This window comes from Mesorhizobium sp. WSM4807 (genome assembly GCF_055811615.1).
The window spans coordinates 1-57,671 of record NZ_JBVVQY010000008.1 but is presented as its reverse complement, the minus strand read 5'-3'; the positions used below and the strand labels follow the sequence as shown (position 1 = coordinate 57,671).

General features: G+C 59.8%; 46 protein-coding genes and 6 pseudogenes (1 of these 52 running past the window's edge). 26 read left to right on the top strand and 26 right to left on the bottom strand.

Going from position 1 to position 57,671, the window contains the following annotated elements; translation table 11 throughout:
• On the top strand, window positions 1-1,601 hold the 3' portion of the coding sequence (locus tag AC0L3N_RS12670) for a heavy metal translocating P-type ATPase (protein WP_473547915.1). It extends 646 nt beyond the left edge of the window; 1,601 of the gene's 2,247 nt are visible here — the last part of the coding sequence; its start codon lies off the left edge, out of view; it ends in the stop codon at window positions 1,599-1,601.
• A 54-nt stretch (window positions 1,602-1,655) separates the two neighbouring features.
• Window positions 1,656-1,790: pseudogene (locus AC0L3N_RS12665) on the top strand (EamA family transporter); the annotation flags it as partial.
• Between the two features lie 655 nt (window positions 1,791-2,445).
• On the opposite strand, the gene AC0L3N_RS12660 reads toward AC0L3N_RS12665, so the two are convergent.
• The 3 genes from AC0L3N_RS12660 to AC0L3N_RS12650 form a co-directional block, all read right to left on the bottom strand.
• The gene (locus AC0L3N_RS12660) at window positions 2,446-3,747 is read right to left on the bottom strand and encodes a YopA family protein (protein WP_473547914.1); all 1,302 of its coding nucleotides are present in this window, start codon (window positions 3,745-3,747) and stop codon (window positions 2,446-2,448) included.
• Between the two features lie 70 nt (window positions 3,748-3,817).
• Window positions 3,818-4,333 carry an ISAs1 family transposase gene (locus AC0L3N_RS12655; RefSeq protein WP_473547913.1) on the bottom strand — a complete coding sequence of 172 codons (516 nt, stop codon included), beginning with the start codon at window positions 4,331-4,333 and terminating at the stop codon, window positions 3,818-3,820.
• Window positions 4,290-5,117, bottom strand: a complete 828-nt coding sequence (locus tag AC0L3N_RS12650) for an integrase (protein ID WP_473547912.1) — start codon at window positions 5,115-5,117, stop codon at window positions 4,290-4,292. The genes AC0L3N_RS12655 and AC0L3N_RS12650 overlap by 44 nt, the downstream gene beginning before the upstream one ends.
• A 211-nt stretch (window positions 5,118-5,328) precedes the next feature.
• On the opposite strand from AC0L3N_RS12650, the gene AC0L3N_RS12645 reads away from it, so the two are divergent.
• The 4 genes from AC0L3N_RS12645 (at window position 5,329) to AC0L3N_RS12630 (ending at window position 11,197) form a co-directional block, all read left to right on the top strand.
• The gene (locus AC0L3N_RS12645; protein ID WP_473547911.1) at window positions 5,329-6,042 is read left to right on the top strand and encodes an AbiV family abortive infection protein; all 714 of its coding nucleotides are present in this window, start codon (window positions 5,329-5,331) and stop codon (window positions 6,040-6,042) included.
• 18 nt (window positions 6,043-6,060) lie between these two features.
• Window positions 6,061-6,459, top strand: a complete 399-nt coding sequence (locus tag AC0L3N_RS12640; RefSeq protein ID WP_473547910.1) for a hypothetical protein — start codon at window positions 6,061-6,063, stop codon at window positions 6,457-6,459.
• Window positions 6,460-6,575: 116 nt separating this feature from the next.
• The gene (locus AC0L3N_RS12635; RefSeq protein WP_473547909.1) at window positions 6,576-8,459 is read left to right on the top strand and encodes a competence protein CoiA family protein; all 1,884 of its coding nucleotides are present in this window, start codon (window positions 6,576-6,578) and stop codon (window positions 8,457-8,459) included.
• Between the two features lie 1,013 nt (window positions 8,460-9,472).
• The gene (locus tag AC0L3N_RS12630; RefSeq protein ID WP_473547908.1) at window positions 9,473-11,197 is read left to right on the top strand and encodes a DNA methyltransferase; all 1,725 of its coding nucleotides are present in this window, start codon (window positions 9,473-9,475) and stop codon (window positions 11,195-11,197) included.
• Here AC0L3N_RS12630 and AC0L3N_RS12625 read toward each other — a convergent pair.
• The 9 genes and pseudogenes from AC0L3N_RS12625 to nifB all read right to left on the bottom strand — a co-directional run.
• A pseudogene (locus AC0L3N_RS12625) lies at window positions 11,145-11,620 on the bottom strand (transposase); the annotation flags it as partial. The gene AC0L3N_RS12630 and the pseudogene AC0L3N_RS12625 overlap by 53 nt on opposite strands.
• A 47-nt stretch (window positions 11,621-11,667) precedes the next feature.
• A protein-coding gene (locus tag AC0L3N_RS12620; protein WP_473547907.1) for an IS5 family transposase occupies window positions 11,668-12,422 on the bottom strand; the annotation gives its coding sequence in 2 pieces (ribosomal slippage) (window positions 11,668-12,089 and window positions 12,089-12,422; 756 coding nt in all).
• Window positions 12,423-13,158: 736 nt separating this feature from the next.
• Window positions 13,159-15,063, bottom strand: a complete 1,905-nt coding sequence (locus tag AC0L3N_RS12615) for an ABC transporter ATP-binding protein (protein ID WP_473547906.1) — start codon at window positions 15,061-15,063, stop codon at window positions 13,159-13,161.
• Complete coding sequence (locus AC0L3N_RS12610; RefSeq protein ID WP_473547905.1) at window positions 15,063-16,925, bottom strand: ABC transporter ATP-binding protein; 1,863 nt, start codon at window positions 16,923-16,925, stop codon at window positions 15,063-15,065. Before AC0L3N_RS12610 ends, AC0L3N_RS12615 begins: the two co-directional genes overlap by 1 nt.
• Before the next feature lie 93 nt (window positions 16,926-17,018).
• On the bottom strand, window positions 17,019-17,903 hold the full coding sequence (locus tag AC0L3N_RS12605) for an SIR2 family NAD-dependent protein deacylase (protein WP_473547904.1): 885 nt from the start codon (window positions 17,901-17,903) through the stop codon (window positions 17,019-17,021).
• A 38-nt stretch (window positions 17,904-17,941) separates the two neighbouring features.
• Window positions 17,942-18,154 carry a putative nitrogen fixation protein NifT gene (nifT, locus tag AC0L3N_RS12600; RefSeq protein ID WP_040594248.1) on the bottom strand — a complete coding sequence of 71 codons (213 nt, stop codon included), beginning with the start codon at window positions 18,152-18,154 and terminating at the stop codon, window positions 17,942-17,944.
• Window positions 18,151-18,471: a nitrogen fixation protein NifZ gene (locus AC0L3N_RS12595; RefSeq protein ID WP_473547903.1), complete on the bottom strand. Its 321-nt coding sequence runs from the start codon at window positions 18,469-18,471 to the stop codon at window positions 18,151-18,153. The genes nifT and AC0L3N_RS12595 overlap by 4 nt, the downstream gene beginning before the upstream one ends.
• Window positions 18,472-18,560: 89 nt before the next feature.
• Window positions 18,561-18,755 (bottom strand): 4Fe-4S dicluster domain-containing protein, encoded by a 195-nt coding sequence (locus AC0L3N_RS12590; protein ID WP_008878193.1) that lies wholly within the window; start codon window positions 18,753-18,755, stop codon window positions 18,561-18,563.
• 32 nt (window positions 18,756-18,787) lie between these two features.
• Window positions 18,788-20,206, bottom strand: a complete 1,419-nt coding sequence (gene nifB / locus AC0L3N_RS12585) for a nitrogenase cofactor biosynthesis protein NifB (RefSeq protein WP_473548068.1) — start codon at window positions 20,204-20,206, stop codon at window positions 18,788-18,790.
• Between nifB and AC0L3N_RS12580 the strand changes: the two genes are divergently transcribed.
• On the top strand, window positions 20,121-20,342 hold the full coding sequence (locus tag AC0L3N_RS12580) for a hypothetical protein (RefSeq protein WP_473548083.1): 222 nt from the start codon (window positions 20,121-20,123) through the stop codon (window positions 20,340-20,342). The genes nifB and AC0L3N_RS12580 overlap by 86 nt on opposite strands.
• A 422-nt stretch (window positions 20,343-20,764) precedes the next feature.
• Here AC0L3N_RS12580 and nifA read toward each other — a convergent pair whose 3' ends face one another.
• The 9 genes from nifA to AC0L3N_RS12535 all read right to left on the bottom strand — a co-directional run bounded on the left by nifA (window position 20,765) and on the right by AC0L3N_RS12535 (window position 29,597).
• Window positions 20,765-22,522 (bottom strand): nif-specific transcriptional activator NifA, encoded by a 1,758-nt coding sequence (gene nifA, locus AC0L3N_RS12575; protein ID WP_473547902.1) that lies wholly within the window; start codon window positions 22,520-22,522, stop codon window positions 20,765-20,767.
• 169 nt (window positions 22,523-22,691) lie between these two features.
• Window positions 22,692-22,991, bottom strand: a complete 300-nt coding sequence (locus AC0L3N_RS12570; RefSeq protein ID WP_473457739.1) for a ferredoxin family protein — start codon at window positions 22,989-22,991, stop codon at window positions 22,692-22,694.
• A 12-nt stretch (window positions 22,992-23,003) separates the two neighbouring features.
• Window positions 23,004-24,311 carry an FAD-binding protein gene (locus AC0L3N_RS12565; protein WP_473547901.1) on the bottom strand — a complete coding sequence of 436 codons (1,308 nt, stop codon included), beginning with the start codon at window positions 24,309-24,311 and terminating at the stop codon, window positions 23,004-23,006.
• 11 nt (window positions 24,312-24,322) lie between these two features.
• A complete protein-coding gene (locus AC0L3N_RS12560; RefSeq protein WP_473547900.1) occupies window positions 24,323-25,432 on the bottom strand; it encodes an electron transfer flavoprotein subunit alpha/FixB family protein in 1,110 nt (369 codons plus the stop codon).
• Window positions 25,433-25,450: 18 nt separating this feature from the next.
• Window positions 25,451-26,299 (bottom strand): electron transfer flavoprotein subunit beta/FixA family protein, encoded by an 849-nt coding sequence (locus AC0L3N_RS12555; protein ID WP_473547899.1) that lies wholly within the window; start codon window positions 26,297-26,299, stop codon window positions 25,451-25,453.
• Between the two features lie 181 nt (window positions 26,300-26,480).
• Window positions 26,481-26,858, bottom strand: coding sequence for a nitrogenase stabilizing/protective protein NifW (nifW, locus tag AC0L3N_RS12550; protein ID WP_473547897.1), 378 nt, complete (start codon window positions 26,856-26,858; stop codon window positions 26,481-26,483).
• Window positions 26,842-27,747 (bottom strand): beta/alpha barrel domain-containing protein, encoded by a 906-nt coding sequence (locus AC0L3N_RS12545; protein ID WP_473547896.1) that lies wholly within the window; start codon window positions 27,745-27,747, stop codon window positions 26,842-26,844. The genes nifW and AC0L3N_RS12545 overlap by 17 nt, the downstream gene beginning before the upstream one ends.
• Before the next feature lie 148 nt (window positions 27,748-27,895).
• The gene (gene nifS / locus AC0L3N_RS12540; protein WP_473547895.1) at window positions 27,896-29,095 is read right to left on the bottom strand and encodes a cysteine desulfurase NifS; all 1,200 of its coding nucleotides are present in this window, start codon (window positions 29,093-29,095) and stop codon (window positions 27,896-27,898) included.
• Between the two features lie 181 nt (window positions 29,096-29,276).
• A complete protein-coding gene (locus tag AC0L3N_RS12535) occupies window positions 29,277-29,597 on the bottom strand; it encodes a HesB/IscA family protein (RefSeq protein WP_473488626.1) in 321 nt (106 codons plus the stop codon).
• A 318-nt stretch (window positions 29,598-29,915) separates the two neighbouring features.
• Between AC0L3N_RS12535 and AC0L3N_RS12530 the strand changes: the two genes are divergently transcribed.
• Window positions 29,916-30,977 (top strand): hemin-degrading factor, encoded by a 1,062-nt coding sequence (locus AC0L3N_RS12530; RefSeq protein ID WP_473547893.1) that lies wholly within the window; start codon window positions 29,916-29,918, stop codon window positions 30,975-30,977.
• 623 nt (window positions 30,978-31,600) lie between these two features.
• Here the strand turns inward: AC0L3N_RS12530 and AC0L3N_RS12525 are convergent.
• The gene (locus tag AC0L3N_RS12525) at window positions 31,601-31,882 is read right to left on the bottom strand and encodes a hypothetical protein (RefSeq protein ID WP_473547892.1); all 282 of its coding nucleotides are present in this window, start codon (window positions 31,880-31,882) and stop codon (window positions 31,601-31,603) included.
• A gap of 439 nt (window positions 31,883-32,321) precedes the next feature.
• Here AC0L3N_RS12525 and AC0L3N_RS12520 point away from each other — a divergent pair, with 439 nt between their 5' ends.
• The 4 genes and pseudogenes from AC0L3N_RS12520 (at window position 32,322) to AC0L3N_RS12505 (ending at window position 35,773) form a co-directional block, all read left to right on the top strand.
• Complete coding sequence (locus AC0L3N_RS12520; protein ID WP_473547891.1) at window positions 32,322-33,539, top strand: cytochrome P450; 1,218 nt, start codon at window positions 32,322-32,324, stop codon at window positions 33,537-33,539.
• Window positions 33,530-33,706 (top strand): annotated as a pseudogene (locus AC0L3N_RS12515) (ferredoxin); the annotation flags it as partial. The gene AC0L3N_RS12520 and the pseudogene AC0L3N_RS12515, both read left to right, overlap by 10 nt.
• A 159-nt stretch (window positions 33,707-33,865) precedes the next feature.
• On the top strand, window positions 33,866-34,450 hold the full coding sequence (locus tag AC0L3N_RS12510) for a nuclear transport factor 2 family protein (RefSeq protein WP_473548067.1): 585 nt from the start codon (window positions 33,866-33,868) through the stop codon (window positions 34,448-34,450).
• 681 nt (window positions 34,451-35,131) lie between these two features.
• Window positions 35,132-35,773 (top strand): nitrogen fixation protein NifQ, encoded by a 642-nt coding sequence (locus tag AC0L3N_RS12505; RefSeq protein ID WP_473547889.1) that lies wholly within the window; start codon window positions 35,132-35,134, stop codon window positions 35,771-35,773.
• Here AC0L3N_RS12505 and rpoN read toward each other — a convergent pair.
• Both rpoN and AC0L3N_RS12495 read right to left on the bottom strand, forming a co-directional pair.
• A complete protein-coding gene (gene rpoN, locus AC0L3N_RS12500; RefSeq protein WP_473494384.1) occupies window positions 35,752-37,161 on the bottom strand; it encodes an RNA polymerase factor sigma-54 in 1,410 nt (469 codons plus the stop codon). The two genes, AC0L3N_RS12505 and rpoN, sit on opposite strands and share 22 nt — an antisense overlap.
• A 179-nt stretch (window positions 37,162-37,340) precedes the next feature.
• Entirely contained in the window at window positions 37,341-37,874 is a 534-nt protein-coding gene (locus AC0L3N_RS12495; RefSeq protein WP_473494385.1) for a redoxin family protein, read from the bottom strand.
• A gap of 1,661 nt (window positions 37,875-39,535) precedes the next feature.
• Here AC0L3N_RS12495 and AC0L3N_RS12490 point away from each other — a divergent pair.
• Window positions 39,536-40,684 (top strand): DUF418 domain-containing protein, encoded by a 1,149-nt coding sequence (locus tag AC0L3N_RS12490; RefSeq protein WP_473547888.1) that lies wholly within the window; start codon window positions 39,536-39,538, stop codon window positions 40,682-40,684.
• A gap of 1,044 nt (window positions 40,685-41,728) precedes the next feature.
• Here AC0L3N_RS12490 and AC0L3N_RS12485 read toward each other — a convergent pair.
• A complete protein-coding gene (locus tag AC0L3N_RS12485) occupies window positions 41,729-42,955 on the bottom strand; it encodes an MFS transporter (RefSeq protein WP_473547887.1) in 1,227 nt (408 codons plus the stop codon).
• Window positions 42,956-43,588: 633 nt separating this feature from the next.
• On the opposite strand from AC0L3N_RS12485, the gene nifH reads away from it, so the two are divergent.
• The 9 genes from nifH to AC0L3N_RS12440 all read left to right on the top strand — a co-directional run bounded on the left by nifH (window position 43,589) and on the right by AC0L3N_RS12440 (window position 53,453).
• Window positions 43,589-44,482: a nitrogenase iron protein gene (gene nifH / locus AC0L3N_RS12480; protein ID WP_065010720.1), complete on the top strand. Its 894-nt coding sequence runs from the start codon at window positions 43,589-43,591 to the stop codon at window positions 44,480-44,482.
• 92 nt (window positions 44,483-44,574) lie between these two features.
• The gene (nifD, locus tag AC0L3N_RS12475; RefSeq protein ID WP_473547885.1) at window positions 44,575-46,077 is read left to right on the top strand and encodes a nitrogenase molybdenum-iron protein alpha chain; all 1,503 of its coding nucleotides are present in this window, start codon (window positions 44,575-44,577) and stop codon (window positions 46,075-46,077) included.
• 131 nt (window positions 46,078-46,208) lie between these two features.
• On the top strand, window positions 46,209-47,750 hold the full coding sequence (gene nifK, locus AC0L3N_RS12470; protein WP_473547883.1) for a nitrogenase molybdenum-iron protein subunit beta: 1,542 nt from the start codon (window positions 46,209-46,211) through the stop codon (window positions 47,748-47,750).
• 62 nt (window positions 47,751-47,812) lie between these two features.
• Window positions 47,813-49,315 carry a nitrogenase iron-molybdenum cofactor biosynthesis protein NifE gene (gene nifE / locus AC0L3N_RS12465; protein WP_473547882.1) on the top strand — a complete coding sequence of 501 codons (1,503 nt, stop codon included), beginning with the start codon at window positions 47,813-47,815 and terminating at the stop codon, window positions 49,313-49,315.
• Window positions 49,312-50,694 (top strand): nitrogenase iron-molybdenum cofactor biosynthesis protein NifN, encoded by a 1,383-nt coding sequence (nifN, locus tag AC0L3N_RS12460; protein WP_473547881.1) that lies wholly within the window; start codon window positions 49,312-49,314, stop codon window positions 50,692-50,694. Before nifE ends, nifN begins: the two co-directional genes overlap by 4 nt.
• Complete coding sequence (gene nifX / locus AC0L3N_RS12455) at window positions 50,660-51,157, top strand: nitrogen fixation protein NifX (protein ID WP_473547880.1); 498 nt, start codon at window positions 50,660-50,662, stop codon at window positions 51,155-51,157. Before nifN ends, nifX begins: the two co-directional genes overlap by 35 nt.
• Window positions 51,158-51,174: 17 nt before the next feature.
• Window positions 51,175-51,654 carry a NifX-associated nitrogen fixation protein gene (locus tag AC0L3N_RS12450; protein ID WP_473547879.1) on the top strand — a complete coding sequence of 160 codons (480 nt, stop codon included), beginning with the start codon at window positions 51,175-51,177 and terminating at the stop codon, window positions 51,652-51,654.
• 108 nt (window positions 51,655-51,762) lie between these two features.
• A complete protein-coding gene (locus AC0L3N_RS12445) occupies window positions 51,763-52,467 on the top strand; it encodes a response regulator transcription factor (protein WP_473547878.1) in 705 nt (234 codons plus the stop codon).
• A gap of 98 nt (window positions 52,468-52,565) precedes the next feature.
• Complete coding sequence (locus tag AC0L3N_RS12440) at window positions 52,566-53,453, top strand: universal stress protein (protein ID WP_473547877.1); 888 nt, start codon at window positions 52,566-52,568, stop codon at window positions 53,451-53,453.
• Window positions 53,454-53,993: 540 nt separating this feature from the next.
• On the opposite strand, the gene AC0L3N_RS12435 is transcribed toward AC0L3N_RS12440, so the two are convergent.
• Window positions 53,994-54,557 carry a hypothetical protein gene (locus AC0L3N_RS12435; RefSeq protein ID WP_473547876.1) on the bottom strand — a complete coding sequence of 188 codons (564 nt, stop codon included), beginning with the start codon at window positions 54,555-54,557 and terminating at the stop codon, window positions 53,994-53,996.
• Between the two features lie 293 nt (window positions 54,558-54,850).
• Between AC0L3N_RS12435 and AC0L3N_RS12430 the strand changes: the two are divergent.
• From AC0L3N_RS12430 to AC0L3N_RS12415, 4 genes and pseudogenes are all read left to right on the top strand, one after another.
• A pseudogene (locus AC0L3N_RS12430) lies at window positions 54,851-55,195 on the top strand (oligopeptide/dipeptide ABC transporter ATP-binding protein); the annotation flags it as partial.
• Window positions 55,196-55,784: 589 nt separating this feature from the next.
• Window positions 55,785-56,776, top strand: a pseudogene (locus tag AC0L3N_RS12425) (NAD(P)/FAD-dependent oxidoreductase).
• A gap of 453 nt (window positions 56,777-57,229) precedes the next feature.
• Window positions 57,230-57,450: pseudogene (locus AC0L3N_RS12420) on the top strand (ATP-binding protein); the annotation flags it as partial.
• A 63-nt stretch (window positions 57,451-57,513) separates the two neighbouring features.
• The coding region (locus AC0L3N_RS12415; RefSeq protein WP_473548066.1) for an FAD-dependent oxidoreductase at window positions 57,514-57,671 on the top strand (158 nt) is incomplete at its 3' end.

The window sequence follows — 57,671 nt, the reverse complement described above, 5'->3', positions numbered from 1 at the left end:
TCCTGTTCCTCGTCGGAGAGTTGCTGGAAGGCGTGGCCGCCGGCAAGGCGCGCTCCAGCATCCAGGCGCTGACCACGCTGGTGCCCAAGACGGCATTCCTGGAGGAGAATGGCGCCACGCGCGAAGTTCCGGCCGAAGCCCTTGGGGTTGGCGCCGTCATTCTGGTGCGGCCGGGCGATCGCATTCCAGCCGACGGCAAGATCATCGAGGGCGAAAGCGCCATCGATGAATCGCCGGTGTCGGGGGAAAGCGTGCCGGTGCGCAAGGGCGTCGACGCGGACGTATTCGCCGGCACCATCAATGGCGACGGCGTGTTGCGCGTCACCGTCACGGCTGCGGCGTCCGACAACACCATCGCCCGCATCGTCAAGCTGGTCGAGGAGGCCCAGGAAAGTAAGGCGCCGACGGAACGCTTCATCGACCATTTCTCACGCTGGTATACGCCCGCCGTCGTCGCCGTGGGGGCTCTGGTGGCCGTCGTCCCGCCGCTGGCCTTCGGCGACGACTGGAACGAATGGATCTACAAAGGCCTGGCGCTGCTGCTCATCGGCTGCCCCTGCGCCCTCGTCATATCGGTGCCGGCGGCAATCGCCGCCTCGCTCTCGGCCGGCGCCAGGCGTGGTCTTTTAATGAAAGGCGGCGCGGTGCTGGAAGGCTTGGGCAAGATCACCGCCGTGGCTTTGGACAAGACCGGGACGCTGACTCAAGGCAAGCCCGTGGTGACGGATGTCGTGGCCATCGAGATCAGCGAAAAAGAGGTGCTGTCGCTGGCCGCTGCACTCGAAACCGGATCGAGCCATCCGCTTGCCCTTGCTATCCTGCGAAAGGCCAAGGCCGATCGCGTGCCGGTGCCGCCGGCGGCGGAGGCGAAGGCGCTCGGCGGCAAGGGCGTCGTCGGTCGCATTGGCGGTAAGAACGTCTTCTTGGGCTCGCCGATCGCCGGAGGCGAGAAGGTCGCGCTGCCGGCCGAGCAGGCCGCCTGCATCGCCGACCTCAACGACCAGGGCAAGTCGGTGTCGGTGCTGCTGATCAACGATGTGCTGGCCGGTTTCATCGCCATGCGCGACGAGCCTCGGCCGGACGCGCAGGCCGGCCTCAAGGCGCTGACCGATGTTGGCATCAGGACTGTCATGCTGACTGGCGACAACCAGCGCACGGCGGCAGCAATCGGCAAGCACCTCGATATCGAGGTGCGCCCGGAACTGCTGCCCGAAGACAAGCAGCGCATTGTCGGCGAGTTGAAAGGGCAGGGGCTGACGGTCGCTAAGGTCGGCGACGGCATCAACGATGCGCCGGCGCTCGCCGCGGCCGACATCGGCATTGCTATGGGCGGCGGCACCGATGTCGCCCTGGAGACGGCAGATGCGGCAGTGCTGCATGGCCGCGTCGGCGATGTCGCGGCGATGATAAAACTGTCTCAGGCGACCATGGCCAACATCAAGCAGAACATCACCATGGCGTTGGGGCTGAAGGCGGTGTTCCTGGTGACGACCGTAGTCGGCATCACCGGCCTGTGGCCCGCCATTCTCGCCGACACAGGCGCGACGGTGCTGGTGACAGCCAACGCCATGCGGCTGTTGCGCTGGAAAGGTGGGGTGTAGATTGCGGCCTTCTATGTCGTTTGGGACGGCTCGATGAGCAACAACCATTCGCATCGAAGCGGCGCTTATTATTCGCCCGCGCCGTTTATCGGGGCATTTCTGGCGATTGCCCTTTTGGGTGAGCCGCTGACTGCCCGGCTGGTGCTAGCCGGCGTGCTGATGGGGGCGGGTCTCTTGCTGCATCTCGCAGCAAGCGGTGCCGGCGCTTCGTGGCCATCCCCGGCTTCCGCCGCTCTCGCAACGTGTGTGCAAAAAGCGCACACGAAGTTCTGCTTCTCTTCTTTTTTCGTTCCCACGAAGGAGCCGCCGAAACCCTTTTCGGACGCTCTTCTGCCGACGAGAGCGACCGCTCCAACGCGGATGTTCTCCGGAATATCCGTGAACCCCATTGTCCTCCGCAGCGTCCAGTTCGCCTGGGGTTCTTGGAAGCTTTTCGAACTTTCTGTCTTGCACCTCCAGTCGAGATGCGCGCGCTTCTAAAGAATGTCGGTATGCCTGTCTCCGCAGTGGTGCAAAGTGAGTACGGGGGTCGAGCCGGTGGAGTGCTACCGCCGATACCGCGCCGCAACTGAGTTCGTCTGTTGAAGCGACTTCGCAAGCGAGGCCAGCAGGTTCAAATCCTGTCCCCGCAACCAATTTTATCATAATTCAATAACCGTCCCGGTCTAACCGGGGCGGTTTTTGCGTTCAGGGCAACGCAGCGCAGCCTCTATTGCTTATTTGGGGAAGCGCCGACCAAACATTCCCTCTATCGATCGGCCGGATAGTTGGAGCGCACTGCACAGCGGCTCGGACCGCCAGCTACCCAGAATATCTACAAACGCGGGGCACATGAGTTTCCCCACTACGGGAATGGCCGCACCTCTCCAACCCACTTCGATATCAGGCGATGCGAATAGACTCCTCGATACCCGCAAAGCCTGAGCAGCATCACCTCAATATACCATTGTGCGAGGTGCCAAGCCTCCGGAATGGCGGATGGCAATTTCCCAGGAAGCATACGCTTGGGATGCACGAGTTCATTGCGAAGTTTCGTTATTGCCTCCGGGGCGTCGGCGAACGCGCCGTTTCTTTTCCAACGGCGCAATCGCTTGCTCGAGGGCGGAATGGCAGTCCGAATCTTCAAGTGCTGGCAGGCTGCCCGAATTTTGTCTGCTGCATTTGCAGCCCTTGGAAGGGTGATGCCAGCGTTGGTCAGCACCGACATTGATAGGCCTTCGAGAGCGGCTTGTGAAAGTACCAGACCCCCATCTACGCCGGCGCCTTCGCCTGCACGATTGCTCCGAAGATACCAATGGAGGCCGGCATAGCCTGCTCTTGAGAGAGACGGGTCATGAAGTAGCTCCACAAAGCCGGGAAAGGCCGCTGCCAGACATTCGCCGTGGTGGATGTCAAACCAGCTTGGGCAAGATTGCCAAGGAGCAGCGATGCGTTGCCCCCAATTCTGATAGGGTTCCTGACCGTTCCGGTCATAACCGACGATCCCGAAGAGCGACGTCCATGCGCCGCGCGCAAAGGACAGGAAACGGTGCAGATCGTGAACTATCGCTTCGAGCTGCCCGCATGTGAATGACTGGCGATCTGCGTGCACTATGCGCGCAACATGGGTGATCGCATTGCCTCCTTCAGCCTTTAGCTGCTCGATGATCTTGCGAGTTGAGGGAAGCGCCTGAAGCTCTATCTCCCAATCCAGGGTTCGCAGGACGACGCACCCAAGCCGTTGATTTGATTGGCGAAGGTCGCTCTGGGCACCAAGGCAAAAGAACTCGGGAAAGTTAAGAACATGAACGATGGCGGATGAGAGGCGTACGCGCCGGTCGCGAACCTGCGTGAATGCTGAACCGTTCGCCATCAACCAAAGCTTTGCACCTGCAGTGCCTATTTGCGATTGAGTCACAAGCACCGGAAAGAACCGACCATGCGGCCCGAATCTTAGCTGAAGCCGCAGATCTTGACTAAGTCGATACCCATCGAGGCTCGTGTTAACTTCGACGAGCACACGTTCTTTGTCGGCCAATTCAAGCCGAGCGTTACCGGAGCTGGCAACGGTTATCCCTCCGGCTCGGAGCTCGACAGGTGCGCTGCCCAAATCAATTGCAGAATTAGCAGTTGCAGCAGCGTATTTCGGAGCAATCAAATCTACCATCTAACAACATAGCTGGTGGGCACGATCGTCGTCTAGGGAGGGTCAGGCAAACCAGGGCAACGAGTCCAGGTTAACGGGGTTGGAGAGCTGCCATCAGGTAGTCGGTATCCCAGGTTGCGAGTTTTCGCTTTCCCTTGATGGATTGTTTTCCGGGCATGGCTCGGATGAGGTTGAGGGCGAGGTGGCGGACCATGGCCATGTTTGTGGCGCCGTGGCCGCGGCGCAGGCGGGACTGATCCTCCTTGAACTGGACATCGAGAACCCAGTGTAGCCCGTTCTCGATGCCCCAATGGGCTCGGGCGGCCTCGGCGAAGGTTTTTGCGGTGAGGATGCGAGAGGAGATGTAGCATCGCCGCTCGACCCTGACCTCGGCGCCGGTCTCGATACGGGTCTCGACCATGGCGATGGTGCTGAGGCCCTTGAAGCGCGGCTCGTCGGGATAGCGCCTTCTGCCACTCATCCAGTCGACACGCTGTGAGACGAGATGACGGCGCGTCTCGATGCGGCCATGGCCCTTCTCGACCTCGGTGAGCGCATCGATCTCATCGACGGGATGCTGAGTTGAATGTTTTCTCGGCTGCTTCAAAAGCCGCAATCGCTTCGGTCTGCTCATTCACAAGCGTTCGGAAAGCGTCGAATGCTTGATAGCAAATGTCACGCTCCTTCTGAAGCAGGTTTCCCATCTCGCCAAGATCAAGCGCCGGGCTGCCGCCGATGCCGTATAGAATGCGCCCCGATTTCTCGACCTTCCGGCCCACAAGCCGGGTCATGCCAAGCACGAATCTGGCCGAGAAACCGTGGTTGTAAGTGTTGCGAAAATCATCAGTTTGTTCTTTGAAAACGCTTCCGGCGATCGGCTCGATCTTCAGCTTGAACCTGCGGTACTTCCTCCATCCGCGGCAATAGGGTTCGATATCGTTCAGATAGAGATTTGCGGTGGGAAAATCATCTTTCCAATCAGAGATCTTCGTCATATTAGCCTGGTGGCATAGGTGCCCCGCAGCGAAGGTAAAACGGGATTTGAGCGCGTATGGGAGCCCCAGCGCGACGGTCCCAAGCATGTCAATGAACTCGTGCGTCAAATCGTGCTTGTCTTCGTTGGAGAGCGGAGCAAGAACCGCGGCCCAGGTCCGCAGGCGATGCGCATAATGTGTCAGGTCGTTGATCTTGTTCGCTAGCTCGCCTGAATATTCAGCCAGCATTTCGTTATAGGCCATCCATCTCACACTCAGCGGATCAGGTAGGCTCCACCAACGGTAGGGCATCCAGCGCCCGCCGATCGGAGTCACGTCGAGTTGCGCACGATATTGCGTGTAGAACCGGATGAGTTTTTCAGAGCGCTTTAAGGTGAATTCGTCCGGCACAGCCATCAACCCTTCTCAATATCAGCGCAAATGCCCCTGCAAACGAAAGGGCGAGCGACGCCGCCGCGCTCTGGCTCTGAATGAGGTCGCAGCCGAGCTTTCGGCGACTGGCGATGGCCTGATCCGTTCGGCGCGAGGCTAGTAGCGGGTCAGGAGCAAGTGCGAGGCTTTAGCGAATAGCTTTGCTATCCTCGCGCAACCTCCGCTGAGTCGTCCAATGTCACGCTTGATTGTACCGTCGCCGAAGACGCTGACTAAAACAATTGCAGCCTGTGTCGAGAATGCCGAGCGTGTGCTTGCTGACGCTGACATGTTCGAGTTCGAGAAGCTGAAATCGACACGACTCTATCTGATCCTAATTGCACAGGAAGAGCTCGCAAAAGCCTTCATGCTCATTCTGGTATCGATCGGCATCTTTCCGCTTTCGCGGCCGATCCTGAGGGCGATGAACGACCACTCGTGCAAGCAGTTGGTCGGCATGCTCATGGACTACATGATCATGCATTGGGAAGACATCGAAGACGCCCGGCGAATGATCGCAGAGGACTTCGACATGGGCGATGATCATTTCCCGATCGACATCGCCAGCGCACTCGAATTGCTACGATATGAGAAAGTCGCTCGATGGGAAACCGGAATGGGCGGCTACGCGGATGGAGACCTTAATTACAGCCAGGCGGCTCGCAAAGTGGCATCTGGCAAGCACGATCGACGGAAACAGGATGCGCTATACGTGCGCGTTAATCCTGACGGTTCGACCAGTAGCACTCCCCACAAGGTTATGGATGCTGAGGTCAAGGACGAAGCCGAGCGCGCCAGTCGGTATTGCTACTTCGTCAAAGAGTCGATGGCTGGCAAAGCGTCCGGCATGCGGTATGAAAAGACCGTCGCGGCGCTAAGAATGCTCTTCGGCCATCGCCCACCGATCTAGACACGGCTGAATATCCAGATGGCAACACGCGACGAACTCTACGCGAAATTCGGGATAGCAGCGGAAGCGGCGCAGCTATTCGAGACCGAACTTGGTTCGCTGCTCCTATGCGCCCGTGGCCTTGAACGCGGTTGGCACCATGAGGTTGACCCCGAAGATGCGCGAAAGCTCCTTGACCACATTGACCGCAGCACACTGGGCCAGCTGTTAGGCACATTGAAGAATTGTGTCGCCTTGACTACGGTCTGGTGGATCGCTTCGGGTCTGCGCTCAAAGCTCGAAACAGGCTGTTCCATCGGTTCTATGAAACTCATGGCTTCAAAATTCAGACCGATGAAGGCCGCGATGCGATGGTGGCTGATCTTGAAATTTTACACAGCGAACTTTTCAACGCATGGCAGGCCGCTAGCAAAATGACCGCTGTGGCGACAGCATTCCTTTTGGAGGCGAAGCGAGAACAGGAATAGGCTCGGCGTTCGTCAGGCAGCATTGCCGAGCATCCTGGCTCTTCAACGGTGCAAACCGGAGGCGAGGTGGACGACCACGAAAATGCGAGAATATCTTTCGGCACCGATCGTGCACAGCTTGTCTATGGGCTGAGGCCGGACCGCACGTTGGCGCATATCAGCGAGGTTCAGCGCGGCATTGCTTGCGGATGCAGTTGCCCTGCCTGCGGCGGTCGGTTGGTGGCTCGCAAGGGTGATGAGAACGTGCCGCACTTCGGGCACGACGGTGGCGACGCGTGCGGGGGCGGTCCTGAAACCGTTCTACATCTCCTTGCCAAGGAGGTGTTTCGAGCAGACCCGTCGCTACTCCTGCCGAAACGCCTTGGGCTCAATAAGGGCAACGTCGTGACGAAGCCGGGTCAGCAGGTCACGACGCAATTCCTTCGAATCGAGTTCACTGACCCGAAGACGGTTATCCCGGACCTCTATGTTCCGGCGCTAGGGTATGACCTCTTTGTTGAAGTCGTGGTCACCCATGCGAGCGACGAAACAAAGATTCAACGCCTTCGGGAACACGGCGTCATGGCTGTCGAGATCGACCTGTCAAAGTTGCCCCGAGACTCGACACGTGAACAGATCGCGGATGCGGTGCTTCGATCCGCGCCACGGTGTTGGCTCTATCATCCCGATATCGACAAAGCGTTGGCGAAGACCCGCGCCGACGAAGAGACATGGCAGGCTGCACAGGAAAAGCGGTTCGCCGACTATCAGGCCAGGCATGAGAAGCGGGCAAATGAATTGGCGCGCGCCTATGTCGACGGGCTGAAACAACTGGCCGGAAAGAAGATTGCTGTTCCGCGTGATGCAGAACTCCAAGCAATCGGACTCGCCGAACATGTTGGTATCGAGGTCGCCGGCTATGCGTGTTTCACTGTCCCGCCTGCGGTATGGCAGGCGACAATCTTAGCGGAGGTCTTTCACGACCAATGCCTTGGCAGCGCAGCTGCCAAGGCAGTGCCGATCGCCAAGCATTTGGAAAAGAGCGCGCTGATACGGCCGCAATTTCAGCGTGTCACTACCGAAGTAGCGAACGGTGTCGCTGTCGCCGAACCTCGCTTCGCGCCCGCTTGGAAGGCGATCGACAACTATTTGCAAAACCTGCTCGGAAAGGGCGTTCTCGTTCAGCAAGGCTACGGAGTGACGCTGGAGAGGTCCCTTGCGGACAAGTGGACCGCGTGCACGCTGGCAGAGACACAGAGAACCGCTGTCGTGCATGCCGCAGTGCAAGCAGTCGATTGGATCTTAGCCGAGCTTCCGGCCGAAGAGCGAGGGGACATGACCGGCGAGTCGTGGCTGGATTCTATCCACGCGGAGACGAACATGACATATCGGGCCGCGATCGAGTCTGATATCGAAGCGCCGAAGATCGCCGCCGAAATAGACGCCGTTGTCGCGATGTTCGGAAAGAGCGGCGCGATCCCACATGCGGCGTTGGGTTTGCCTATTCGAGGCGCAATCGAGCGCTGCAAGGCTCAGAGATCAAAGCAGGCCGAAGGGCTACGGCAGAAACAGATTCAGGAAGCCAACCGACTTAGGCAATCGCGTCGGGACCGGCTATGCGTTGACGCTGAAACGGAACTGAGCGGCCCTAATCTTGGGGCCTTTCTGAACGCGAAACGCGACGATCTGAGCGGCATGTCGCCGTTGGAAGCGGCGGAGGATAGCGAGTCGGGATTGACCAAGGCTCGAGGCGTGCTCTCCGCCGATGTCAAGCGCAAGCGTTATCAGGAGAAAATCACTGCCGATACCAAGCAGTCTTTGTCAGCGAAGCATGTCGATGCTTTCCTGAACGGCCGGGATGACGACTTAGAGCGGACAACGCCGCTCTTGTACGTCCGAGATGACGCCACCTATCGGAAGGCGCTCGGGAAGCTAGCTGAATGGCAGAGGGGGTTCGGCGGACCGTTTTGATCATAGGAGCACCACCGTAAAAAATCATGGCCGGGAGGAGTCTCGGTCACTTTTCTGCGCTCATTTCACCTGGGGCCAGTGACCTGCGTTAGGATTGAGCAGTCCGTCCTCGTAGACTGCCGTAAAGCGGCGTAAATCAGCGTCAGCGGCGTGACCTATCTCACGCCGTTTCTCAGACACGCCGCATTGATTTCAGTAAAGAGTCTAGTGGCAGCGGGAGACCGCTACATAGTGAGACCCACTATTGAAGGGGCATTCTTTTGCTATCGGCGATGCTCAGCATAGATCGTAAACGTCGCCGAAGATCGCTCGGAATTAGGATGGCTTGGGCCATAACACGAGGCTCAAACGATCCGGCTTGTGTATTGAGAGCTATGGCTGCAAGAGACCGTATTTCGTCATGAGCGCAGACACGCGGTCAATATGCGGCTGGATAGGCGAGACGCTTTTTGGCAGTCTTGGATCGCTGGCTCCCCGGGCCCCACCAAACTGGGAACTATGAGCTGCCAATCCCCCTTAAAACTACGCCAGAATCTTCCCCAAAGATTCGCAACCGCGACCGCGAGCGCGCGGAGCGTATCCGATTGGCAGGTGGCCCAAAACTATCCCTGAAGCAACGGGCAGTCGCACTCGACCAAGAACGGCGCTAGTGCGAACGCGCGATCTCACAAACATTGGCATTCCCCGTGCTATCTAGCCCGCATGTCGTTAGGTCAGCTATGGGATCTATCAAACAGCTCAAGATGCTAGATGATCAGTTATGTCAGCGATATCGAGCCGAGCTGCAGCGGGCGTTGACGCAGTTGTCGATTGTGGGTGAGCGATCCGCGCGTAGATCAGCCTCACGCTTCAACCCGTGCGTCCGGCAAGGCGCTTCGGCCGACAACGACATTTGTCGACTGTCGACATCGTCCGTGGGCAGCGGCTGAGCACCTGATCCACCGGCTGGGTCATGGTTAACTGCTTGTCAGCGAAGTTCCTGCAAAGTATCTCTCGCAACCGTGGGGACGGAGATGAAAAACCAGCTTTGGTTCGGAGATAACTTGACGATTCTGCGAGAAGAAATTGCAGACGAAAGCGTCGATCTTGTCTACCTAGATCCGCCGTTTAACAGCCAGGCAAATTACAATGTGCTCTTCCGAACTCCAGACGAAGATGCCGCAAGCGCTCAGGTAGAGGCTTTCCGAGATACATGGACTTGGGGACCAGAGGCCAAATGGGCCTTCGATGAGATTATGCACACAGGCGGCAGTGTCACTTCCATTGTTCATGCCCTGCATGCTGCGCTTGGCGACAGCGATATGATGGCCTACTTGGTTATGATGGCTCAGCGGCTGCATGAATTGCGACGTGTTCTAAAGACAACGGGGAGCCTGTATCTGCACTGCGATCCAACAGCGAGCCATTATCTTAAGATCATCCTTGATGCGATTTTTGGCCCCACGAATTTTCTAAACGAGGTGATTTGGAAGAGGACCAGCGCCCATAGCAGTGCACGGCGTTATGGGCCAATCCATGACGTTTTGCTTTTCTATTCGCGGGGAGAACGACATTGCTGGAACGCCCAATATCAACCTTATGACGTAGAATATCTAGACACTTTTTTCGATCAAGAGGATGCCGACGGCAGGCGGTGGAAGCGCACTGATCTCACCGGTGCAGGCAAAAGAAACGGGGAGACTGGCAAGCCTTGGCGCGGGATAGATATCACCGCTAAGGGACGGCATTGGTCGACCTCGCCCGACCAACTCGACGCACTTGATCTCGCTGGGAAGGTTCACTGGCCGAAAAAAGAAGGCGGTATGCCCCGGCTCCGGCAGTATCCCGAGGATCTGCCAGGGGTCGCCCTCCAGGACATTTGGACCGACATCAAGCCGCTTCACAATCGAGCAGCGGAAAGATTGCACTATCCCACCCAGAAGCCTGTCGCGCTGTTAGATAGGATACTCCGTTCTTCGGCCAATGAGGGTGAGGTAGTACTGGATCCATTCTGCGGCTGCGGAACCACCATCGCTGCTGCTCAGTTGGCAGGTCGTCGGTGGATCGGTATTGATGTGGCGTACCATGCCATCCGAGTGATTGAAGACCGCCTGGCCGATATGCCTGGAACGGTCAGCTACGATCTGGGCGGCATCCCCCGCGACTTCGCCAGTGCTGCCCGTCTCGCCGAGCGCGACAAATACCAATTTCAATGGTGGGCCAATTATCTGGTCGGCGTCCAAGCGCTAAAGGAGATTCGGAAGGGCCCGGATCGTGGCATCGACGGTCAAATGTATTTTATGAACGGGCCGCGCGGGTGGGGACGTGTGCTAACGTCCATCAAAGGCGGTCAGCACATCGGAACCAAAGATGTGCGCGAGTTCAAAGCTGTCATCGATCGTGAACGCGCGGAGATGGGCTTGTTCATCTGCCTTCGAGAACCCACGCGCGACATGCGGTCGGAAGCCGCGTCCTTCGGGTTTGTCGATACCGCCCACGGTCACTTGCCCAAATTGCAGATCGTTTCAATCGAGCGCTGGTTTAATGGCGAGCGCCCAATCATCCCGTCGCTTGGGCACGTCTCACGGGAGTTCTTCCGCCAAACTTCCAAATCGGAAAAGAGTAAAAAGCAAAGGCGTCCCGACCCGGCCGCGCCCGAGTTCCCCTTTAGCTTCATTGGCGATGGAAAGGATGCGGTTGTACACTTCAACCCGACCGCTGTCCCAAAGGAACAAGAGTTTTCTGGCGGTCTACTGTAGCTGCGACCCCGGCTTTCCAGATCAGGCTATTCGATATCTGAGACTTCGCCGCTGGCGAAAAGCACCGTCGGTGCCCATAATCTCCTAGAGCACGTCCTGTAAAGTAGTTTGCGCATTCCGCTGGCGTGAAGAGGTGGAAAAGCGGACCGACGGCGTCCCACAAAGCCTTGATGGTTCTCTCGGCCTTTGCTCGCAACAACGCCTTGAGCTTGGAGAAGGCGTTCTCGATGGGGTTGAAGTCGGGACTGTAGGGCGGCAGGTAGAGCAGGCGTGGGCCACGAATACGTTGCCGTTCATAGCGCCGTCGTAGACGAAGGGCGCTGTCATGCTCGTCAGCCGCAGCGCTCCGGTGAAGGTCGTGGTCTTCCAGTGGCCATGCGGCACGCCGGCCCGGCAGCGCTCGCCGCGCGGAGCTCTTCCACGCCTGGCCCGTCCTTAGCAGCGCTGCGAGCACTAGGCCGTGTGGACAGTTACCGCAACCATAGGACAATAGCCGCGAGAGTGACAACGGCGCGGTAATTGCGGGCGGTTTTCTCGAAGCGGGTTGCGACCCGGCGGAACTGCTTGAGCTTGGAGAAGCAGCACTCGACGAGATGACGCTGGGCATAGAGGTGCTTGTCGAGCGGATATTTGAGTGAGCGCGATGGATTGTTGGGTATGACAGCAACTGCATTCTTGGCGGCGATGGCTTGGCGTAAATAGTCGGCGTCATAGGCGGTGTCGGCCATGACCACGTCGGCGGACAGTCCTTCGATCAAGGCTGCGGCTTGCGGCGCATCGCCCTTTTGCCCTGCAGTAAGCGTGAACCGCACAGGGCACCCCAATCCGCGAACGGCCATGTGTATCTTGGTGCTCAAGCCGCCGCGGGAGCGACCAAGGGCTTGATCTTCAGACCCCCTTTTTTGGCCCCAGCCGCATGTTGGTGGGCTCGGACGATGGTGGAATCGATGATTAGATATTCGAAGTCAGGATCATCGGACATCGCCTCGAAGATGCGCCACCAGATACCCTTGCTGCTCCACCGACTGAAGCGGCGGAATACGCTGTTCCAATCGCCGAATACATCGGGAAGATCGCGCCAGGGAGAGCCCGTCCGCACAATCCATAGGACCGCCTCGACGAACATCCGATTATCGCGGCCCGTCGAGCCCTTCTGATCAGGACGCCCGATGATCAGCGGCGACATCCTATCCCACGCCGCGTCACTCAATATCAACCGATCCATCCCAAGGCTGCCTCCAAAAGCAGTCTTGAATCATGCTACGGTCAAAAAGGGAATCCTAAGAGTCCACACCACCTAGTGCTTGTTTGCGGGCGGGCGGTCGGAAGAAGGAACGCTCGCCAGTCGATTTCCACCTCGCCGTCCTCGAAACGTCACGCCATCTGCGCAGAGAATATCGCGAGAGCTGCAAGGTGGCGGCGTATTCGCGCACACCCATGCCACTCCAATTCATCGCCTTGGTTGCTTTCGCCGTTTTGAGGTCGGTTTAGCTGTCGCCCTGGAGCACCATGCGGTGTGCGGTGTGCGTTATGCACGATCCGTGCGAGAATGGCGTCGGCGACGGTGGGTGTGCGATGAGGTAATGCCATCTGGCCATCGGGACACGGGCGGGGCGGCGATATCGTTCCTCGACGAATTCGCACAGATGCGAGGGCTGTTGCCCGGTAGGGGAGTGGGCCATCGAGGACGAGCAGTTGCGCGCGGGTGAGTTTGTCGACGAGGCGGGGGAAGCGTCCGACGAGATGGGCGAGCGCAATCCTCCAACAGGGCCACGCGCACATAGAGCACGAAACGATCGAGCCCTGCTGCTTGCCGGCCGAAGGCTCCGGCCAGCCACGACTTGCCGGTTCCGGTCTGGCCGGTGATGATCAGGTTCCCATGGCCGTCCGGGATTTAGCGCAATCGCTGTCCGCGCTTTCGCGGGTGCCCCTGGACGGTCAGATACTGCTCGCAAGGAGCATCAGGTACGAGAGGCGGCTTGTCCGGTCGGATCGGCTTCCTCTTCGGGAATGTCGTCGAATGACGAGTAGTTCAGATTGTAGAGTTTGGAATAGAGCCCGCCCATAGCCATCAGTTTGTCATGGTTGCCGGTCTCAATAACCTGGCCGTTCTGAAGCACGATGATGCGATCGGCACCACGGATTGTGGCGAGACGGTGGGCGATGACAAGCCCGGTGCGGCCTTCCAGGAGTTTTCTGAGAGCCTTCTGGATCAGCATTTCCGTGTAGCTGTCGATGCTGGCGGTGGCCTCGTCAAGAACAAGGATCTTGGCGTCGGCGACGAGAGCGCGGGCGAAACTGACAAGCTGGCGCTGGCCCAGAGAAAGGTTGCCGCCGCGTTCGCCGAGTTGAGTTTCATACCTGTCGGGAAGGCTCATGATGAAGTCGTGGGCTCCGACCACCTTGGCGGCCTCGATCACCATCTCGCGCGTGGCTTCCGTCTTGCGGTAGCGGATGTTCTCGAAAACCGTCCCGGTGAACAGAAACGGCTCCTGCAGCACCATGGCGATCTGGTTGCCGAGCGATTCCTGGGTGAGATCGCGCACATCATGTCCGCCAACCAGCACTTGGCCTTGCTGAACATCATAGAAGCGGTGGACGAGGGCCATCGCGCTCGATTTACCAGAGCCGGTCGGCCCGACCAAGGCGACCGTCTCGCCGGGATTGACCCGGAAAGAGACGTTTTTCAGCACCGGCTGTTTGGGATCGTACCCGAACGTGACGCCCCTGAACTCGACCGAGCCGTCCATTTCGGGCGCAAGGATCCTGGCATCCGGTTTGTCCTGGACCTCGATCCTGACGTCGAGCACATCGGTCAGGCGCTTGCCGGAGGCCATTGCGCGCTGCATGACGGAATATTGCAGAGTAAGTGAGCGAATTGGGTCAAAGAAGCGTTGGATATAGAATATGTAGGCAACCAATACGCCCACATCGACGCGGCCATTCATGATCATGGAGCCGCCGACCACAATGACGACAGCCATGGCGAGGCCGGTGAGGCCATCGACGATCGGAACCATGACCTGTGCATATCTGGCAGCGGTCAGGTGGGTCGTGAGGTCGGCATGTGCCTTGTCGTCATACAATACGAAGTTGACGTACTGGCGGTCCATGGACTGGACGGTTCGGACGCCTTGAATCGCTTCGGCCAATGCGCCGTTGACGACTGAATTGGTCTCTTGTGCAGCCATGAAAGCCTCGCGGGCACGCGGCAGCCACACGATGCGGATAATCAACAGGGCCGGCAAGACCGAGAGCGTCAGAAAGCCGAGGTTGAAGTTGACCGACAGCATTACGAAGATGATGCCGAAGAGAAGCGCAATGTCGCCTACGGAGTAGATCGAGTTTTCGAGAAATTCGTGGATAGAGTTGACGTCGCCCTGAAGGCGAGACATCAGGCGTCCTACCTCGGTCTTGTCCATGAAGGAGAGCGATACCTTCTGCAGATGGGCAAACATGGCGCGGCGGATGTCGAAGAGGACGTTCTCGGCCATTTTCCCTACCACGGTTTCTTGCGCGTAGGCGGCGCCGAAATTAACCAGAATGGCAAGCGCAAACGCGATGGCGGCCTCAAGCAGGGCGGAGGCATCAGCGCCTACCGGAGTTATGGCGTGGTCGATCGCGTAGCGGATGATCAGCGGGATGAGAAGCTGCGTGCCGGTGAAAATCAGCAATGCGGCAAGCGAGACGACCGCCATGGCTCGGTAGGGACGAACGAAGGCCCATATGCGGCGAATGATGTTCTTGTCGAAAGCCCGGCCAAAGATCTCCTCCTCGATGCGATGGGACCCGACGACCGCGCGCGGAGGGCGTCTACCGCTATCATTCGGTTCGATTTCGAGTTCGTTGGCGTGCCGCTTGGCCATCAGGGCGCGCCTCCAAACGTGGTCGCAATGTCATCTCCCGGGCGCAACTGAAGATCATAAAGGGCCTTATAGCGTCCTGGCTTGGCCAAAAGCTCTTGATGGGTGCCGCGTTCCACGATCTCGCCGTTGTCGACAAACAGAATCCGGTCGGCGTGCTTGAGTGAACTCAGCCGGTGGGCGATGATGATCGTCACCCTATCCTTGGCGAAACGCCGTATCGCCGCGCGGATGCGCTGCTCTGTGGCGGCGTCGATCGCGGCCGTTGAGTCGTCGAAAACGACGATTGATGGGCGCAACATCATCGTGCGAGCTATGGTGACACGCTGACGCTGGCCGCCCGAGAGAGAGGCGCCACGTTCGCCGACGACCGTCTTGTAGCCAGCGGGGAGGCCGAGAATGTAATTGTGCAACTGGGCGGATTCGCTAGCGCGCTCGATCGGCTTTTCCTTCGCCCAGGGGTCGCCATAAGCGATGTTGTTCTCGATCGTGGTTGTGAACAGGAATGCATCCTGCTGTACGACCGCGACCGCCTTGCGAAGCGATGCGAGGGTGACCCCGCGGATGTCCTGCCCGTCAAGCATGATGGTGCCACCAGTGACGTCGTAAAAGCGGGGGATCAGGTGAGCAATTGTCGACTTGCCAGAACCCGGCGGACCCACGATCGCGATCGTCTCGCCCCTACGGGCGCAGAAGGTAATATTCTTTAGAATGACGCGGTTTCCGGTGCCGGGATATGCAAACGAGACATTGTCGAAGCGCAGAGTTCCTTCACCGATCTCGAGCGGTCTTGCACCGGAAGCATCCCCGATCGTGATGTCCTGGTCGAGCAGACTGAAGAGGCGCGAACCGCAAGTGTAAGCGCGGGCAAAGCCGTTGACCATCAGTCCGATCTGGCGGACGGGCATTTGCAGGATCGTCATGAACGTCAGGAACGTCGTGAGCGTTCCAACGCTGATCTGGCCGGCGATGAGTTTGTCGCAACCGACCCAGAGGACCAACCCCATGGCGACAAAGAAGGCGAGGGTCATTGCCGACGTGTTGGGCACGTACACGTCAACCTGCTCGTGCGCGAGTTCGAGCGCGTTTGTCGAGGCGATGTCGAACTTCGCCATCTCATAAGCCTGTGCCGAAAACGCCCGGACCACGCGGATGCCCGCGAGATTTTCCTCCATCACGCGGCCCAGGACGGAAAGCCGCTCCTGTAGGTCGAGCCAGATGGCGCGTAGCTTAAGCTGGGTGACCGACGATCGCCAGGCTACGAAAGGCACGAAGCTCAGCGCGATCAAACCGAGCACCGGATCGGTTGAGATCATCATGCAGGCGCCTATCCCGATCAGCATGGTGAGCAGAAAGAACCTAACCAGGGCGGTGGAAAAATACATCCGCACGCCGTCGAGATCGAGGATGCCGAGGGTGATCAGGTCGCCTGAATGCACCCGGTCGTGAAAGGAAAAGCTCAGGCGCTGGACCTTGTCGTAACAAGCAAGCCGCAGTTCGTACGCGACGTGGTGCCCGACAGCTTCGGCAAAGTAGTTTTGCGCCATCGTAAAGAGGCCGCGTAGCGTACTCGCGCCGAGCAGCAGGAGAGCAGGAGTCCAGAGGGCTTGTTCTGCAGCCGTCACCGTGACACCACCCCCGATGGCTACCTGGGTCTGGTCGACAGCCCGGCCGAGAAGCTGGGGAATGAGCAACTGCAGGATTACGGCTACCATCGTCGAACCGATAGCTAACGCGACCTGCCACGGGTGCCTCAAATTCATGCGCGTAATGCGCAGTAGCGTGCTCAAGCCCCGGCCCCACCCGGCCGCTTTTACATGCGCGGACGATTTGAGAGAGGTCGTGCCAACAGCATCACTGCCCACCGAGTGCCCCCGACTGAATTTTCCGCCTTCGGAAGCGAGCCGGTCGACTCACATCAAAGACGTCCCTCTAAGTTGATCCTGGCCACCATCGGCTCAAGATGCTGATCCGGCGAGTTGCGCCACGGCTTCGCTCGCTGGCATGTCGATCACCGTGATTCCGCTTGCCGCAAGGAAACGGGCTTCGTTTCTGGTCAGCGTTTGCCCGTCCATTATCGCGTAACGGGGGCCTTCTGAGCGCTTCATGATCTGCCTGGCGTAAGTGCGCAGCATCTGATCATTGAAGCGGCAGCCGACGAAGAAAAAACCCCGGTCGACGCGTCGTTCCTTGACCACGTCAGGGATAGGCGTCTGGATATCGATTTCAGTCAGGGCTTCGACATAGTCGGAATCGGCGATGAGGAAATTTGCGGCCGGCCTAATACTACCATGTGGCGCATAGAGAACCGTCTTCGTCGCTGCTCCAGCCTCGAGTTCTCTTCCCGACAAGTTGTAAGTTCTGGTCCAAATGTCGCCAACTTCGTTCGCCCGCGTAACGCCTTGTATCTCGACGACGTCGGTTCGGCCGGCCTCTGCCAGCGCCGCGCGCATGGCGCCTTCGTACCAGCTGTCGATGATGAGGGAGAGCGGGAGTTTTGCGAGCCAGGCGTGGAGGATGCTCGGCGCCGCCGGCCCCGCAAATATATCAGTCATCCAAGCTTGAAGTGTGCGGCGATGCCGGCGCTGTTCAATGAACTGCGCGACCGACCACATATTGGTGCGGATCTTCGAGGGGGCTGGCGCCCGCGTGTTGAGTGCCTCGGCAACGGCTTCGGGGGTACACGGCACAGGCGGCTCAGCAGAGCTGAGCCGGAGGAGACCCGGACCGAGATACGGGATCACCTGATCGGAGACTAACGCTCGTCTGGCCAGCTCAAGCAGCTTTCGGGCAAAACTGTCCCGGACGACGACTAGGTGGCCCGAGGTCGGGATCGTGTTCATGCTCGTTTCCTCTTGATGCCTCTCATTGACGGGCGGCATCAGTCCCCGTCGGAAAGCTTCCTTGCCTCGACGGTGATCGGCAGACGCGTATGCGGCGGAAGATCGGGAAGGAGGAGCCGCCAGCCGTTCCTGAGCGTTACGACCCCGCCCCACAGGTCCTGGTTCTCGAACTTGATAATCGGCTCCTCGAGATCCTTTTTGGGGACATACGCCGACAACCCGGCCTCGGTCCTGCGGATCATTACTTTCATGCGGCCGTTCCTTTATTGGCGTTTTCTTCGGCACTGCAGGGAGCGTCGGCTTTGTCGAGGCTCGTCAATTCACGCGCTCGCATTCCGACGACCGTCCCACGGTCGATCCATTCGACCGCGTAGATGAAGAACTGCTGTAGAAACGTGCCAATGTCGCGCACATAACCCTCTTCGCCCTTGCGCACGAGATTTTCGCCGATCTCCCTGCCAGGATAGGTGCCGTCATTCTTAATGTGGCGAGTGGCACGGACCCGCTCTCCCGGCTGAAATTGGGGGGGTCTGCGGATTTCGACCTCCTGTTCGCGTGCGGGCCGCATGGCGGTTCCTCGGTTCTCTGAGGCTAGTGTCATTGATGAGGCGCGCAGGCATTCCCCGGGGCAGCCAGTTGTGTGGGTACCCAGTGGACTCAGGCAGGAACGCAGGTCTTCGGCACAGGACACACCGAAGCACATTGCTGCGTGTCGAAAGCTCCCTCGCATTCGGTGCACTTCTGCAGCTCGACCACGTAGCTCTCGCCTTTGAACTTGATCGCACCCGACGGGCATTCGAATTCGCAGGCGCCGCATTGTGTGCATTGGGATGCGATGATCTTGAAAGCCATTTTGACTCCTGATTCGAGTAAATGAGATGGGTTCAGGCCGTCGCGGCGAGTGCCTGGACGCCGGACTCGGCGGCGTAAATCGAGCTGATTGCCGTTTCGATGTAGTCATGGCCGTAAGCGTCGGTTGCTCGGATACCGGCGGCCGCGAGCTGATCCTTGGGGCAATCTCCAATTTTGACGCAAAGCACTATGTCTACGCCTTCCAGCGCAGCGATGACCCCGTCGAGAGTGGCCTTCTCGCCCCAACCCCCGAGGCAATACTGCTCAACCTTGCGGTGCCCGATAAAGTTGATCCCTATCGGCGACGCTTCATACACCTGGAATTCCTTGGCATGGCCGAAGTGTTCGTTGACGCGGCCGCCGCCCTTAGTCGCCACCGCAACGAGGAGGGACTTGCCGGAGCTCGTTGTCTTGACCATTCCGATCGCTTCGCTCCTGGCCGCCAGGCGATCACGGCGCTCGTCCGTGACCAGCTCCCGATAGGCTTCGCGCTTGCCGGCATCGTAGGTGAGCTCGCCGGGAATCTGGTCCAGTGTGAATTCCTGGCCACGATCCTCACCCAGCAGGCCGACGGCATCTGCCCGGCACTGCCGGCAGTGGCGCATCAACTTGGCGCCGCCTTCAAGACGATCCTGAAGAGCCTTCATCTCCATTGCATTTGGACCGCGCTGCCCGGTCAGTCCGTAGTGCGTGCCGTGCGCCGGGTCGGAAATCAGAGGCATGACGTTGTGCAGGAACGCGCCGCGCTGCTTGACCCACTTATTCACCTCAATCAGGTGCTGGTCGTTCACTCCAGGGATCATCACCGAATTGATTTTGGTGAGGATGCCGCGCGCGCTCAGCATCTCTAACCCCAGCATCTGCCGCTCGTGCAGAATTCTGGCGGCTTGGATGCCGACGTAGCGGCGATGGTCGTAAAAGATCCAGGGATAGATCTTTGCGCCGACTTCCGGATCGACCATGTTGATCGTGATCGTCACGTGATCGACATTCATGTCGGCAAGCTCGTCGACGTGGTCCGGCAGCGCGAGCCCGTTGGTAGAGACGCAGAGCTTGACGTCGGGGATTTCCCTGACGACGCGTTCGAACGTCGCCTTCGTCTTCTCCCAGTCGTAACAGGCATCGCCCGGTCCGGCGATGCCAAGCACGGAAAGCTGCGGCACTTCATTGGCGACCGCGATCACCTTGCGTACTGCCTGATCGGGCGTCAGCTTTTCCGAGACAACCCCGGGCCGGCTTTCGTTGGCGCAATCATATTTGCGATTGCAGTAGTTGCACTGGACATTGCAGGCCGGCGCGACGGCGACGTGCATGCGCGCGAAATAGTGGTGCGCCTCTTCTGAAAAGCACGGGTGATCCTTGATCTTGTCCCAGATGGCCGGATCCACATCGTCCGGCCTTGTCGACGACCCGCAGGACGAAGATGCGCAGCCACCTGACTTCGCGCTCACCAGCAACTGGTCGGAGAACCTCGCGCCGGTCAGGCTCTCAACTGAAATCACCGGTGCGGCCATTGAACGGCTCCGTTACGGGTTAACGTCGCGGTTCGAAGCGCAAGAGCAATGCCAACTGAAAAAGTGGCGCTAGTTCACGAATTGGCTTTGCGCGTCGGATATCATGGAGTTGCTCCGACATAGCTTTGTCGGACTTCTAACAGGACTATGTTAGAAGGTGAGGAAGGCGACCCGGCCGGACATCAGTTCAAGATAGAAATCCCGCGTCGACCGCTCGGCCGTGATCGCCCTCGGCACAACTCCCGACCGGTCTTCCGACGAGGATGTCGCTCTCGGCGACGGCGAGCTCGTCCGCGGTGAAGTTGCCGCTGCTCACTTGGTCTGCATGGTTCCGATTCAGGAGAGTGGGGTGACTCCTTTCTGCGATCGGCAAGACGTCGGCAAGGGCGGGTGATGAAGGGGTGTGACAGCATCACACACTCGCGCAGCTTTGGCCGGGCTCCGATACATGGGCGTAGCTGACGCAGTGTTCTCGTTCTCCACGTCATTAGAACGCTAGAATTTCTTCACATCGATACCGTGTCGGCGCAAAGCGTATCCGACCTGTCGCGGCGTGACGCCGAGGACACGGGCGGCCTTGGCCTGAACCCAGCCGACCTTCTCCATCGCGCCGATCAGCCGATCGCGTTCCGTCAGGCGCGGGCCTATTGCAGAGAGAGCGGGATCGTTTGCAGGGTCGGCAGTATGGGGCCGCACGTTATCCTGCGGGGCGCCGAAGCGCCCGGCCGGCATCGGCAATCCGGCGGGCATTATATTGCTTCGAAAGCGCTGGTTGCCGGTATTGCCGCTGTGCGAATGATCAGCTCTTTTCCAGAGGAGCCAAGATAGGCATTGGTTATTGTTGCAGGCAAAATCTGATGGAGCGATTGTCCTTGAACGCGCTAGCGTGGCCGTCCTTTGCACGCAGTTCTCCAATTCGCGGACGTTACCAGGGAAGTAGCATTGCGAGATAAACTCGAGCGCCGACGGCGCGAAGGCGAGTTCGAGATGGTTGTCCTTGTTGAATCGTTCGAGGAAGGCGTTCGCAAGGCGAGGAATATCCCCCGGTCGCTCTCTGAGCGGAGGCAGGATGATTGGCACCACATTGATGCGATAATAAAGGTCGGCCCTGAAATCCCCGTTTACGACAGCCGACTCGAGATCCCTGTTGGTGGCGCATATAAGTCGCACGTCCACCTGCAGCGTCTTGGTACCGCCAACACGCTCCAGTTCGCCTTCCTGCAAGACGCGTAACAGCTTGGCTTGGAAGGCAGGCGAAATCTCGCCGATTTCGTCGAGTAGCAGCGTTCCCCCGTTTGCCAATTCAAAACGGCCGGCGCGCTGGGAAATTGCCCCTGTGAAGGCGCCTTTTTCATGTCCGAACAGCTCCGACTCCAGAACGCTTTCCGACAGTGCGGCGCAGTTCAACTTGACGAAAGACTTCCTCCGCCGGCGCGAGAGCCTATGTATGGCTTGCGCGAAAAACTCCTTGCCGGTGCCGCTCTCGCCCCTCAGAAGCACGGTGGAATTCGTCCTTGCTACAATGGAGACGGTTTCGAGCACCTGCTTGAGTGCGGGGCTCTCCCCGATGATCCCATCCATCTTGGCGGGTGCATGCGGGACGGGGTCGGTCCGGTCCTCATCTGACGAATTCTCCGCTGTCCAGCTCTCATCGACGCGCCGCTCACGATCCCTAGTCAAGCCGCGATGGAGGCGAATAGTGCGGCCTACGAGGTTGGCCACCATCGTCAGGAAGCAGATGTCCTCATCGTAGCGGGACCCGTTTGCGCTGTCTCTTACGATCGACAACGTCCCAAGGATCCTGTCCTCAGCCTTAACCGGGACGCCGATAAAGGCCATTGGGAGGGAACTGACACCAGGACGTGTTTGAAGCTCGGCCTGAAACAACTCGGACGTGCTGAGGTCCGCGATGACGAGCCGCGTGCCCGTAGCGACGATTTGATCTATTGCCGCCTTTGGTATGATGGGGTGAGTGCCTGATGGGCCGCTGCCGGCACTCGCGGCGATCTCCGGCTCACCTTCAGAGTCCAGGACAAAGATTGCTCCATGACGCATTTGCACAAACGACGGGAGAGTGTTCGCGACATTGGCCAGCGTAACCTCCAGCCGGGCGGGAGCCGTCAGCGCCTTCGACACCTCGTAGATTCCCCTGAGCCAGTCATCTGCTTCGAACATCCCATCACTGGCGGGTTTGCGGAAGGTGTCTCGAGGTCCTACTCCGTTGACCCGATCATCCGGCCGTATGTGAGCCATGGAAACACCTCAGCGGTTGTGGTCCAGGGTGCTCCTCCCAAGCGCCATTTCATCAGTTCAGGAAGTTCACTCGCTCCGCAGTTTGGCGAGATGGTGCCGGCAAGATTGCGCTTTGTCGCGAGTTCGGGAGTACACAGGTGCACACCCGCCGAAACGGTGCTAAAGCCGATCATCCGAACTTGAAGAGGACGCCGAAGCCACCACGCGGATAATTCCATTCGATCTCGCCGCTGGCCTCGCACAAAACGCGGCAGGTGCCGCACTCCATGCAGCCATCGGCGGTGATTTCAACTTGACCTTTGTCGTTCAACTCATAGCATTTCGCTGGACAGACGCGTGTCAGCGCGAGCAGATTCGCGCTTGGTTGCTTGTGCGGTCGCACCTTTATATGCGGACGGCCGGAGTCCACCAGATAGCGGTTCTGGTAAAGCTTGTCTTCGACACGTAATTCTGTCCCTGGGTTCGTCATGTCGTCAGTGCCTCATCGCCACGCCAATGCCAGCCGGATCGCGTCGCTGACCAGCCCCAACCGCGAGCGCGCCTTGATGAAGGCTGCCGTGGTCGCCTTTTCCTTTTCGATCTTTGGCGTGCCGTCGACACGCATGAAGTTTTGCGCGGCTTGCGACATCAACCGCGGGTAGGTCGTGAAGAAATTGCAGGCGTTAGTGTGGAGTAAAGCTGGCATGTCTTTGTATTTCCGCAGGTCTTTGACTACGAATGATTTATCCAGCATCGTCTGGTAAAGGGCGAGGTTCCGTTTGGTCATTGGATCGTTGCGTCTCTTCACCTGGATGATAGCCTCAGCCGCAATGCGACCGGAGGTCATGGCGAGGTTCGAACCCTCGCGATGAACGGCGTTGTTTAATTGCGCGGCATCGCCGACAACGACCCAACCGTCGCCAAAGAGCTGCGGAATAGCCTTGTAGCCACCTTCGGGAATGAGATGCGCCGCGTATTCTTTCACCTCCGAACCGGCGATCAGCGGCCGGATCGAAGGATGGTTTTTTAGCGCGTCGAGAAGGGCGTAAGGGCTCTCCATCTTCGCGGCGAAATCCGAGACGAGGCAGCCGATGCCCAGTGAGATCGATTCCTTGTTGGTGTAGAGGAACCCGAGCCCGGCCATGCCGTGGGATATCGTGCCGACTGCCTCGATCACGCAGCCTTCACTCCCTTTGACCCCGAACCGCTGCTCAATGACCTCTTCGGGCAGGAAATGCATCTCCTTTACTGCGAGCGCCACCGCTTCCGGCTTCAGCATCTTGCGAAGACCGCCCCGCGTGCCAAGCAGCCCGCAGACACCTTCTGCAAGAACAACTACGTCCGCGTAGATCGCTCCGCCGGCCCGATCCGTGCGGACGCCGATCACCTTGCCCTTGGCGTCACGGACGAGTTCCGTCACCGTCGTCTCGCACAGAACCGTTGCGCCGGCCTCGCGCACCTTGCGCGAAAACCATTTATCGAACTGGGCACGAATGATCGTATAGCGGTTGGGCTTCACCTCGTTGAAGTCGTCCGACCGATAGTGAATCCCGGTGTGGGAGGTGTCGTCCATCACCCAGAGCCGCTGTTCAACCAGATGCCGCTCGAGCGGTGCATCATCGCGGAAATCCGGGACGATCTTCTCCAGCATGTTCGCGTACATGATGGCGCCCTGGACGTTCTTGGAGCCCGGATATTCACCTCGTTCCAACTGGAGTACCTTCAAGCCGTCGCTTGCCATGGTGTAAGCAGCTGCGTTCCCGGACATGCCGGCGCCGATGACAATGGCGTCGAACTCTTCGTTGATCATTTCCATCTCCCTTAGCTCGCAAGCTTGTCGCGACTGTGCGGTGACAGCCGCCGGGTGAAGGCCTCGGTCAGCGCGGGCAGGAAACGGACCGCATCGGTGACGATCCCGAGGTGAGCGAAATCGAAAATCGGCGCGTTCGGGTCGGTGTTGATGGCCACGATGAGATCGGCTCCCTCAACTCCAACGCGGTGCTGGATGGCGCCGGAAATTCCGGCCGCTATGTAAAGCTTCGGCCGGATTGTCTTGCCTGTTTGGCCGATCTGCCGATCGGCCGACATCCAGCCCTTTTGGACCAGCGGCCGCGAACAGCCGAATTCGGCCCCGATCACTCGCGCGAGACTCTTCACAAGCTGCAGGTTCTCCGCTCCGCCGAGACCAAGCCCTCCCGCAACCACCACATCCGCATAGGCGAGATTGGCAATGCCCGACTGGCTGTCCGGAAGGAACCCAAGCACTTTCGTGACGATTTCATCCTCGGCGAGCGACAGCTTGTGCGCGATGACACGCCCGATCGCTCTGTCTGCCCGCTGCGGCATGGGCATGACCCTCGGTCGCACCGTCGCCATCTGCGGCCTGTAATTGAGCGTGTAGATCGTGCATAGCAAGGAGCCCCCAAAAGTCGGACGGGTCGCGGCGAGTGAACCGTCGGTATCCACGTCGAGTTCGGTGCAGTCGGCCGTTAGCCCTGTCAGCAAGGACGTCGCGACGGAACCGGCGAGATCCCTGCCGAGCGTGGTCGCACCGAGAAGCAGAATCTCGGGTTTGTAAGTATCAACCAGATCCGTCATTGCCTTGGTGAAAGGCTCATTGCGATAGTCGGCGAGCAGCGGCGCCTCAACGAAGTAGACAAGGTCGGCGCCATAAGCGAAGGCCTCGGCGACTGCGTTCTGGGTGGCTTCTCCAGGCGGTCCGAGCACAGCGCCCGCGAGCTGGACGCCAAGTTTGTCCGCCAGCTTGCGGCCCTCACCAAGCAGTTCGAAGGATACCGGATGGACCTGGCCGCGTTCGAGCTCAATGAAAACCCAAACGTGCCGATAGTCCCTGAAACGCTCAGGAAGCTCCTTCTTCATGCCGGCACGGCCGGGGGGCTGGCGAGGGGTGTCTGAGTTCGTGCTCGACATATGGTCTGCTCCTTGCCGTCACGCGGCCTCGAAGGCGAGTTCCGGTTCCAGCGCCGGCTGGCGGGTGAAGATTGCACCAATCAGTTCGTCTGCGGCGTCGCGCAGCGTCTTTTCGGCGATCTCAATTTGCGCCGCCTTTTCCGAACGGGCGCTAGGGGCAAAAACGCGTTTGACGACCGTCGGCGAGCCACGCAAGCCGCATTTGGTTAGATCTTCAATGCCGGCCTCGGCCGCACTCCATTTCACAATCTGGCTGCGCGCGGCGCAAAGGGCGTCTTCGATCGAGCCCCGGCGCATCTCGTTCGTGCCTTCCAGCATGGTGATGAGGCAAGGCAGCCTGCTCTTCAGCTTCTGGGTGCCGCCCTCGCATCGGCGCTCGACCGTGATCTCGCCTGCAGCAAGATCAATGGAGGCGATTTTCGCGACATAGGTGAGTTGAAGGAGATCGAGACGCTTGGCGATGCCGGGCCCGACTTGGGCGGTGTCGCCGTCGATCGTCTGTTTGCCTGTGAAGACCACGTCCGGCGTGCCGAACGTCTCGCCGATCTTCGCGATTGCCTGGGAAAGAGCAAAGGAGGTCGCCAGTGTGTCGGAACCGGCAAAATAGCGGTCGGTCAAAAGCACTGCGCGATCGGCGCCGTAGCCGAGCGCCTTGCGCAGGGAGTCCTCTGCCATGGGTGGACCCATAGTGAGCGCTGTGACCTCCCCACCATAAGCGTCGCGTAGCCTGAGTGCTTCTTCCAGGGCAAATAGGTCGTAAGGGTTGATGATGGTCGGCACACCCTGACGCATGATGGTGTTCGTCACCGGATGGACCCGTATCTGTGCCGAGTCCGGCACCTGCTTAATGCTGACGACAATGTGCATTGGCGTTCTCTACGCTGTTATCCCGATGCGAGCTGGCGGTGCGAGTTCTTTTTGCATTGTTCGTGCCAAGTGTTTTGCGAGCGTCTTTCCTTTTAAATTCCATTGATCATTTCAGAGGCCCCCGGTTTCGGTGCCCGAATTGTCGGCTTGTCGACATTGTCGCGTCGCAACTATGTAGCGTTTATTCGCCGAACCGCTTCAGGACGGAGTCGAATGGAACGAATGTGCGGCCTGGCGTGTGAGGTTTGTTCGGATTGTGGTCTTTCAGCACCTTGAAAACCCGGTGCGTGAGCGGCGAGGAAAGCGCGAACTCCTCGTAGGCGCGTTCCAGCATGGCGCGCATGCGCGCGGCGATCACCTGGTCGGGCAGACCGGAGAAATCTTCCTCGGCAAGGTATTGGCCCACACGCTTGAGGATATGCAGCCGTGAGACATTGAGCACCTTCGGATCATACGAGACGCCAAGGACAGCGAAGAACTCCTCCGCGGACGACAGGCCTTTCAGTCGCGTGAGGATGTTGGTGACGTCGATGGGACTGCTGTCAGCGGAACAACTCATTGCGTTCTCCCTTTGTCGGAAACGGTGGTTCTGGTGCGTTGGTCGCACATTCGACATGCAGCCTCGAAAGCCGCGGTTTGATGAACGAATGCGCTAAGCCAGCGCGGCAATCGCCTCGTCGACACAACTGCCTCCGGTGCCGAGGCCGGACGTCGCGCGCGGTACAACTGGTCGATCTCCATGGAGGCAGCCGGCCCCGCTTGGAAGCGAGCGAGGTGGGCTGACGCAAGGGCCCGCAGGGCCCGAGCGCGATGGGCTTGACTGTCTCCGGATTGGCCCTCGACCTGGCGCTCGGCCCCGCCCGAGGTCTCCCGGCCGCCAAGGGGGGCAATGCGGGGAGGCCGACTTCGGTATCTGCCTCCTGAAGGACAGCCATCGCGGCGGCCACCTCTTCGCGTGCGGCATTGCCCGCGCGCTCGCCGACTCCAAGGACGACCGAGGCATGGCGCGCGCCGGCGCGGAACGCGGCCACCGTGTTGGCGGTAGCGAGGCCGAGATCATTATGCGCATGGAATTCGAGGTCGACGGGAGACTTCGCGGCGAGCGGGGTGACAAGCTCGAAGGTCGAAAGGGGATCGAGGGCGCTGACACTATCGACCAGGCTGACGCGGCTTGCGCCGGCGCGCGCCGCCGTCTTAATAAGGCGGGAGAGATAGTCCTGGGCTGGTATGCGAGCATCCTCAGAGCCCAGGGCGAGGAAAAAGCCGCTGGCGGCCGCGCGCCCGACCATATGCTCGATGAGCTTTTGCGCTCGTTCCCGGACTAGCCCGAGCTTGGTGGCAAGCTGGATATCCGATGCAGGCAACGACAGATTGAGGGCGCGGACGCCGCTCTCGACCGATGCATGGAGATCCCGTGAGGTCATCCGGCGCCATGCCGTGAGCCGCACCGGGACACTCCGTGCGACCACGGCGCAATTGCGTCGATCTCGATCGCAAGCTTTCCGACACCGTCAAGGCAACGCCGGGTGCCTGCTCGCCCTCGTGCAGGGTAAATATCCTTGAGGAAGACCCGACTGCTCATGAATGGACGCCGGTTCATCTGCCGCTGAGACCCGGTACGCATTGAAGGCCTTCGGCGCTCCGTATATTCGACCCGGAACTGTGGGCGTCGCGCAGCTTCTCCACAATTGAAGGCAAGACCTCTAGCACCCGGTCCACCTCTTCTTGTCCGTTGTCACGCGCGAAAGAGAAGCGGACCGCCCCATGTGGCATTTTCATCGCCCTCAGCACATGGCTTGGCTCCGCACAGCCCGATGTGCAGGCGGACCCGGAGGAACAGACGATACCCTCGCGGTCGAGGAGATGCAGGATTCCATGGCCTTCAATACCTTCGAAGGCCATGTTTGCGGTGTTCGGCAAGCGCTCCAGGGGATCGCCGTTGACGAAGCTGTTTGGGACACGCTGGACAAGCCCGTTCTCCAGCCGGTCGCGGAGCCACTTTATCCGCATGGTCTCGGCATCCATGAATTTCAAGGCGAGTTCGGCGGCCATGCCGAGCCCGACTATGCCGGGCGTGTTTTCGGTGCCCGCGCGCCGGTCGCTCTCTTGGTGACCCCCCTTGATCAGGGACTGGAACGGCACGCCGCGCTTGACGAAAAGTGCGCCGGCCCCTTTTGGTCCATGAAATTTATGGCTGGAGAGCGACAGCATGTCGATGGCGGTTGATTTCAGGTCCATCGGGAGCTTGCCGACTGCCTGCACGGCATCAGTGTGGAAAAGGGCGCCGACTTCCTTGGCCAATTCGGCGAGCTTGGCGACGGGGAAGATCGTACCAGTCTCGTTATTGGCCCACATGATCGAGACGATTGCCACGTTCGGGTTGAGGACGGCCCGGTAAGCGTCGACGTTCAGCCGGCCATGGCGGTTCACCGGGATCCTGTGCACCTTAGCGCGGCACGTCTCCTCAAGATGAGCGCAGAGGGTCAGCACAGCCGGATGTTCGACAGCGGAAGTCACGATCTCTGTTCGGTCAGGCATCACCTCGAGCGCCGAAAGAATGGCCGCATTGTCGCTTTCCGTTCCACCCGAGGTGAAGGTGATCTCATCGTCGAACTCCGCGCCGATCAGCGCCTGCAACTGAAGCCGCGCGTTGCTCAACGCGGCGCCGGCAAGGGCGCCAAAACCGTGCGCCGACGAAGGGTTGCCGAATTGATCCGTAAGCAACGGCAACATCGCTTCAACGACCGCGGGATCGACCCGTGTCGTAGCGTTGTTGTCGAGATAAACAACTTTCATGGGCTATGGTCCTCAATGGATCGAATGACGTGAGGCGCAACCCGGTCGCATCGAGCCTTGCGCATGCCGTGGCTGGCGGAGACGATCCAGAAGCGGTGCAGGTGGCCCCCAGATTGGCGCAGATTGGGCCGCCATCGCACCGACAAGCTCACCTCAGGCGCCCTCTCTCCTTCTTCGGCAATCAACTACAGGACTTGCCGCAGGAGCACTTCCCGCTCGCATTCGGATTGTCGAAGACAAAGCCGGAGGTTTCGAGACCCATGACGAAGTCGACGGCCATGCCGGCTACATGCGGCTGGGTGCCGGCGTCTACGAACACCTTGATCCCATCCGTCTCGATGATCGCGTCGCCCTCGCGCGGGACGCTCTCCAGGCCCATCGAGTATTTGAAGCCGGAGCAGCCGCCGGCCTCGACCATGATGCGAAAGCCTTCTGCCGGCTCACTAGCCTTGGAAAGAGCGGTTTTAACGGCGGCAACGGCCTTGTCGGTGAGCGTAATCATCGCTCGTTTCTCCTCAGTGCGTGACGGTTTGGGCATCACCGTGCATGGACCGTGCCAATGGGAAAAACCGTTTCCGGACAGTGCGACATCGCCAACGCGGCCACGATTCTGGTTCGGCTGTTACCGCGAAGGCGTCGGACAATCGACAGGTATTGTCGGATTTGTCGAGACCGCCACAGGGGGATGAGCTCAAGTTCCCTGTGAACTGGCATGTAAGTCGGTTTCCGAGCGCTTCGAGCAATTGGCACGACTTTTGAGCTCTTTTTTGGCGAGGGCGAAGACGCCCAACCGACAGTATGCGCAACCAGGGGTCAAGACATGCACCAGCGCGAGAAACCTTCGCCGGAGAGAATCCGGCGGGCACGCGAAGACAGCCCTACAATCCGCGACCGCGATCTCGCCGCCCAATTGGGCATTTCGGAAGCGGAGCTTTTTGCGGCACATTGCGGTTTTGGCACGGTGCGCATCCAGCCACGCGTTAATGATATGCTGACCGGTCTCGAGGCGGTCGGCGAGGTGATGGCGCTGACCCGCAATGCCAGTGCCGTGCATGAGAAGATAGGGATCTACGATAAGGTGTTCACCGGAAAGCGTCACGCCATGGTGCTCGGCAAGGACATTGATTTGCGCATCTTCTCGAACGTGTGGGCGCACGGCTTTGCGGTCGAGACACGCGATGGCGGGGAGATCCACCGCAGCCTGCAATTCTTCGACGCCGCAGGCGAGGCAGTGCACAAGGTGCATCTGAGGTCGTCCTCCAACCTCTATGCCTATCAAAAACTGACAGACGAGCTCCAATCCTCGAACCAGGAGCCGATCGTGTCGGTTAAGGGGAGGTCAGCCGAAAACGTCGCAAAGATTGCGGACCAAGCCGCTACAGTCGATGACCTGCGGGAGCACTGGAGCCGGCTGACCGACGTGCACCAGTTTTTCGGCATGCTGAAGGCCCTGAACCTCAGCCGCCGCCAGGCGGTGCGCATGGTCGGCCAGGATTACGCCTGGCTGCTCGACAATGCTGCCGTTGGCGCCATGTTCCATCGTGCGGCCGAGGACGAGATGCCGATCATGTGCTTCGTCGGCAATCGTGGCTGCATCCAGATTCATTCCGGCCCTATCAAGTCGGTCAAGCAGATCGGGCCTTGCATCAATGTGCTCGACGAGACTTTCCACCTGCATCTCAGGGCCCACCACATCCGTGAGGTTTGGGCCGTGCGCAAGCCGACCAGGGACGGTCACGTCACGTCACTCGAAGCCTATGGCGCCAATGGCAAGATGATCGTCCAGTTCTTCGGGACGCGCAAGGAAGGCGAACCCGAGCGCCACGACTGGCGGCTACTGGCCGAGAACCTGCCGCGCATTCCCCGTTCAACCGCCGCTTGAGGTGAGGCCAATGCATATCGATTCCCGTTTCGCTCGGCATGCGCCGCTACTCTGGATTTGCTGACCACCGCTTTGCCTGCCGAGGCCAACGAGGGCACAGCTGCCTTTTGCGGCCCGCCGAGGATCACCTCGATCGGAGGCGCCATTCCCGAGGGCCACCGCGCTTGGCGAGGATCGCCATCATTGCTCCCGTTGCGATGAGCCACAACCTGAACCCCGCGGTAAAGCTACTCAATGCAGGCAAATGCGTCAGCTGCCCGGACGGGTGTGTTGTCGGTCAATTGTCCAACATCCCAGATGTACGGCAGCGGGCGGGAGGAATTGCTCGAAGTGAAGTCGATTGGTCCCTCCGTCAAGATTCCAGAGGACGGCCTCCACAAAGGCATCTCGAATGATCCTTCGCCGGCAAGAGCCCTCGGCGTCTCATGCCAAGCTCGAAAAGCTAGCGTCCGAGACGGATGCAAAGCTGAACACGCCCCAAAGCAGCCCGCATTATCAAAGAACGCTTAGCGCATCCTGTTCGCGCTATCGGCTCAGCGCGGCTAGATTCTTGCCAAGAGCAGCAACACAGCAGTCAACGGCCAGGTTGCCGATGCGACCAGTGCGGTCGAGGATTTCTCCGGCTACCAGCAGATGCCCGACAAGGCGATCGCCATCGCCAGGCCGATGTGATCCTGACACAGAAGTATGTGGGGCTGCCGATCTCGGCAGTGAGCTATTTTGCGGGCGCCCTGATGGCCTCGGCGCCGGCGGACGTGGACCTTGTTCTTGCCATAGGCGCGGCTGATCGCGGCCCCGATCTCCGGCTCGCTCAGGCGCTCGACCGCATACAAATCATCTCGCGCAAGAGATCGGGATCCGGAGCCTTCTCCACGAGCGCGCAGGTTCACCATGTCGTCGGTCATCGATCGTCCTTCGAATTAGTTGGGTCAGCAACCCGACCTTACCGACGAAGTATCGATGACGACCGCAAAGCCGCTCGCTCGCTACAGCGCTTGTAGAGGGCGCGCTCGCGAGCGGCTTCGCTACCGCCGAGCTACACCCTCTCTCGCAGGTGACCTCGTTCGATACTTAGCCTCTTCACTCGGCTCGTCGTTAGCTTTCTTTTCCGCAAACCTTGTCGTGTCTGGAACAGTCATGAATGTCGAAATTCGTACCAAGGTTAGCCTCAGAAGGGCCGCTACAACGGAGATATGAGCAGCGCCAATGGTGCGCTTAGTCGGCACGCAACTTGCTCGATTTTGTCATCGGAGGCGTGTCGGCGGTGCGTCGCGTAGCCCAGCGGTGACGAACAGCCTTGCGATCTCAGCCGAGCGCGTAAACGCCTGAACGCAGGAGAACCAAATGGCGATCAACCCGGTTCCAGATCATGTCCCGCCGGAAATGGTGGGCGACTTCAGCCTCTTTTCGTCGCCAGGCATGGCTCCGGCGCCCAACGGCGACCCGCACGCAGCAGTCGCTTGCGTGCATGCCGGACCGCGAATCTTTTATTCGCCCTGGAACACGCGTACGGGGCAGGGTGCTTGGGTCATCACTCGCGCCGCAGATCAGCGCCGGGTGCTGCAGGAGACCGAAAACTTTTCCAGTCATCGCAACGTCTTCGCATCCGCGCTGGGCGAAGACTGGCCGACGATCCCGCTCGAACTCGATCCCCCTTCCCATGCAGTCTTTCGCTCATTGCTCAATCCGCTCTTTTCGCCGAAGCGTGTAACGGAACTGGAGCCCGCCATCCGCGAGCGAGCGATAACGCTTATCACGAGGATCGCCTCTTCGGGCACAAGCTGCGACGCGATGAAAGATTTCGCCTACCCTTTCGGAGTCAGCATCTTCCTTCGCTTCATCGGACTGCCGGAGCACCGCCTTGAGACGTTTGTTGCCTGGGCGAGAGATCTGCTCCACGGCGATGATGTGAGACGGCCGGCGGCGGCTCGGACGATTGTAGCGTTCATAGACGAGCTGGCGGCGATGCGCCGCAAAAAGCCCGTCGACGATTTCATGAGCTTCATTGTGCAGGCGCAGGTCGAGGGCCGCGGGCTGACAGACCAGGAGGTCCGTGGCATTGGCGTGCTCGTTTTGGTGGCCGGGCTCGACACGGTCGCTACAGCCATAGGCTTTGACTTGGCCTACCTCGCGCGAAACCCGGAAGATCAGGAATTGCTCCGAAAAGAACCGGACCGGATCGTGCTCGCAGCCGAAGAACTGCTGCGCGCCTTTCCGACCGTCCATTTAATCCGCGTGGCACGGAAAGATATCGACTTCGAAGGCGCGCCGATCCGCAAGGGGGACTTTGTTTCCTGCGCCACCATGATTGCAAATCGTGACCCGGCGGAATTCGAATCTCCCAACACGGTCGACCTGACCCGAGAAGGCATCCGCCACGCCTCCTTTGGCTATGGTCCCCACCGTTGCCTTGGCTCACATCTCGCCCGGCGGGAAATTGTCATTGGCCTGGAGGAGTGGCTGGCACGACTGCCGCCCTTTCGGATCAAGGAGGGAACAGCACCCATCACCCATGGCGGCCAACTGTTCGGGATTGAAAATCTGATCCTGGAGTGGGGCTAAACCTAGCCCGGCCTGAAGCCGGGGCACAGACGTTGGAGGTCGCCTTGCGCATCATCGTTCACCAAGCCAGATGTCAGGGTCATGCGCAATGCGCGGCGCGAGCGCCGGCAGTCTTCAAGCTGGATGAGGCGGGTTACATCCTCCCCGGTGACATCGAGGTTGCGGACGGGGAGCAAGTGCTTGCGTCGGATGGGGTGCGATCCTGCCCCGAACTTGCGCTGGAAATCGACGATCCACCCGCTGCGCGAATTGCTTCGGAGACCACCCCCAAACCGAAGACAGAGGCCCCGGAACACGTCAGAACCACGGAGTTTGCGACAGACCCGATGGGCCAAGCAAAAATTGTCGAACTGCTCGACCGTGAGGCGATCCGCGACTGCCTTTATCGGTATTGCCGCGGGACAGACCGCGCCGATGAGGCGGTGCTGCGCAGTGCGTACTGGCCCGACGCACATGACAGCCACGGGGCGTATCGCGGCCCGGCCGAGGGCTTCATTCGGTTTGCGCTCGATGTCTTCAAGACTGGACCGCGCAACATCCATCAGATCACGAACATCCTAATCGAATTCATCAACGCGGCAGAGGCCACGGTCGAGAGCTATTTCACCGCGCTGCAACGCGGACCGGACAAAGACGGAGAAGTGCGCCAGATGTTTCTATGCGGGCGCTACTGCGATCTGTTTCAAAAGAGGGAAGGGGAGTGGCGGATTGCCGAACGGACCGTTGTCTATGACTGGCTCGAGGAGCAGATCCCATCGTCGGTGCTGGAGGCAGAACGCTTCGGCCCGCGACAGCCGATTGGAGCACCGTATCCGGACGATCCAATCTATGCGCTCGGGAAGCGTCGCATTGCTTCTCATGACGATGCCTTCATAGCTTCGCAACCGCATCATTGGGACTACGGACTATGATAACTTTCCAACGCCACCGCGACACCTGCAAGGTAGAGATGGCCGGCAGGGACCCCGCGACGGCGTGACCGCGACAGCGCTCTGCTCTGAAACCATGAGCGCACCGAGGACGCCGGTCTGCATAGATTTGCTGGAGCTTAGCAGAGCCGCTCATCGATCCTGAACCGGATCAGATCGTGTTACAGACCCAGTTGGGAGATTTCGACCAGGGACAATGCTGCCAGACCGAATTGTGGTTCGACCAGACCATTCCCGCCATCAACAACGCGCTGGGTCATGCGCGGGTTGAGTTCGCAATGCCGTGCAGACTGTATAACGAACGTCCACCCGCCGCTCATGACCGGATCCTCTAAATGCCTCTGATGAATAGCGCTTTCGTCACCCTGGACGGCTCCTGACGGGCTGCCCGAATATCTCACCTGCCGAGGGCTTTGCTTGCACGGCGTAATGCCGCTGCTGAAGGGGTCTGCTCGAGCGCGGTCCCTTCACCGAGTCTAACCCAGAGTGAAGTCCTCGCGATTGCGACGGTAGCGCGGTGACTTCGAAGGCGAGCTCAAGGCGTAGTCATGGCGGTCGACCGGCCGGCCGCTGCGTTGCGTTCAGCCTGCGCCGGCGCGTGCCCGAAATCTGACCCATGTGCTCGCGGCAGGGCCGCTGACACTAACGACCAGGAGAACGGTAATGTCCGTCCATAAAGACGCATGTGTCGGCGCCGGCCAATGCCCCACCGTCGAGCCGGAGAGGGGGTTCGACGAGCATGTCCTTGCCTGCGTTCTCTCGTGTGCGCTCAAGGAGGTCGAGGCTGGCGAAGCGACAGCGACGGAGTCAACAGGGCTTTCCCTTGCCGAGCTGCGCGAGGTCCTGCCCCTGGGTTTGTCCGCAACCGCTATGGCGGCCTTAGCCTTGGAAGACGTCAGCGATCCTGAGCGGGGCATGGAGGAAGAACTTCTGCGCGGCCTTCTGCTGGCGCATGCCCGGCCGAGCGACCCGGCGAGCGCGCGCTTCGCTAAGATTGTCGCCCGGCGCGCCATGCGCGATGACCATCTTTGGCAGGATCTTGGTCTTCTCAATCGGGCCGAGCTCAACCGCCTGCTTGCCACGCATTTTCCGATGCTTGCGGCCGGCAATACCCGAAACATGAAATGGAAGAAGTACTTTTACCGCAGACTCTGTGAGGCCGAAGGGTTTTCGCTATGCTCTGCGCCCAATTGCCGGGAATGTAGCGATTTCGACGGTTGCTTCGGCCCGGAGGAGGGCGAATGTGAAGAACGCGTCACATTTGATTTGGAGGCCGCTTTTGGTCACGAGGCCTTGAGGCCTTGATCGCCGTCGCGCCACAAGCGCTTTTCCCGGCGGCGCTGTATGGAGGAGGGAATATTCATCGCCTCGCGGTACTTGGTGACCGTGCGGCGAGCGAGATCTATGCCGCATTCCTTGAGCCGGTCAGCGATGTCATCGTCAGAAAGCATGTTATCAAGCGATTCTTCGGCGACCATCGCTTTGATCCGATGGCGGACAGCTTCGGCGGAGTGCGCGTCACCGCCTTCACAGGAGGCGATCGCGACAGTGAAGAAATACTTGAGTTCGAACACGCCGCGTGGGGTAACCATGTACTTGTTCGAGGTCACCCGGCTTACAGTCGACTCATGCATGTTGATCGCGTCAGCGACCGTCCTGAGATTGAGGGGCCGTAGATGGGCGACGCCATATTCCAGAAAGGCATCCTGCTGGCGCACGATTTCTGTCGCAACCTTAAGGATCGTCTTGGCGCGTTGATCGAGGCTGCGGATCAACCAGTTCGCGTTTTGCAAGCATTCATTGAGAAACGTCATGTCTTTCGATTTTTTGGCGGCTCGGCAGGAAACCTCCGTGACATAGCTTTGGTTGATCAGCACCTTGGGCAGCGTGTTCGGATCAAGTTCGATCTGCCATCCACCTCCTGGCGAGCGCAGGACCCATACGTCCGGTATAACGCATTCCGGCGTTCCCGACTGGAAAGTGTTTCCAGGCTTGGGGTCAAGCGCACGGATTTCCTGCAGCATGTCGAGAAGATCTTCTTCATCGACGCCGCAACGCTGCTTCAATGTCTGAAAATCGCGTCGCGCAAGCATCTCAAGGTTGGCAACCAAAACCGCCATCGCCGGGTCGAACCGGTTTCGCTCGCGCAACTGTATCTCGAGACATTCGCTGAGCGATCGTGCGAAAATTCCCGGTGGATCGAGGTGCTGCAAGACGCCCAGCACCCGTTCCACATGGGCCAGACCGACGTTTAGGGTGTCAGCCAAGTCCGAAGGACTTACCCGAAGATAGCCAGTGTCATCCAGATGCCCGGCAAGCTGATGAGCAATCAGCCGCTCGTGCGGTGTGAAGGCAGTGAGGGAGATCTGACGAGCGACATGGTCGTGCAACGTTTCGGCTAAGGCGACAAACTCCTCATAGGCAGGACGCTCGCCCGGCGTGGTGTTCGTCGTGTTGGACTGGGATTTCCCTTGTCTGGGCAGGTCCGGGGACCCTGCCCAGGTCGGTCCTTCAACCTCGCCAGACCGGCCTTCGTCGTTTGGCGCGTGCTCCAGAAGCGGATTTTTCTCGAGCTCCTGGTCCACGAACTGATGCAGTTCGGCATGCGTCAGTTGCAGCAGGCGAATCGACTCGATGAGTTGAGGCGATGCCGCAAGAGACTGTTTCTGAAGTAGGCTGAAGGACGATTTCATGGTCAGTTCGGTATTCCTGTCAAAGAAGCTCTTGGCCGTGGCTAATTAGATCTCTCACAGGTCGACGCTTCTAAGCCGCGTCACGTTTGAACGACCTCACGGGACGCGCGCTCCAGAGCTTTGCGCTTTGCGCACAGTGTCGTCCAAAACGCAGTTGCGCATGGTCGATGTGCACCAGGTCACGCAGCGTCCTTCAATGATTGAAGGACGTTCTGCGGGGATGAGACGCCATAGGGGTCGGTCTCGCAGTTATCGGAGAAACCTTCCTCCTCAAACCACTGCTCCACCACGCCATTATTGAGCAGAGCCGCGTAGCGCCAGGAGCGCATACCGAAGCCCAGATTGTCCTTGGCAACCAGCATGCCCATTTTGCGCGTGAACTCGCCAGACCCGTCCGGGATCAGCTCGACCTTCTGCAGCCCCAAGGACTTTCCCCATGCATTCATGACAAAGGCATCGTTGACCGAGAGGCAGTAGATCGCGTCAACTCCTTCTTTCTTGAAATCCTCGTAGAGATCTTCGAAATTGGGCAGTTGGTAGGTCGAGCAGGTCGGGGTGAAAGCGCCAGGCAGGGAGAACAGGATGACGCGTTTGTCGGCAAAGTAGTCGTCGGATGTTTTTTGTTCCCAACGGTATGGATTTGGCCCCTGGACTGAATCATCGCGAACACGCGTGAGAAATGTGACGAATGGGACCTTCTTTTGACCGGTCATCAACTTGCTCCTTTTGAAGAAACTGGCGCACTGAATTTTACTGAGGCTGGCGCATACCGCGCTGGGGTGCTGCCGGGCGCGAGACAATGCCTACGCGGCTCCCGATCCTTTCCCCGTTCGGGTCTATGGGAAACGGCCCGGCTCCAGATGTTCGGATCTCCAAACCGGGCGATGCCCAGTGCTCAGCGAGGACAACCACCGCCGCCTTTGTCGATCGTTTAGAGCTTCGTGTGCCAGCCATGGTTCGGTATCGGCTTTCATCGTGTTCAATGGGCTCTGCGCACGAGCAGCAAGAGGCGTGCCATTTGCAATGAAGCTGCTTCTGCACCCAAGTTTCCCGCTCGGACGACGTCTTTCGCCAAGCCGGATGCGCGCCATAGCCGTCAGGTGTAGCGCGGATGTTTGCGCTTCCGCCGGCTGGCAAACGCTGCACCACACAGCGCATGCCCATGCCCACGGCGCAGCCGCGGGCATCACCGCAGCGAAGGGGCACAGTGTGCGCCGTAGCCGTGTTCGCAGAGGCATGACTGACGCGAATGCACGCCTGTGGCAGCACTTCATGGCGGCCGCTCTCGGCAATAGTCATGGTCCAGAGTGGATGAGGATGGAATTTGGCTCGGCCACGATCATAGCGTTCCAATTGGCTTCGCCGTGCGCGCCCATCGAAACCTCTGTGTCGGAAACGGAACTAGAATTGTCTCAAGGCCGACCGAAAGGTCGCCAAGCCGCCGCTGGCTAGCGGCAAGGGGCGCAACGCAAACGGAGCGCCAACCGGGCACGTAAATTGCGGTCGATGATCCTGTGGGTGGGACCTCCGCAATTCGAGCGAGAGCCTCGGGTGCGCCCTAACGTCGGCATTCAAGGCCGAAGATTTGACGGGTCTGGCTAGCTCGCGGTTGCTGAACATACGCTGCCTGACCTTCAAACGGCCATGAAGAGCAGATTACGCCCTACCTCCCAAGCTCGTCGGCTCCGCCAGTGGGACGAGTTCGATGCCATGAAGCTGGCGGACATGCTAATCGCGAAGGTGAAGCCGTTGCCCTGACACCTTGCAACATCAGGACAACGTGCGCCCTTCAGGGGTCCTCCCGTCAGATCATTAGCGATTCCCCTCTTGTCGAGCACGACGCGCTTCCATCTCGGCTAGCCCATTCCGACTCAGGTGGACCGCCCCGGTGAGCCGATGGCCTCAATTCCGGCCGGGTGTGCTTGCCACCGGTGGCACCGCGGCAAGCGGCTTCCGCCGCCGGCTCTGCAGGTCCAGGAAGGCTGGACCTCGATCGTTTGGACTCTTTTCTGTTCCGGCGAATCTTGAAGGTGATCTGTCACGGTGGCTAGGCATACCGGTTTCACCAGAGGGCTGAAGCTGGCCGCGATTACTGAGGCCCGCGCGGCGTGCTGGTCGGATAATACGTTGTCTTCTGTGGTCTCTCGGGCCGCCGCCCATCCGTGAAAACGTCGGCTGCGCGACACCTTGTGTGTCGGATTTGTCAGGTCCGCGCCAACAGGCTCGGCGACCCAAGTCTGTGTTTGCCGCAGGCTGTAGCTCGATCCGCCAGATTGGCACGAGCTTTGCTCCCTCGGGGCGAGACCACGGCAGCAGCCGACGGGCCCTCCTATCGCGGGTCCCGCGATGAATACAACCAACGAAGGAATCCACCATGGCACTGCCGCACCGCATCTTCGAGAGCGGGTCACGAGATGGGTGGGCTGCAGCTCGGTTGGTCGGCATCGACCTTGCTCGCGGCTTGGCTGTCTTCGGCATGTATGCCGTCCATGTGGGTCCCGGCAGGGGCGAAGGACTGGTCGGTCATATGATGGCCTTCCCCTTTGGGCGCTCGTCCGTCCTGTTTGCCGTATTAACGGGTTTTTCGCTCATCCTGATTACCGGCCGCAACCCGCCGAAATCGGCGCTAGCCGGTAGACATGCCATTGCCAAGGTTGCAATTCGCGCCCTTATTCTGATCGCGCTTGGCGAAATCCTGACCTATGTCAAGGCGCCGGTCTCCGTCATTCTGGCATACTACGGAGTCTGCTTCCTGTTGGTCCTGCCGCTATATCGGCTAAGCGCACAGCGGCTCGGGTTGATCGCGGCGGTGGCAGCATTGGTTCTCCCGCAGGTGCGTTTCCTCCTTCTCAAAACGTTTGGCTCCGGGAGCTCGGACCCCGAGCTGTTCACCCTCCTGGTCAGCGGCACCTATCCCGCCTTGACCTGGGTTCCTTTGCTGATCGCAGGCATGGCCATTGCGCGCTTTGACCTTCGCACGCGCGCAATGCATTTGCGCCTTGGTGTAGCCGGCGTCGCGCTGGCCGTGTTGGGCTTTGGGGGATCCTCGCTCGCGCTGCATTTAATGCCTGGTGTAAGCGCCGAGTTGGCCGATTTGCAGGAACTTTGGTGGTGGCGGGACTTGGACGATCTCACAGCGAGTTGGCTATGGATTGCCTCGCCTCATAGCGAGACGACGTTTTGGATTTTTGGCAGCGCCGGTTGCGCAATGATCATCGTGGCGGCTTGCTCGCTTGCTATGGATGCGCTCCCGTTCGTGCGAAAGCTGGTCTCGCCGATAATCGCGGTCGGCTCGATGCCTTTGACGGCCTATCTTCTGCATATTCAGGGAATATATATGCTTGGAGAACCTCACTCGCTGTCCGCGCTCTTTGGCTTGATCGTGGTTGTAAGCGCTTTCGCGGTGCTTTGGCTGCGCTTCTTCCAGCGAGGACCGATGGAAGCGCTGATGGGTTGGATCGCAGATCGAGCGACGCGACGTCCGCTGAGCATCACGTCGGCCCGACTTTCGGATCGACAGTGACGCCCGCCAAAGAACGCGACTGACCGATGGGCCGACATACGACAACTAAAATATCGCGCCTGCTCGGTGCCATGGTGGTGGCTATCGCCGCCTTGGAACCATTGGCCCGCGCGCCGCTTTGAGGATACGAAATCCGAGTATCCTGGCGCAGTGTGCGCGGTGTGTTTGATTGCATCGCGAAAGTCCTTTCTTCGGATTGAGCGAAGCCCTGTCGATCTCCACGATAGGAGGCTGTCAACCTAGCGAATACGCCCGTTCCGCCGCTGAAGACGAACTCGCATTGAGATCAGGCGGCGCCATGCGCGCAAGTGCTTGCCAAAGCCGTCGCTGTCGGTTGACCGTGCCGTGTCGTTGGCTTGGTAGAGCCTGCGGATGGGCCACCGATGTGCCGTATGGCATTCGCTTGCCTTCTTTTCGAGGAAGTCTTTCGATATGAAACTGGTTAGTCGCTCTCGAAGAGAGATAGTCGCACGAGCTGAGAGCGAGTTGACGCTCCGCAAGTTGGATCCGGCGGGGCAACGCGCATTCTGCGCGCGCTTTTCTGTCACGGCCTGCTCGAATTTCTGGGCCTTCGGCACTCGCGCAGCTCGTCGCGGGTTCGACTTGAGTTTCGGATCGTGCAGGCGTGCTGTCGGGAACCGCCTCTCAGCGACTGTTGCGCGCGATAAGGGTGGCGGGCGCAACGGTCGAACTACGGGCCGGCCCGGCGTTTTTCATGGCGGGGTTTTAAATCGAGACCAGAACGAGGCGACGCCTCAAGAACGGCACCTGCCAGCCATCCAAGCGCGACCCGCGCTCGCCCGGGCTGCGTAACCAACTCCGCCCGGGCGAACGCTGATGCACTTCCTGTAGCCGCGAACGGTGAAGCCGGCGAGGCGAGGCGCCCGGCACTGGTCGGGCCCCAAGCGGAGGCAGTAGCAGCGAACTCCACGCGGCCTATCCGATAGGCGAGACGAAGCCCTGAACCGACAAGATAGTCGTGGGCAGGATCGCGCCGCACGGCTGGTGCGATTGCATTGAGGGCTGAGCTGAAGGTCTCTCCCGTCAGGAGGTGTAGGTTGCGGCTTTCGGGCCGAATAGGAACGCTGTGAGAGCGGCGAGGAACGTGGCTACTGCGCTGTAGGCAAACACACTGGCGACGCCGGCATTGTTCACTAGCAATCCGCCGAAAATCGCACCGGCTGCGATGGCAATTTGGAACGTTGACGTCATCAGCACACCGGCGCTTTCGGCCTGCTCGGGAACAGCGCGCAGCACCATCCAAGTCTGTACCCCCACCGGCACCGCACCGAAGCCAAAGCTCCATACAGCAACCGCAATTGCCGAGGCGGACGCCGATGCTCCAGGCATCAGCAACGAGACAGCGGCTATCGCCATGAGCAGGGGCGGCAGCGCCGCGACTGCCTTGAGGCTGTGTTTCGCCAGGAATGCGCCGGCTAAATTGCCGAAGAAGCCGCATACGCCAGAAACGAGCAACAGCAGCGAGATTGTCTCGATATGGAGCGCGGGAATCTTCTCGAGGTAAGCCCGGACATAGGTGAAGCTGGCGAAATGCCCAGAAGCGACCAGCAATACGACCAAAAACGCGACCTTGATGGTTGGCTTCTTGATTACATTCAGCAGACCGCGGAATCCAGCCATTTCAACCGGCGGCAACGTCGGAATGGTTACGAGTTGCACCAGCAGTGTAACGGCATTGACGGCTGCGGCGATCGCGAAGGTGGCTCGCCATCCCCAGATGTCGCCGACATAGGCGCCGATCGGAGGCGTGCAAACGATGGCGACCGAAACGCCGGTGAAGATTATTGACATGGCGCGCGGCAGGAGGTGATTTGGAACGAGCCGCATCGCCAGCGATGCCGAAATCGACCAGAAGCCTCCAAGCGCAATGCCGAGCACGACGCGTGCCGCCAGGAAAACCGGCAGCGACCACGCGAGCTCAGCCAGAAGGTTGGACAGGATCTGAAGCAGCATCATCGCCCACAGGACGATCCTGCGGTCCAGGCGCTTTGTTATGAAGGCGACCGTCGGCGCAGAGATCGCCGCGGCAATCGCCGTCGCTGTCATCGTCTGTCCAGCCGCACCCTCTGTGACATGCAGACCATGCGCGAGCGGCGTCAGCACGCTGGCAGGCAAAAGCTCTGCCGCCACCAGCCCGAAGGTGCCCAGGGCAAGCGATATGACCGCGCCCCATGCGGGACGAGACCGCTGATCCGGCTTTTCTGGGCCGTGCAGAAAAGTCTCCATGAAGCCTGTCGCGGATTCGGTCATGAATAAGCTCGCCAGCTTGGGTGCAACTGCAACATGGGTTCGCTGCAGCGACCCGCATTCATGGAGCACGCCGTTGCCGGCGGCGTCGCACGAAGCGAATGTTCATCGCTGCCCGACATGTTGTGACAGCGCCGCGTGCAATATCAGTGCCGGTTCTCCGAGCCGGACGAGGATGTGATCGTCGGCAGTCGTCGCATCAGGCATGTTCCATGCCGACTTCGCGGGGGCCAGTCTCGAACCAGCCATGAGCAACCAGCTACCGAGCACGCACGTCTGATGTCCCGCGGCGGGAGGCGCGCAAGCCGGTCGCTTTGCCGCCGCCTGTATGCAGCCAAAGGTCGGCTCTAGCTCGAAGGCCCAGCTTCCTCCCTAGCGGTCTCGAAGCTGACGCCTTTTGTCGGGCTTTGTCGGGTCCGCTACAGGGCTTGTCCCGACAATCACTTGTTTGGCAGCAAACACTTGTGGGAGCTCAGGCTGACTCGCGGGATATAAACGAAAAAATCCCTGTTGGTTATAAGCCAGTCTACTTGGCACGAGTCTTGAGACCCATTCGGTGTGAGGCGGCAAAAGCTGCCCATTGGCATTCATATTGCGGCCAGCCGCGACGGATGGAACGAAGGAAGGAAATCTATAATGTCAGGTCTGCGTCAGATCGCCTTTTACGGAAAGGGCGGCATCGGCAAGTCCACCACCTCCCAAAACACGCTCGCCGCCCTGGTCGACCTCGGGCAAAGAATCCTCATCGTAGGCTGCGATCCCAAAGCCGACTCCACCCGCCTGATCCTGAACTCGAAGGCTCAGGATACTGTCCTGCATCTGGCGGCACAGGAAGGTTCGGTGGAAGATCTCGAGCTGCAGGACGTGCTCAAGATTGGCTACAGAGGCATCAAATGCGTGGAATCCGGCGGCCCGGAGCCGGGTGTTGGCTGCGCCGGCCGAGGCGTCATCACATCAATCAACTTCCTCGAAGAGAACGGCGCCTACGACGATGTCGACTATGTCTCCTACGACGTGCTCGGCGACGTGGTTTGCGGCGGTTTCGCGATGCCAATTCGCGAGGGGAAGGCGCAGGAAATCTACATCGTTATGTCCGGGGAGATGATGGCGCTCTATGCCGCCAACAACATTGCCAAGGGCATCCTGAAATATGCCCATTCGGGGGGCGTGCGGCTCGGAGGGCTGATCTGCAACGAACGTCAAACCGACCGTGAGCTCGACCTCGCTGAAGCCCTGGCTTCCAGGCTCAACTCCAAACTCATCCATTTCGTGCCGCGCGACAACATCGTCCAGCACGCCGAGCTCAGGAAGATGTCAGTTATCCAGTATGCGCCGGATTCCAAGCAGGCCGGAGAGTATCGCGCGCTGGCCGAGAAGATCCATGCCAATTCTGGCCAGGGCACCATCCCGACGCCGATCACCATGGAGGAGCTCGAGGACATGCTGCTCGACTTCGGCATCATGAAGACCGACGAGCAGATGCTTGCCGAGCTTCAGGCCAAGGAAGCGGCCAAGGCGGCCGCCCAGTAACGACCGACATTGGTCGCCTCTCAAGTTGGGGCGCCTTGCAAAGAACGGCGCTTCATCGGTGAGGCGTCATCAGACACCTTGAAAGGGGTCCCATGAGCCTGGAATACGAGAATGATGGTGCTCTCCATGCGAAGCTTATCGAGGAGGTGCTATCGCAATATCCCGACAAGGCGGCGAAGCGCCGCAAAAAACACCTGAGCATCGCAAAGAGCGGGGATGAGGCTGGCGGGGAAAGTGAGATCCTTTCCGAATGCGACGTCAAATCGAACATCAAGTCCATCCCCGGGGTGATGACAATACGCGGCTGCGCCTATGCCGGCTCAAAGGGGGTGGTCTGGGGCCCAGTCAAGGATATGGTCCATATCTCGCACGGCCCCGTCGGTTGCGGCCAATATTCCTGGTCACAGCGCCGCAACTACTACGTCGGCACAACGGGCATCGACACGTTCGGGACAATGCAGTTCACCTCCGATTTCCAGGAGAAAGACATTGTCTTCGGCGGTGACAAGAAACTGGAACAGATCATCGACGAGATTGAGGTGCTGTTTCCGCTGAACAACGGCATCACCGTGCAATCCGAATGCCCGATCGGTCTCATTGGTGATGACACCGAGGCAGTTTCTCGCAAGAAGGCCAAGGAGTACAAAAAGACCATCGTGCCGGTGCGCTGCGAGGGGTTCCGCGGCGTCTCGCAATCACTTGGCCACCACATCGCCAATGACGCGATCCGCGACTGGGTCTTCGACAAGAAGGACGTCGAGTTTGAGGCCGGTGCTTACGACGTCAACGTGATCGGCGACTACAATATTGGCGGCGACGCCTGGGCCTCGCGCATCTTGCTTGAGGAGATAGGATTGCGCGTGGTCGGCAACTGGTCGGGCGACGCAACACTCGCCGAGATTGAGCGCGCGCCAAAGGCCAAGCTCAATCTTATCCACTGCTACCGCTCGATGAACTACATCTGCCGGCATATGGAGGAAAAGTATGGCGTCGCCTGGATGGAGTACAATTTCTTCGGACCGTCCCAGATCGAAACCTCCCTGCGCAACATAGCCAAACATTTCGGGCCGGAAATCGAGGAGAAAACCGAGAAGGTGATCGCCAAGTACAGACCGCTTGTCGACGCCGTCATATCCAAGTACCGGCCGCGTCTCGAAGGCAATACCGTCATGCTCTACGTCGGCGGCCTGCGCCCCCGCCACGTCATCACAGCTTATGAGGACCTCGGCATGGTCATCGTCGGCACCGGCTACGAATTCGGGCACAACGATGATTATCAGCGCACCGGTCATTACGTAAAGAACGGAACGCTGATCTACGATGACGTTACCGGCTACGAGTTGGAGAAGTTCATCGAGGGAATTCGCCCCAACCTCGTGGGCTCTGGGATCAAGGAAAAATACCCGGTGCAGAAGATGGGCATTCCGTTCCGTCAGATGCACTCCTGGGACTATTCGGGACCTTATCACGGCTATGACGGCTTTGCCATTTTCGCGCGTGACGTGGATCTTGCTATCAACAATCCGGTCTGGGGTCTCTACCAGGCCCCTTGGAAAGAACGCCCGCCCCGTGGGCGGGCGATAGCTGCCGAATAGGCGCCCTGTCCTGGCCTAGTCCCCCAGAGAGACCATGAACCCCGCGAGCTTGTGAGCCTCGGGATTACCGGAAACGTCTCGACCTATCTGAGCTGCCGAATGGCGCGGCCAGATTACAAAGAGGAATACCAATGCCGCAGTCGGCCGAAAAGATTCTCGACCACGCTCCCCTGTTCCGCGAGCCGGAATACAGGCAAATGCTCGCCGAGAAGAAGCTGAATTTCGAATGTCCGCACCCGGATCAGATCGTTACCGATCAAGGCGAATTCACCAAGACCTGGGAATACCGCGAGAAGAACCTCGCCCGAGAAGCGCTTGTGATAAATCCCGCCAAGGCCTGTCAGCCCCTCGGCGCGGTATTCGCGGCTGCGGGCTTCGAGCGGACCATGTCCTTCGTCCATGGCAGCCAGGGCTGCGTAGCCTATTACCGCTCGCACCTGTCGCGCCATTTCAAGGAGCCTGCTTCGGCGGTTTCCTCCTCGATGACCGAGGACGCGGCAGTATTCGGCGGCCTGAAGAACCTGGTCGACGGGCTCGCCAACACCTACCAGCTTTACGACCCGAAGATGATCGCAGTTTCGACGACCTGTATGGCGGAGGTCATTGGCGACGACTTGCACAGTTTCATCGAGAACGCCAAAGACGAAAATTCGGTCCCGCGCGACTTTGACGTGCCCTTCGCCCACACGCCCGCATTCGTCGGTAGCCATGTCGACGGCTATGATGGAATGCTGAAGGGCATTCTGGAGCACTTCTGGAAAGGCCAGGAGCGCACGGAAGCCAAGGGAAGCATCAACGTCATTCCGGGCTTCGACGGCTTCTGCGTTGGCAACAACCGGGAACTCAAGCGCCTGCTCGACGTGATGGGTGTGTCCTACACCTTCATCCAGGACGCGTCTGACCAGTTCGACACGCCATCGGACGGGGAATACCGCATGTATGACGGCGGCACGAAGATCGAAGAGGTAAAGGCAGCACTCGACGCCGAGGCGACGGTTTCACTGCAGTACTACAACACCCGAAAAACCCTCGACTACTGCGGGCAAGTCGGGCAGGCCACGGCTTCGTTCCATTATCCGCTCGGCGTCCAGGCGACTGACGAGTTCCTGATGAAGATCTCGGCGCTTTCCGGGAAGGAAATCCCCGAAGCAATCCGGCTGGAGCGCGGCCGACTGATTGATGCCATGGCGGACAGCCAGTCCTGGCTGCATGGCAAGAAATACGCGATCTACGGCGACCCGGACTTCGTGTACGCCATGGCCCGCTTCGTGATGGAAACGGGGGGCGAGCCGACACATTGCCTCGCCACCAACGGCACCTCGGCGTGGGAAGCCGAGTTGAAGGAACTGCTCGCATCATCGCCCTTCGGCAAGGACGCTCAGGTCTGGGCGGGCAAAGACCTTTGGGCTATGCGGTCGCTGCTCTTCACCGAGCCAGTGGACCTGCTGATCGGCAATTCCTATGGCAAGTATCTGGAGCGCGACACCGGCACGCCGCTGATCAGGCTGACGTTTCCGATCTTCGACCGGCACCACCACCATCGCTTCGCGCTCATGGGCTACCAAGGCGGGTTACGCGTGCTGACGACGATCCTCGACAAGATCTTCGACAAGCTCGATCGCGAGACGAGCCAGACGGGCGTGACGGACTATTCCTATGACCTCACCCGCTAGAACACACGGCCGGCTTTTCGCCCAGGCGGTTCGTTGCCGAATTGGCTTTGGGGACTGACGCGATGACCTCGCTCAGTGCCAAGATCCAGGACGTTTTCGACGAGCCCGCGTGCGACAAGAACCGTGGAAAGGATGCCAAGGCACGCAAGGAGGGCTGCACAAGCCCGCTGACGCCAGGAGCGGCAGCGGGCGGTTGCGCCTTTGACGGGGCCAAGATCGTCCTGCAGCCGATCACTGACGTTGCGCATTTGGTCCATGCGCCGCTCGCCTGCGAGGGCAATTCCTGGGACAACCGCGGTGCAGCTTCCTCTGGGCCCAGCTTATGGCGCACAAGCTTCACCACCGACCTTACCGAACTCGAGGTGGTGATGGGGCAGGGCGAGCGGAAGCTCTTCAAGGCGATCCGCGAAATCAAGGAAGCGTATGCGCCGCCGGCAGTCTTTGTCTATTCGACCTGCGTGACGGCGCTCATCGGCGATGATATCGAGGCCGTCTGCAAACGCGCCGCCGAAAAATTCGGCTTGGCCGTAGTCCCGATCAATGCGCCCGGATTGGCCGGCTCCAAGAACCTCGGCAACAAGCTCGCCGCCGAGGCGTTGCTCGACCATGTCATCGGCACGGTGGAACCCGACGACGCCGGGCCGTACGACATCAACATCCTTGGTGAATTCAACCTTTCCGGCGAATTTTGGCTGATAAAGCCGCTCCTTGATCGGCTCGGGATCCGGGTTCGCGCCTGCATTCCGGGCGACGCGCGCTATCTCGACATTGCTTCCGCGCATCGCGCCCGGGCGGCTATGGTGGTGTGCTCGACGGCCCTCATCAATCTAGCCCGCAAGATGGACGAGCGCTGGGACATCCCTTTCTTCGAGGGCTCCTTCTACGGGATCTCGGACACCTCGGAAGCCCTCCGCAAAATTGCTGAGCTGCTGGTGAGGAAGGGCGCCGATCGGGAGATCCTCGACCGCACAGAGACGCTGATCGCTGAGCAGGAGGCGATTGCATGGGAGAAGCTCGAGGCCTACCGGCGGGGGCTACAAGGCAAGCGCGTGCTGCTCAACACGGGTGGTGTGAAGTCCTGGTCGATCGTCCATGCGCTGACGGAGATCGGCATGGAGATCGTCGGCACCTCGGTCAAGAAATCCACAGTTGAAGACAAGGAGCGCATCAAACAGATCCTAAAGGACGACAACCACATGTTCGAGCAGATGGCGGCGCGCGACCTTTACGCCATGCTCTCAGAAGGCAAGGCCGATATCATGCTGTCGGGTGGGCGCACGCAATTCGTCGCGCTCAAGGCCAAGACGCCCTGGCTCGACATCAACCAGGAGCGCCAACACCCATACGCCGGTTATGACGGCATGGTGGAACTCGTACGCCAGATCGACCTCGCCATTCACAACCCGATCTGGTCCCAAGTGCGGGAGCGGGCCCCGTGGGATTGCCAGCGTTGGGTGAAGGACGAACAGCCGAGCACGAAGAACGAGCCCGCGACGGTGCACGTTGCCCAGGAATTCGCCGGCACGACGCGGACTATTTCGGCTGGTGTTGAGGAAATCCGATGACCCGCATCCTTTCCCAGACCAAGTCAGCCTCGGTTAACCCACTGAAATCATCACAGCCGCTGGGTGCCGCCCTGGCCTTTCTAGGGATCGACGGCGCAGTGCCGCTGTTCCACGGCAGCCAGGGCTGCACCAGCTTCGCGCTCGTGCTCTTAGTGCGGCATTTCAAGGAAACGATCCCCCTGCAAACCACCGCGATGGATGAAGTAACAACCATCCTAGGCGGGTCGGACAATCTGGAAGAGGCGATCCTCAATCTCAAGACCCGCACGAAGCCAAAGCTGATCGGCGTCTGCACGACGGCCCTGGTGGAAACCCGTGGCGAAGATTCTGCAGGCGACATCGCCGACATCAGGCTGAAACGGGAAGAAGAACTCGCGGGTACGGAGATCGTGCTGGCCAACACGCCGGATTTCAGCGGCGCCCTCGAAGAGGGCTGGGCCAAGGCTGTCACCGCGATGATCGAAGGCATTACGTGGCCTGGCGAGCGGGCGCGCCAGTCAAAGAAGATCGCAATCCTGCCCGGCTGGAACCTCACTGTGGCTGACATCGAGCATTTGCGCGAGATGGTTGAAAGCTTTGGGCTGCACCCGGTGATTTTGCCGGACCTCTCAGGCTCGCTTGACGGAACTGTACCAGACCACTGGGTCCCGACCACCTATGGCGGTACGAGCGTCGAGGACATCCGCGAGCTCGGCGCGGCCGAGCACTGCATCGCCATCGGCGAGCATATGCGCCGACCGGCCGAGGTGCTGCAGAAGGTGACCGGCGTCCCCTATGTGTTGTTCGAGTCGCTGACCGGACTGGAGCGCGCCGATCAGTTCGTTTCCCTGCTGTCCACGATTTCTGGCGAGCCTGTGCCGGCAGGCGTGTGCCGTCGGCGGGCGCAATTGCAGGATGCGTTGCTCGACGGACATTTCCATTTCGGAGGCAAGAAAATTGCGATCGCTGCTGAACCAGACCAACTCTATCAACTCGCAACCTTCTTCGCCGGCATGGGCTCCGAAATCGTGGCGGCGGTCACCACGACCGATATGTCGAAGATCCTGGAAAAAGTACCGGCGGAGCGGGTTCAGATCGGCGATCTCGGCGATTTGGAAGCTCTTGCAGCGGGCGCGGATCTTCTCGTTACTCATTCCCACGGTCGCCAAGCTTCGCAGCGCCTTGGCATTCCGCTCATGCGCGTCGGCTTCCCCCTCTTCGACCGGCTCGGCAGCCAGCACAAGCTCACAATCCTCTATCAGGGGACCCGCGACCTGATCTTCGAGGTTGCCAACATCATCCAGGCCAATCAGCACGCGCCGACGCCTGAGGCGCTTGATCCATTTCGCAATCGAGAAATGCCAGATGAGCTCCGTTCGTCGCCTCTCACTCGTCACTAACGAGATTCACGCACCGATGCCTGAACGACGAGCAGGCGCATTGCGCGTAGCCATCGCCACGCAAGACATGAAGGATCTCAATGCGCATTTCGGGTCGGCCAAGCGCTTTGCTGTCTACGACGTGACGCGCGAGGAGTGGCATCTCGTGGAAGCCGTGGCCTTCGATGAGGTTTCCGATGAGAGCGGGAACCGTCTGACCGAGGGCGATGACCGCATCACGCCGAAGGTGGAGGCGCTGAAGGGCTGCCATCTGCTGTTTTGTCTGGCCATTGGCGGGCCTTCGGCAGCCAAGCTTGTTTCGGCAAAAATCCATCCGATCAAGGTTCTGCAGCCACAAACCATCCAAGAGGTGCTGTTGCGCACGCAGATGATGCTGAGGACATGTCCTCCGCCCTGGCTGCGCAAGGTGCTGGCCGAAGCTGGTGTCTCCGGAGAGAAACCGTCCTTCGAGGACGAGGACTGAAACGAGGAAAGAGCGAAATGTTTGAAGTCGCGGTTAGCCCTGCTGTCAACGAGGACGAGGCGGCCCTTGCCAGCCCGTTCGTCAAATGCCTCGTGCGGTTGACCCGTGCTCAAGATTCCCACGGGTCATGGGACGGCAAAGCGGACGCCGAGTTGCTGGCCGACTTCATCGTCAGCAAGGAACAGCGCCGTACGATTCCAATAATCGGCGATCCCGATCCGGACGTGCTGTGGAGGCTCGACAAGTTTTACACTGCCGTCGCCCTTGCGATCGAAGAGCGCTGCGGCCTGATGGCATCGCCGATGATGGAGCTGAGCCATGAAGGCTTTGGGCGCGTGCTTTTCACGGCGGGGCGGTTGGTCGCTCTCTCGAAGTCGCTGCGCGACGTCCACCGGTTCGGCTTCGAGACGTTCCAGAAGCTCGCCGAGGCCGGCACGAAACTGGTCGGCGACGCAACCGCAGCCATCGAAACCTATCCCGAGGTAGCGCGCGCGTGATGGGAGCAGGTGTCGAGCGAAGGGGTCATGACAAGTCTTGAGCAGCCGCCATGGCCAGCCTACGCAACCGACGCGGTCCGGGCCGATGGGGCTCTTGAGGTAGCGCCGATGAAGCCACTTGTCCTGATCTGTTCGGACGATACGGAGTTCTATCTGATGTATAGCCACGTTCTGGAGGCGGACGGCTTCGCCAGTGAGCTGGCGGGCGGCGCGAAGGAAGCGCTTGCATTGGCCGACGAACGGGAATTCAAGGCCGTGGTGCTGGACTGCGGGCCAACGAGCATAACCGGGTCTGCAATCTGCGCCCGGCTCAAGCGCGAGCTCCGGACCGGCGGGCTGCCGATTATTGCCCTGATCGCGGCCGGCGCCGAGAACCAGCACCTCGATCTCCTGAAGGCTGGCATTGACGAGAGCTTTGTGCGGCCGATCGCCCCGGCCAAGCTGCTCGACTGTCTACGCGCGAGGCTGGCGCTGACCAAGCGGGGTGCAAATGGTCTTGAAAACGGCGGCTGGCTCTCCTGTGGCGGCCTCGAGATGAAGCTCGACGCCCACCGGGTTCGTGGCAATGGCCACGATATCCACCTCGGACCCATCGAGTTCAACGTGCTGCGGCTTATGATTGAAGCTCCCGGGAAGGTCTTCAGCCGGGACGAACTTATCGGCGCGGCCTGGCCGCCCAATATCCATGTCGGTGCACGCACCGTCGATGTCCATATCAGCCGGATCAGAAAAGCCCTGAAAACGGCTTCGCCCGGCAGCGTCATTCGCACCGTCAGGTCGGCCGGCTATTCGCTCGAGAAGCCGGACGACTGAATCAAGTGCCGGGTGTGGTGCCACTCCCCTCCCTCGCGCGGTGAGCCGGTCTTGCGGCCTGAAACGCCGCTAAACGAATACTCAGGAGAAGCAGGCAAATGGCTTTTAAAAGCGTACTCTGTGTGACCGGCGCTGACAATTCCGATCAGGACGTCAGAACTGCCGCCGGCTTGTGTGCCGAAGTCGGCGCGCACCTTTCCGTACTGATTATACCGCCTCCAATGCTCCTTATGTCGTATCCGTCGATCGGAGATGATGCCCCCGAGTGGCCTGGAGGACGTGGACAGGCAATTGCCAGATTGAACGATCGGTTTCGGCAAATCGATCGATATACACAGGACGTGGCCAGACTGGAAAAACGCTCCAAAGACATTCAGAAACTGCTGAGAGCTATGTCGCTCGCCTATGACGTTGACACCGACTATTGCGATCCGGCAAGCCTCGGCGAAGTTGCACGACAGCGGGCGCTCTGCGCCGACCTTACGGTCATCGGACCGGGCCTCCTCAACGACGAGAATCTCGGACCTCCTGTTGTCAACGGCTGCTTGTTCGATACGGGAAGGCCGGTGCTCGTCGTGCCGAAGGGCAGTGAGGCGACCCTGTGGCCACGGCGCGTCCTGGTCGGTTGGGATTCGCGAGTCGAGGCGTCCCGTGCGGTTCGGGAAGCGCTGGGTGTCTTATGCGCTGCTGAGGAAGTTCGTGTTGCCCTGGTCGATCCGAAGGCGAACTATGACGGGAACGGCGCGGAGCCTGGAGCCGACATCGCCGCCTATCTCACTCGGCACGGTGCTCGGGTGTCGGTTGACCTACTGCCAAGTGCCGGCAAATCGGCGGCCACGGTGCTCGCGCAGCACGCAATTGACACGTCCGCCGACATGATAGTCATGGGCGCTTATGGCAACCGTCGGCTGCGTGAGCGGCTGTTTGGCGGCGTCACGAGATGGATCTTGGAGAAACCGACATTGCCGCTGTTTTTGGCTCGATGACGGTTCCGGAACCGCACCGATGCTGTTCGAAGCTCTACGGTGATGCGTGGATTCATACCGTAGACGCGCTCCATCGAAACAATCATTGAACATGAAAAGCATTGCTCGGGAGGCGAAGCCCGCCGGAAATCTCTCCAGTCATCATGCGCAACGCGGAAGGTGGAACGGAGTCCTCCCAGTTCTGATGCCCAGGGTACACCACTCAATTTAACCGCTCGCTTTCCCGGCGCATCCTGCAGCACCACGAGCTTACGATTGTGCTCGCGACCGCGGGACGCATTCGGTCCGCAGCTTTGTCGAGGCTGCCTTCACGCGTGTCGGGAGGGAGATCGTCTGGAAGGGGAAGGCATTGACGAGGTAGGCCGCTAACGCAGGAGTAAACAGGCGCTGATCCGGACAGAAGCGGCTATTTCGGTCCAGGCCGAGGTGGACCTGCCGATTGGCGAGGGCTGCTAAGGCGGCCACCAAGCACGGTTGGAAGCCAAAGACGACTTTTGATGAGCTCGTCTAATGGTCGAGACCGATTGTCACGCTTCGGAATCACGCTCGTTTAAAGGGAAAGACAATGATCTCGCTGGCGGGCAAACGCGTCTGGTCTCCGGCCACGGCCGGCATGGTTAGGGTGCGCAGTAATGCGCCGCGATCCGGCGCGCCCGAGGCAAAGGCCCTACGTGGGTTGCCGTTGTAAAACCAGCTCGCCGGATAGCCGGACACTACGCTGGCGTTGTCGACGGAGTTCGGGCCAAAATCGTCTCTGTAGAACCCCACCGTATGAAAGATGAAGGTATCTCGTTCGATATCGACGAGAACGATGATGTGCGGCTTCCACCCGAACCTCGGGTCGAAGCCGCTCAACCGATCCTGGAGCCGTGAGTCAACGCCCGCGGTCAGATAATCCTTGCTGCTTCCAGCGTAGAGAACATCTGCGCCAGATCCGCGGAGCTTGTCATTGTCCCTCCCGAAAATGCGCGGTTCGTCGCGGCCATTGTCACCGGAGAGTTCGTCCCATGCCTTCTCGCCGCAGGATCCGTGATCGCTTTCCCGGGTCAAAGATTGGTCGTCGCCTCCGCAATCGGCGATCCGGTCGATGCCACTAGAACCCAAGCTAACATCGTGACGCTCGTTGCCGAAGGTTTCGGAAGCTGGTTGACCGCTAAGAAACCGTTTCAGCTGTAGGATGAGTTTTTTGATCTCAATTCTCCCAGATGCAGCCCACCACGCGACGAAGCGCCTCCATATATCGCTCGTCGAGTCATCGCTCTAATCGATTGCCATTATGCTCTCATTTGCACGATGAATGTTCCCACCTGCATTGCGCCTTTCCGCCGAGCAGTGCGCATGGCACTGCGGCGACCCCACTGGGTGGCCAATCATCTGAACATTCGAGATGTCAAACCGCCGACCGTGTGGTGGTCACGTATCTCGGCCAAATCGTCGAGCAGATATTGTCGCCGCCCTACCACCCCTATACCGATGCACTTTTGTCGGCGATCCCGATTGCCGACACCTGTGTCGTCAAGCAACACATTGTGCTCGAAAGCGACATTTCCTCGGCATGGATCCGCCGAGCGGCTGCCCCTTCAAGACGCGCTGTCCGCGCAAGCATCTGGTTCCCCAGAGAAATTTGTGAGCGCGAGGTTCCGCCCATCCGAAAGCTGCCCGGTAGCCATAATATCAAGTGCCACCTACCGGTCGACGCGGTCTTCGAAGTGATGGAGCCGGTCATCAAACTCAAGCCTTAGCCCGAAGAGGAGGCGGGGGTGAGAGAGGCGGCATCGGGATAGGATCAATTCGCGGTCGTGTGTGTGCCAGCTGCTGTGCGGCCGTGTCGACGTCTCTACAGCCTCGATCGCTGTTAGGTCGCCATCCGGTCCCCGACTTAGGCGCGGGCGCCCTGCCGGTGCCCCTCCTCACCGGCAGGGCCCCTACTTTCAAACCAAAGACCGAGACGAATTTCCCGAAGGCCTGCCACAGGGATCTTCTTGGGTAGAGATCGCCGAAGACAACGGCGTCGGCAACGCACGCCGACGTCAGGAACAAAGGATTTGAGCGGGAACGGCAAAAAATTCAGACATCCGTTCGATCACTTTTCTCCAATGGTGCTGATCCGGGACATCCCGTCCCGTTGCACATCGTCGGCAATCCCTCCGAGCATTAGGGACAGGCTAACCCTTGGCACAGGAAATGCTCATTTTCGCATTTGGGTCCATTCAGTAAATCGCGAATCAGACCGCCGCCGCATTCGCAGAAAACTGGGTAGGAAGAAAAGGACGATATGACTCTTGAAAAGTGGACACGCTTGTCGTTGGCGGCGGCCAAGCGGGACTGGCTATGAGCGAGCACCTGAGCAAGAGCGGGGGTGCCTCATCTAATTCTTGAACGCGGCCGGATTGCCGAACGCTGGCGCTCGCAGCGGTGGGACTCCCTCGTTGCCAATGGCCCGGCCTGGTATGACCGGTTCCCGGGCATGGAGTTTCCAGGGACCGGTCCCGATGACTTTGCCTCCAAAGGAGGAGGTCGCCGACTATTTTGTCGCTTATGCAAAGCAACTCAATGCGCGATCCGCTGCGGCCTGGAGGTCAAGCTCGGGCAAAGAAATGTCGGGCGGCCCGGATTCCGCGTCGAGACGTCGGACGGCGTGATCGAAGCCAACAGCATCATCGCCGCGACCGGACCTTTCCAGATCCCCGTCACGATCGCCCGCCGCGGGCCTATCGCGGGCGCGACTTCTAATGGTGGCTGGGCGTCCTCGGCAAGTGGGACGCCGAGACCTCGGGACCCGGCACCGAACACGTCACGGTCGCGGTGAGCGGCGCGCGCGGCGGCGAGACGATCGACTTCGGTCGTCTGGCCGCGCAGGGGCTTACGCTCTTCGGTATGACAAGCACGTACCAGGACGGCGTGATGAGCTTCGCGCCCGATCTGGCGAAAAACATTGCCCGCGGCGACGCAAGCTTGATGTCGCTGCTGGATGAAGCCGACGCCTATGTCGCTCGCAACCGTCTCGACCTCTCGGAAGAGCCCGCGGCCCATCGGATCGACCAGGATCCGGAATGCGTGACCAATCCGATCCGCGAGCTCGACCTGGCCGAGGCCTGGATAGCGGCGATCGTCTGGGCGACAGGCTTTGCTGTCGACTACAGCTGGCTGAAGGTCGACGCCTTCGACGAGAAGGGCCGGCCAAGGCACCACCGTGGCGTCTCAAGCCAGCCCGGCTCTATTGCCTGGGGGGTTTACCTTGGCAGTCGCAAAGAGGGTCCAGCTTCTTCTGGGGCGCCTGGCATGATGCCAAACACGTGGCCGACCGTATTTCGACTCAGTGAAAATATCTGGCCTACCATGCTGCCGCGAAGGGCCAGCCCGTGGATGCCTGACCTGACCCTGCCCGGCCTGCGGTGTGGAAGGATCACTGCCGCGAGCATCCATCTGCCCGCATCGTCGGTTATCCGACAATGTCGCGTTCCGGACGAGCTGGAATTCGAGAACTCATTGCTTGGGTAGATTTCTTTTCCGGCACGCTTCATGCATAGGAGTTTTAGAACGCATTTGTGAGATGTCATCCCATGCTAGCCCCTCGAAGAACAAGCCGCGCCCGTTTGAAAAAGCCAAATCCTGTGGTGGAGGCAGCCGCTAGATGCCGCCATAACATCCGGAAAAGCTGCGCGACAGCATCACACGCGTCCTTCTCGCCCTTGGCGTGGATTTGGCGCCCGCTGTCGATGTCGCCGACCTTGAGCCCAACGAGGACAGGCTTTGCCTTCCTCGCAGTCGCGACCGCGGACCGCAAGGCCATTGTCCTGGTGAGCGACCACGGCGCCGGCATTTCGCCCAGCAACCGGACCCGCATTTTCGAGCCTTCACCACACGCCGCAATTTCGGCGGCACCGGCATGGGCTTCGGCATCGTACTGGCCCTCCTGAAAGCGCATGATGGCACGATCCGCCTGGTTGACTCCGAGCGCGGCACGCGCTTCGAGGTCATCGTGCCGGCTGTGTGAATTGGAGCCTGATCCGAAAACCGGCTTTCGGGATCATGCTCCGGAACTGGAGAGGCGAAAAAAGTGCGCTACGACGTCGTCATCATCGGTGGAGCCATCGTCGGCTCCTCGATCGCCTATTGTCTGCGCGAGGAAGGCTTTTCTGGCTCGATCGCGCTGGTCGAGCGCGACCCGCAATTCGCCCATGCGGCAACGACGCTGTCCTGCGCTTCGATCCGCCA

What these genes read in the sequence shown, in the direction of transcription:
- AC0L3N_RS12660 (WP_473547914.1), bottom strand. Translation starts at nt 3,747, where the DNA reads ATGGTAGATTTGATTGCTCCGAAATACGCTGCTGCAACTGCTAATTCT.
- AC0L3N_RS12650 (WP_473547912.1), bottom strand. Translation starts at nt 5,117, where the DNA reads ATGGCTGTGCCGGACGAATTCACCTTAAAGCGCTCTGAAAAACTCATC.
- AC0L3N_RS12645 (WP_473547911.1), top strand. Translation starts at nt 5,329, where the DNA reads ATGTCACGCTTGATTGTACCGTCGCCGAAGACGCTGACTAAAACAATT.
- AC0L3N_RS12640 (WP_473547910.1), top strand. Translation starts at nt 6,061, where the DNA reads ATGGCAACACGCGACGAACTCTACGCGAAATTCGGGATAGCAGCGGAA.
- AC0L3N_RS12630 (WP_473547908.1), top strand. Translation starts at nt 9,473, where the DNA reads ATGAAAAACCAGCTTTGGTTCGGAGATAACTTGACGATTCTGCGAGAA.
- AC0L3N_RS12615 (WP_473547906.1), bottom strand. Translation starts at nt 15,063, where the DNA reads ATGGCCAAGCGGCACGCCAACGAACTCGAAATCGAACCGAATGATAGC.
- AC0L3N_RS12605 (WP_473547904.1), bottom strand. Translation starts at nt 17,903, where the DNA reads ATGAACACGATCCCGACCTCGGGCCACCTAGTCGTCGTCCGGGACAGT.
- nifT (WP_040594248.1), bottom strand. Translation starts at nt 18,154, where the DNA reads ATGAAAGTAATGATCCGCAGGACCGAGGCCGGGTTGTCGGCGTATGTC.
- AC0L3N_RS12595 (WP_473547903.1), bottom strand. Translation starts at nt 18,471, where the DNA reads ATGCGGCCCGCACGCGAACAGGAGGTCGAAATCCGCAGACCCCCCCAA.
- AC0L3N_RS12590 (WP_008878193.1), bottom strand. Translation starts at nt 18,755, where the DNA reads ATGGCTTTCAAGATCATCGCATCCCAATGCACACAATGCGGCGCCTGC.
- nifA (WP_473547902.1), bottom strand. Translation starts at nt 22,522, where the DNA reads ATGGCTCACATACGGCCGGATGATCGGGTCAACGGAGTAGGACCTCGA.
- AC0L3N_RS12570 (WP_473457739.1), bottom strand. Translation starts at nt 22,991, where the DNA reads ATGACGAACCCAGGGACAGAATTACGTGTCGAAGACAAGCTTTACCAG.
- AC0L3N_RS12565 (WP_473547901.1), bottom strand. Translation starts at nt 24,311, where the DNA reads ATGATCAACGAAGAGTTCGACGCCATTGTCATCGGCGCCGGCATGTCC.
- AC0L3N_RS12560 (WP_473547900.1), bottom strand. Translation starts at nt 25,432, where the DNA reads ATGTCGAGCACGAACTCAGACACCCCTCGCCAGCCCCCCGGCCGTGCC.
- AC0L3N_RS12555 (WP_473547899.1), bottom strand. Translation starts at nt 26,299, where the DNA reads ATGCACATTGTCGTCAGCATTAAGCAGGTGCCGGACTCGGCACAGATA.
- nifW (WP_473547897.1), bottom strand. Translation starts at nt 26,858, where the DNA reads ATGAGTTGTTCCGCTGACAGCAGTCCCATCGACGTCACCAACATCCTC.
- nifS (WP_473547895.1), bottom strand. Translation starts at nt 29,095, where the DNA reads ATGAAAGTTGTTTATCTCGACAACAACGCTACGACACGGGTCGATCCC.
- AC0L3N_RS12535 (WP_473488626.1), bottom strand. Translation starts at nt 29,597, where the DNA reads ATGATTACGCTCACCGACAAGGCCGTTGCCGCCGTTAAAACCGCTCTT.
- AC0L3N_RS12530 (WP_473547893.1), top strand. Translation starts at nt 29,916, where the DNA reads ATGCACCAGCGCGAGAAACCTTCGCCGGAGAGAATCCGGCGGGCACGC.
- AC0L3N_RS12525 (WP_473547892.1), bottom strand. Translation starts at nt 31,882, where the DNA reads ATGACCGACGACATGGTGAACCTGCGCGCTCGTGGAGAAGGCTCCGGA.
- AC0L3N_RS12520 (WP_473547891.1), top strand. Translation starts at nt 32,322, where the DNA reads ATGGCGATCAACCCGGTTCCAGATCATGTCCCGCCGGAAATGGTGGGC.
- AC0L3N_RS12510 (WP_473548067.1), top strand. Translation starts at nt 33,866, where the DNA reads ATGGGCCAAGCAAAAATTGTCGAACTGCTCGACCGTGAGGCGATCCGC.
- AC0L3N_RS12505 (WP_473547889.1), top strand. Translation starts at nt 35,132, where the DNA reads ATGTCCGTCCATAAAGACGCATGTGTCGGCGCCGGCCAATGCCCCACC.
- rpoN (WP_473494384.1), bottom strand. Translation starts at nt 37,161, where the DNA reads ATGAAATCGTCCTTCAGCCTACTTCAGAAACAGTCTCTTGCGGCATCG.
- AC0L3N_RS12495 (WP_473494385.1), bottom strand. Translation starts at nt 37,874, where the DNA reads ATGACCGGTCAAAAGAAGGTCCCATTCGTCACATTTCTCACGCGTGTT.
- AC0L3N_RS12490 (WP_473547888.1), top strand. Translation starts at nt 39,536, where the DNA reads ATGGCACTGCCGCACCGCATCTTCGAGAGCGGGTCACGAGATGGGTGG.
- AC0L3N_RS12485 (WP_473547887.1), bottom strand. Translation starts at nt 42,955, where the DNA reads ATGACCGAATCCGCGACAGGCTTCATGGAGACTTTTCTGCACGGCCCA.
- nifH (WP_065010720.1), top strand. Translation starts at nt 43,589, where the DNA reads ATGTCAGGTCTGCGTCAGATCGCCTTTTACGGAAAGGGCGGCATCGGC.
- nifD (WP_473547885.1), top strand. Translation starts at nt 44,575, where the DNA reads ATGAGCCTGGAATACGAGAATGATGGTGCTCTCCATGCGAAGCTTATC.
- nifK (WP_473547883.1), top strand. Translation starts at nt 46,209, where the DNA reads ATGCCGCAGTCGGCCGAAAAGATTCTCGACCACGCTCCCCTGTTCCGC.
- nifE (WP_473547882.1), top strand. Translation starts at nt 47,813, where the DNA reads ATGACCTCGCTCAGTGCCAAGATCCAGGACGTTTTCGACGAGCCCGCG.
- nifN (WP_473547881.1), top strand. Translation starts at nt 49,312, where the DNA reads ATGACCCGCATCCTTTCCCAGACCAAGTCAGCCTCGGTTAACCCACTG.
- nifX (WP_473547880.1), top strand. Translation starts at nt 50,660, where the DNA reads ATGAGCTCCGTTCGTCGCCTCTCACTCGTCACTAACGAGATTCACGCA.
- AC0L3N_RS12450 (WP_473547879.1), top strand. Translation starts at nt 51,175, where the DNA reads ATGTTTGAAGTCGCGGTTAGCCCTGCTGTCAACGAGGACGAGGCGGCC.
- AC0L3N_RS12445 (WP_473547878.1), top strand. Translation starts at nt 51,763, where the DNA reads ATGAAGCCACTTGTCCTGATCTGTTCGGACGATACGGAGTTCTATCTG.
- AC0L3N_RS12440 (WP_473547877.1), top strand. Translation starts at nt 52,566, where the DNA reads ATGGCTTTTAAAAGCGTACTCTGTGTGACCGGCGCTGACAATTCCGAT.